At 41.9% G+C, this 57671-nt stretch carries 56 protein-coding genes, 4 tRNA genes, 2 pseudogenes and 1 riboswitch (1 of these 63 running past the window's edge); of the genes and pseudogenes, 41 read left to right on the top strand and 21 right to left on the bottom strand.

Features of this window, described 5'->3' with window-relative positions; translation table 11 throughout:
• Window positions 1-341: the start of an XRE family transcriptional regulator gene (locus MN869_RS17670; RefSeq protein ID WP_000148670.1), read on the bottom strand. The gene continues 742 nt to the left of window position 1, outside the view; only the first 341 of its 1083 coding nucleotides appear in the window; the start codon lies at window positions 339-341; the stop codon falls past the left edge of the window.
• A gap of 261 nt (window positions 342-602) precedes the next feature.
• Entirely contained in the window at window positions 603-1307 is a 705-nt protein-coding gene (locus MN869_RS17665; protein ID WP_001209420.1) for a metallophosphoesterase, read from the bottom strand.
• Between the two features lie 141 nt (window positions 1308-1448).
• Between MN869_RS17665 and MN869_RS17660 the strand changes: the two genes are divergently transcribed.
• Entirely contained in the window at window positions 1449-1727 is a 279-nt protein-coding gene (locus MN869_RS17660) for a hypothetical protein (RefSeq protein WP_000993734.1), read from the top strand.
• A 106-nt stretch (window positions 1728-1833) separates the two neighbouring features.
• On the opposite strand, the pseudogene MN869_RS17655 reads toward MN869_RS17660, so the two are convergent.
• Together MN869_RS17655 and MN869_RS17650 are read right to left on the bottom strand one after the other, a co-directional pair.
• Window positions 1834-2673, bottom strand: a pseudogene (locus MN869_RS17655) (magnesium chelatase domain-containing protein); the annotation flags it as partial.
• Window positions 2674-2742: 69 nt separating this feature from the next.
• A complete protein-coding gene (locus MN869_RS17650; protein WP_004802123.1) occupies window positions 2743-2970 on the bottom strand; it encodes an accessory factor UbiK family protein in 228 nt (75 codons plus the stop codon).
• A gap of 275 nt (window positions 2971-3245) precedes the next feature.
• On the opposite strand from MN869_RS17650, the gene glnK reads away from it, so the two are divergent.
• The 7 genes from glnK (at window position 3246) to MN869_RS17615 (ending at window position 10098) form a co-directional block, all read left to right on the top strand.
• Complete coding sequence (glnK, locus tag MN869_RS17645) at window positions 3246-3584, top strand: P-II family nitrogen regulator (RefSeq protein WP_004656379.1); 339 nt, start codon at window positions 3246-3248, stop codon at window positions 3582-3584.
• A 67-nt stretch (window positions 3585-3651) separates the two neighbouring features.
• Window positions 3652-5058 carry an ammonium transporter gene (locus MN869_RS17640; protein ID WP_243308885.1) on the top strand — a complete coding sequence of 469 codons (1407 nt, stop codon included), beginning with the start codon at window positions 3652-3654 and terminating at the stop codon, window positions 5056-5058.
• 125 nt (window positions 5059-5183) lie between these two features.
• Window positions 5184-5648: a transcriptional regulator NrdR gene (gene nrdR / locus MN869_RS17635; protein ID WP_171551635.1), complete on the top strand. Its 465-nt coding sequence runs from the start codon at window positions 5184-5186 to the stop codon at window positions 5646-5648.
• A 12-nt stretch (window positions 5649-5660) separates the two neighbouring features.
• Window positions 5661-6761: a bifunctional diaminohydroxyphosphoribosylaminopyrimidine deaminase/5-amino-6-(5-phosphoribosylamino)uracil reductase RibD gene (gene ribD, locus MN869_RS17630; protein WP_243308883.1), complete on the top strand. Its 1101-nt coding sequence runs from the start codon at window positions 5661-5663 to the stop codon at window positions 6759-6761.
• On the top strand, window positions 6758-8050 hold the full coding sequence (locus MN869_RS17625; RefSeq protein ID WP_171551633.1) for a DNA adenine methylase: 1293 nt from the start codon (window positions 6758-6760) through the stop codon (window positions 8048-8050). The genes ribD and MN869_RS17625 overlap by 4 nt, the downstream gene beginning before the upstream one ends.
• A 396-nt stretch (window positions 8051-8446) precedes the next feature.
• Window positions 8447-9286 (top strand): MIP/aquaporin family protein, encoded by an 840-nt coding sequence (locus MN869_RS17620; RefSeq protein ID WP_243308882.1) that lies wholly within the window; start codon window positions 8447-8449, stop codon window positions 9284-9286.
• Window positions 9287-9438: 152 nt separating this feature from the next.
• Window positions 9439-10098, top strand: coding sequence for a riboflavin synthase (locus tag MN869_RS17615; protein ID WP_004656373.1), 660 nt, complete (start codon window positions 9439-9441; stop codon window positions 10096-10098).
• 43 nt (window positions 10099-10141) lie between these two features.
• On the opposite strand, the gene MN869_RS17610 is transcribed toward MN869_RS17615, so the two are convergent.
• Genes MN869_RS17610 through MN869_RS17600 form a run of 3 tightly spaced genes read right to left on the bottom strand, consistent with a single transcriptional unit; the run spans window position 10142 to window position 12660 of the window.
• Window positions 10142-10768, bottom strand: a complete 627-nt coding sequence (locus MN869_RS17610) for a hypothetical protein (protein ID WP_243308880.1) — start codon at window positions 10766-10768, stop codon at window positions 10142-10144.
• A gap of 32 nt (window positions 10769-10800) precedes the next feature.
• Window positions 10801-11208, bottom strand: a complete 408-nt coding sequence (locus MN869_RS17605; RefSeq protein WP_243308879.1) for a DNA polymerase III subunit chi — start codon at window positions 11206-11208, stop codon at window positions 10801-10803.
• A 3-nt stretch (window positions 11209-11211) separates the two neighbouring features.
• Window positions 11212-12660: a leucyl aminopeptidase gene (locus MN869_RS17600; protein WP_243308877.1), complete on the bottom strand. Its 1449-nt coding sequence runs from the start codon at window positions 12658-12660 to the stop codon at window positions 11212-11214.
• Between the two features lie 154 nt (window positions 12661-12814).
• Here MN869_RS17600 and lptF point away from each other — a divergent pair, with 154 nt between their 5' ends.
• The 4 genes from lptF to MN869_RS17580 all read left to right on the top strand — a co-directional run bounded on the left by lptF (window position 12815) and on the right by MN869_RS17580 (window position 17829).
• Entirely contained in the window at window positions 12815-13915 is a 1101-nt protein-coding gene (gene lptF, locus MN869_RS17595; RefSeq protein ID WP_243308875.1) for an LPS export ABC transporter permease LptF, read from the top strand.
• Entirely contained in the window at window positions 13915-14985 is a 1071-nt protein-coding gene (gene lptG, locus MN869_RS17590) for an LPS export ABC transporter permease LptG (RefSeq protein WP_243308874.1), read from the top strand. Before lptF ends, lptG begins: the two co-directional genes overlap by 1 nt.
• 114 nt (window positions 14986-15099) lie before the next feature.
• Entirely contained in the window at window positions 15100-16644 is a 1545-nt protein-coding gene (gene gpmI, locus MN869_RS17585; RefSeq protein WP_243308871.1) for a 2,3-bisphosphoglycerate-independent phosphoglycerate mutase, read from the top strand.
• A 9-nt stretch (window positions 16645-16653) separates the two neighbouring features.
• Window positions 16654-17829, top strand: a complete 1176-nt coding sequence (locus MN869_RS17580) for a S41 family peptidase (protein WP_004802146.1) — start codon at window positions 16654-16656, stop codon at window positions 17827-17829.
• Window positions 17830-17867: 38 nt separating this feature from the next.
• On the opposite strand, the gene MN869_RS17575 is transcribed toward MN869_RS17580, so the two are convergent.
• The 3 genes from MN869_RS17575 to MN869_RS17565 are packed head-to-tail and all read right to left on the bottom strand — an operon-like array spanning window position 17868 to window position 21547.
• The gene (locus tag MN869_RS17575) at window positions 17868-19304 is read right to left on the bottom strand and encodes a sigma-54 dependent transcriptional regulator (RefSeq protein ID WP_243308869.1); all 1437 of its coding nucleotides are present in this window, start codon (window positions 19302-19304) and stop codon (window positions 17868-17870) included.
• Window positions 19305-19329: 25 nt separating this feature from the next.
• Window positions 19330-20895, bottom strand: coding sequence for an ATP-binding protein (locus MN869_RS17570; RefSeq protein WP_243308868.1), 1566 nt, complete (start codon window positions 20893-20895; stop codon window positions 19330-19332).
• Between the two features lie 16 nt (window positions 20896-20911).
• On the bottom strand, window positions 20912-21547 hold the full coding sequence (locus MN869_RS17565) for a response regulator (RefSeq protein WP_004802154.1): 636 nt from the start codon (window positions 21545-21547) through the stop codon (window positions 20912-20914).
• A gap of 210 nt (window positions 21548-21757) precedes the next feature.
• Here MN869_RS17565 and pbpG point away from each other — a divergent pair, with 210 nt between their 5' ends.
• The 3 genes and pseudogenes from pbpG to MN869_RS17550 all read left to right on the top strand — a co-directional run bounded on the left by pbpG (window position 21758) and on the right by MN869_RS17550 (window position 24383).
• On the top strand, window positions 21758-22822 hold the full coding sequence (gene pbpG / locus MN869_RS17560) for a D-alanyl-D-alanine endopeptidase PBP7/8 (protein ID WP_171551622.1): 1065 nt from the start codon (window positions 21758-21760) through the stop codon (window positions 22820-22822).
• 151 nt (window positions 22823-22973) lie between these two features.
• A pseudogene (locus MN869_RS20485) lies at window positions 22974-23590 on the top strand (hypothetical protein).
• A 22-nt stretch (window positions 23591-23612) separates the two neighbouring features.
• Window positions 23613-24383 carry a hypothetical protein gene (locus tag MN869_RS17550; protein ID WP_243308866.1) on the top strand — a complete coding sequence of 257 codons (771 nt, stop codon included), beginning with the start codon at window positions 23613-23615 and terminating at the stop codon, window positions 24381-24383.
• Window positions 24384-24453: 70 nt separating this feature from the next.
• On the opposite strand, the gene thrC is transcribed toward MN869_RS17550, so the two are convergent.
• The 4 genes from thrC to xerD all read right to left on the bottom strand — a co-directional run bounded on the left by thrC (window position 24454) and on the right by xerD (window position 28953).
• Complete coding sequence (gene thrC, locus MN869_RS17545; RefSeq protein WP_004802157.1) at window positions 24454-25593, bottom strand: threonine synthase; 1140 nt, start codon at window positions 25591-25593, stop codon at window positions 24454-24456.
• Window positions 25594-25651: 58 nt separating this feature from the next.
• A complete protein-coding gene (locus MN869_RS17540) occupies window positions 25652-26953 on the bottom strand; it encodes a homoserine dehydrogenase (protein WP_004802159.1) in 1302 nt (433 codons plus the stop codon).
• 129 nt (window positions 26954-27082) lie between these two features.
• Window positions 27083-27898, bottom strand: coding sequence for a DsbC family protein (locus MN869_RS17535; protein WP_243308865.1), 816 nt, complete (start codon window positions 27896-27898; stop codon window positions 27083-27085).
• A 134-nt stretch (window positions 27899-28032) separates the two neighbouring features.
• Window positions 28033-28953: a site-specific tyrosine recombinase XerD gene (gene xerD, locus MN869_RS17530; RefSeq protein ID WP_243308863.1), complete on the bottom strand. Its 921-nt coding sequence runs from the start codon at window positions 28951-28953 to the stop codon at window positions 28033-28035.
• A 205-nt stretch (window positions 28954-29158) separates the two neighbouring features.
• Here xerD and MN869_RS17525 point away from each other — a divergent pair, with 205 nt between their 5' ends.
• From MN869_RS17525 to ftsW, 6 genes are all read left to right on the top strand, one after another.
• Window positions 29159-29419, top strand: coding sequence for a FeoA family protein (locus MN869_RS17525; protein ID WP_004656347.1), 261 nt, complete (start codon window positions 29159-29161; stop codon window positions 29417-29419).
• Complete coding sequence (locus MN869_RS17520; protein ID WP_171551617.1) at window positions 29416-31269, top strand: ferrous iron transporter B; 1854 nt, start codon at window positions 29416-29418, stop codon at window positions 31267-31269. The genes MN869_RS17525 and MN869_RS17520 overlap by 4 nt, the downstream gene beginning before the upstream one ends.
• Window positions 31270-31323: 54 nt before the next feature.
• Window positions 31324-31575 (top strand): DUF6587 family protein, encoded by a 252-nt coding sequence (locus MN869_RS17515; RefSeq protein ID WP_171551616.1) that lies wholly within the window; start codon window positions 31324-31326, stop codon window positions 31573-31575.
• Between the two features lie 55 nt (window positions 31576-31630).
• Window positions 31631-31921, top strand: coding sequence for a hypothetical protein (locus MN869_RS17510; protein ID WP_243308893.1), 291 nt, complete (start codon window positions 31631-31633; stop codon window positions 31919-31921).
• Window positions 31922-32035: 114 nt separating this feature from the next.
• On the top strand, window positions 32036-33388 hold the full coding sequence (gene murD, locus MN869_RS17505) for a UDP-N-acetylmuramoyl-L-alanine--D-glutamate ligase (protein WP_243308861.1): 1353 nt from the start codon (window positions 32036-32038) through the stop codon (window positions 33386-33388).
• Between the two features lie 17 nt (window positions 33389-33405).
• Window positions 33406-34599 carry a putative lipid II flippase FtsW gene (gene ftsW, locus MN869_RS17500; protein WP_005291305.1) on the top strand — a complete coding sequence of 398 codons (1194 nt, stop codon included), beginning with the start codon at window positions 33406-33408 and terminating at the stop codon, window positions 34597-34599.
• Window positions 34600-34647: 48 nt separating this feature from the next.
• Here ftsW and gluQRS read toward each other — a convergent pair whose 3' ends face one another.
• The 5 genes from gluQRS to thiC all read right to left on the bottom strand — a co-directional run bounded on the left by gluQRS (window position 34648) and on the right by thiC (window position 39717).
• A complete protein-coding gene (gene gluQRS, locus MN869_RS17495) occupies window positions 34648-35556 on the bottom strand; it encodes a tRNA glutamyl-Q(34) synthetase GluQRS (protein ID WP_243308890.1) in 909 nt (302 codons plus the stop codon).
• Between the two features lie 11 nt (window positions 35557-35567).
• Window positions 35568-36101 (bottom strand): RNA polymerase-binding protein DksA, encoded by a 534-nt coding sequence (gene dksA / locus MN869_RS17490; protein WP_243308859.1) that lies wholly within the window; start codon window positions 36099-36101, stop codon window positions 35568-35570.
• Window positions 36102-36290: 189 nt separating this feature from the next.
• Entirely contained in the window at window positions 36291-37106 is an 816-nt protein-coding gene (gene cpdA / locus MN869_RS17485) for a 3',5'-cyclic-AMP phosphodiesterase (RefSeq protein ID WP_243308858.1), read from the bottom strand.
• 22 nt (window positions 37107-37128) lie between these two features.
• Window positions 37129-37746: an NUDIX domain-containing protein gene (locus MN869_RS17480; RefSeq protein ID WP_243308857.1), complete on the bottom strand. Its 618-nt coding sequence runs from the start codon at window positions 37744-37746 to the stop codon at window positions 37129-37131.
• A 75-nt stretch (window positions 37747-37821) separates the two neighbouring features.
• Complete coding sequence (thiC, locus tag MN869_RS17475; RefSeq protein ID WP_243308856.1) at window positions 37822-39717, bottom strand: phosphomethylpyrimidine synthase ThiC; 1896 nt, start codon at window positions 39715-39717, stop codon at window positions 37822-37824.
• A gap of 85 nt (window positions 39718-39802) precedes the next feature.
• Window positions 39803-39923, bottom strand: a riboswitch (TPP riboswitch).
• Window positions 39924-40070: 147 nt separating this feature from the next.
• Here thiC and phoU point away from each other — a divergent pair.
• Window positions 40071-40793: a phosphate signaling complex protein PhoU gene (gene phoU, locus MN869_RS17470; protein ID WP_005154764.1), complete on the top strand. Its 723-nt coding sequence runs from the start codon at window positions 40071-40073 to the stop codon at window positions 40791-40793.
• A gap of 294 nt (window positions 40794-41087) precedes the next feature.
• On the opposite strand, the gene MN869_RS17465 is transcribed toward phoU, so the two are convergent.
• Window positions 41088-41360 carry an oxidative damage protection protein gene (locus MN869_RS17465; protein WP_005278388.1) on the bottom strand — a complete coding sequence of 91 codons (273 nt, stop codon included), beginning with the start codon at window positions 41358-41360 and terminating at the stop codon, window positions 41088-41090.
• Window positions 41361-41409: 49 nt separating this feature from the next.
• Window positions 41410-42840 carry an argininosuccinate lyase gene (gene argH, locus MN869_RS17460; RefSeq protein WP_171551609.1) on the bottom strand — a complete coding sequence of 477 codons (1431 nt, stop codon included), beginning with the start codon at window positions 42838-42840 and terminating at the stop codon, window positions 41410-41412.
• Here argH and MN869_RS17455 point away from each other — a divergent pair.
• The 19 genes from MN869_RS17455 to MN869_RS17365 all read left to right on the top strand — a co-directional run.
• Complete coding sequence (locus MN869_RS17455; RefSeq protein ID WP_171551608.1) at window positions 42831-43973, top strand: histidine kinase; 1143 nt, start codon at window positions 42831-42833, stop codon at window positions 43971-43973. The two genes, argH and MN869_RS17455, sit on opposite strands and share 10 nt — an antisense overlap.
• A gap of 57 nt (window positions 43974-44030) precedes the next feature.
• Complete coding sequence (locus tag MN869_RS17450) at window positions 44031-44771, top strand: LytTR family DNA-binding domain-containing protein (RefSeq protein ID WP_005191841.1); 741 nt, start codon at window positions 44031-44033, stop codon at window positions 44769-44771.
• A gap of 111 nt (window positions 44772-44882) precedes the next feature.
• A complete protein-coding gene (gene hemC, locus MN869_RS17445) occupies window positions 44883-45800 on the top strand; it encodes a hydroxymethylbilane synthase (RefSeq protein WP_171551607.1) in 918 nt (305 codons plus the stop codon).
• On the top strand, window positions 45800-46576 hold the full coding sequence (locus MN869_RS17440; RefSeq protein WP_243308855.1) for a uroporphyrinogen-III synthase: 777 nt from the start codon (window positions 45800-45802) through the stop codon (window positions 46574-46576). Before hemC ends, MN869_RS17440 begins: the two co-directional genes overlap by 1 nt.
• On the top strand, window positions 46573-47400 hold the full coding sequence (locus MN869_RS17435; RefSeq protein ID WP_243308854.1) for a hypothetical protein: 828 nt from the start codon (window positions 46573-46575) through the stop codon (window positions 47398-47400). Before MN869_RS17440 ends, MN869_RS17435 begins: the two co-directional genes overlap by 4 nt.
• Before the next feature lie 6 nt (window positions 47401-47406).
• On the top strand, window positions 47407-48600 hold the full coding sequence (locus tag MN869_RS17430) for a heme biosynthesis protein HemY (RefSeq protein ID WP_243308853.1): 1194 nt from the start codon (window positions 47407-47409) through the stop codon (window positions 48598-48600).
• 8 nt (window positions 48601-48608) lie between these two features.
• On the top strand, window positions 48609-49040 hold the full coding sequence (locus MN869_RS17425; RefSeq protein WP_243308851.1) for a thioesterase family protein: 432 nt from the start codon (window positions 48609-48611) through the stop codon (window positions 49038-49040).
• A 396-nt stretch (window positions 49041-49436) separates the two neighbouring features.
• Entirely contained in the window at window positions 49437-49763 is a 327-nt protein-coding gene (locus tag MN869_RS17420; RefSeq protein ID WP_171551603.1) for an H-NS histone family protein, read from the top strand.
• Window positions 49764-49940: 177 nt separating this feature from the next.
• Entirely contained in the window at window positions 49941-50684 is a 744-nt protein-coding gene (gspN, locus tag MN869_RS17415; protein WP_243308888.1) for a type II secretion system protein N, read from the top strand.
• Window positions 50684-51523, top strand: a complete 840-nt coding sequence (locus MN869_RS17410; protein ID WP_243308849.1) for a type II secretion system protein N — start codon at window positions 50684-50686, stop codon at window positions 51521-51523. Before gspN ends, MN869_RS17410 begins: the two co-directional genes overlap by 1 nt.
• 40 nt (window positions 51524-51563) lie before the next feature.
• On the top strand, window positions 51564-53822 hold the full coding sequence (gene gspD / locus MN869_RS17405) for a type II secretion system secretin GspD (protein ID WP_243308847.1): 2259 nt from the start codon (window positions 51564-51566) through the stop codon (window positions 53820-53822).
• Between the two features lie 63 nt (window positions 53823-53885).
• On the top strand, window positions 53886-54503 hold the full coding sequence (locus MN869_RS17400) for an FHA domain-containing protein (protein WP_243308846.1): 618 nt from the start codon (window positions 53886-53888) through the stop codon (window positions 54501-54503).
• 70 nt (window positions 54504-54573) lie between these two features.
• Window positions 54574-55239 carry a phosphoglycolate phosphatase gene (locus MN869_RS17395; protein WP_243308844.1) on the top strand — a complete coding sequence of 222 codons (666 nt, stop codon included), beginning with the start codon at window positions 54574-54576 and terminating at the stop codon, window positions 55237-55239.
• A 109-nt stretch (window positions 55240-55348) separates the two neighbouring features.
• Window positions 55349-56842: an anthranilate synthase component I gene (trpE, locus tag MN869_RS17390; protein ID WP_243308843.1), complete on the top strand. Its 1494-nt coding sequence runs from the start codon at window positions 55349-55351 to the stop codon at window positions 56840-56842.
• Between the two features lie 99 nt (window positions 56843-56941).
• Window positions 56942-57017, top strand: a tRNA-Thr gene (locus MN869_RS17385).
• 53 nt (window positions 57018-57070) lie between these two features.
• Window positions 57071-57154 (top strand) — tRNA-Tyr (locus MN869_RS17380).
• A 33-nt stretch (window positions 57155-57187) separates the two neighbouring features.
• Window positions 57188-57263: transfer RNA gene (locus tag MN869_RS17375), tRNA-Gly, on the top strand.
• A gap of 11 nt (window positions 57264-57274) precedes the next feature.
• A tRNA-Thr gene (locus MN869_RS17370) sits at window positions 57275-57349 on the top strand.
• A gap of 164 nt (window positions 57350-57513) precedes the next feature.
• On the top strand, window positions 57514-57671 hold a 158-nt coding region (locus MN869_RS17365), incomplete at its 3' end, for a GTP-binding protein (RefSeq protein WP_228140223.1).

The raw sequence follows: 57671 nt of genomic DNA, 5'->3' as shown, positions 1-57671 counted from the left end.
TTTGTGAATAATTCTAATGTTTGTACATGGCCCATTTTTAACATCATTTCAGCATTCATGCGGCTCAATGCTTTAGCTGTGGTAGAGCTTTTTTTTCTGTATGCATGCAAACTAATTGGCAGTGCATTTAGCTTTTCAATATGTTCGAAAAATCGTATAGGGAAATGTAGGGCATTGGATAGATTATGGATAACTTCATCGGAGGGTTTTAAGTCCCCACTTTCAATTTTAGATAATGAAGCCTGGGTAATAGACTGTCCCATTTCAGCAATTAGTTCAGTTTGACTAAGACCACGAAAGTTTCGTGCAATACTAAGCATGTCAGGATTGAAATGAGTCATATTCACCTCCAAGATGATTGACTTACAGATCAAGTTAATCGAATAATAACTGAACAGAAAAGAGTATGCAAATTTTTCTTCAAATTATTCCTAAAATGTTTCGTTTTAATGGGTTTAAGCTTGTTTTTATGCATATATAGTGTTTTTTGTTTTTATGGATACTATATATAGTGTTTTGGTTTTTACATTTTAACATGTAAATTTCCTGAAAGAAGTATGTTTACGTCAAGATACTAAAATATGAAACCTAACATAGATCTCTTATAGTTCAAGAATGGTTAAAGGTCCCCCAAAAACAGCACCAGTATCGATAAAAAAACAATTCTGATGCTTAACAGGTTCCTTGACTACAGTATGGCCGAAATAAATTTCATCAACTCCCGTTACAGTCTTATAGATAGGATTGTATGTACTAAAACGGACACGTCCTCTATGCCATAATGCAATTTGCATGGCAGATTGTTCACCTTCAATGAAGTAGTTATTTTTAAGAACCTCTTGTTTGAAATTATCCCAGTCATTGATATGTATATCTGCATGCACAAAACCATAAACTTTATTATTATGATGAATTTCAAGAATGATCGGTAAATTGAGACACTGTTCAACAACAATTTGTTGTTGAACAGTAGGTAGCTTATATAACCAGTCTCCACCATGATAAGCATGCATTTCTTTCATTTCATTATCAAAAGTTGCTTCAATACACATCTGTTCATGATTGCCACGGATTGCTTTAAACCAGGGCTCATTAATAAGACTTAGGCATTCAAGATTTTCTTGGCCGCGATCAACCAAATCTCCAACGGAGACCAATAAATCCTGCTGAAAGTTAAATTCTAGTTCTTCTAACTTATTCATAAGTAATGTATAGCAACCATGTAGGTCACCAACTACAAAAAGCCGACCTCGAATAGGTTTTGTATAGAACTCTACTAAGTTAGAACCTAAATCTACTTCTCTCATAATTATCCAATTGTTTAATATCAAAGTCTTCATCAAACAGGGGGAGTTTGAATAGATTGATTCTCCTTTTAATTGGACATTTGATCTTTATGTGGGGTTTTATTCTAAAATAAACGAATGTAAGTAATGGAACACAGCTAAATGAATGCACAATTAGAAGTGATGTCAGATCAGGAATTAAATAAATATGAACAAGAGCTCCTTGCTAAATGGACACCGAGAGTGGCGCTTGAAGCTCAAATTGATAGACTTAATTCTCAACGATCTGAATTGTTAGAAATTTATCACAAATTAAAGAATCCAAGGCATCCACAAAATACAAGATTGATCCATTCAATAAAGTCATTAAAACATAAGTTAGAGGACTTTGAAGATGAATTAGATGATCTTATTCAGGATGGTCAATTCAAGCAACATTAAAAATATTTATAACTACCTTATTTAGTTAGGATCTATTTTCTTCTTACTTATCAGATTATTTGTCGCATAGTTGTTTGTAATGTCGCATAGTTCTTTGGAAATGACAACCACCACCGACCAAGGCGATCGCAGATGCGGTATGGTGCGGTGATCGGAAAGGGCGTTGTCCAAAGCGATGTTGTGCATTGGCAACCGAGTAAATACTGGCGACTTCTAAATTTTCCTGTGCATTGAGCGGAGGCAAAATAGAGGGTAGCCGTGAAGCCAACAGTGTTTTACCAGTGCCAGGTGGTCCTTTGAACAATAATGAGTGTCCACCTGCCGCAGCAATTTCTAAAGCGCGACGTGGGCGAAGTTGTCCTTTAACATCTGCGAGGTCGAGTTGATAAGATGTTAAACCATGAATTGCTCTTTGTGGTGCAGCAGTAATTTGAGAATTGCCCGAAAAATGTGCACAGACATCCTGTAGGTGATTGGCAGCATATACCTCAAAATTGGGAAGCTGATTGGCTTCTTCTAAATTACCTTTAGGCAGTAACAGACGATGCTCTGCTTGTTGGCAGGCCATCGCAATCGTCAATGCGCCTGAAATCGGGCGTAAATGTCCATCTAATGCCAGTTCCCCAATGAATTCAAAGCCTTCAGTGCTATCTTCTGGTAATTGTCCTGAAGCAATCAGGATGCCAAGAGCAATGGGTAAATCAAGTCTAGAACCATCTTTAGGGAGGTCAGCGGGTGCTAAATTGATGGTTAAGCGCTTGGTTGGGAACTGAAAACCGCTATTAATAATGGCTGAACGGACACGATCTTTACTTTCACGTACTGCAGCTTCAGGTAGACCCACAATTGTGAGTGAAGGCAAGCCTGAACTGATGTGAACTTCAACTTCAATTTGTGGGGCATGTAGCCCCAATAAGCCTCGTGTATAAATCTTGGCAAAAGACATCTTATTGTTGTTCCATTGTGGTGCTTTATTTTTAATCATTTTTCGGTGCTATTCGCACCGAATTGGTGCTTATTTTTTATTCTGAACAATTTCTTCAAGTATTTTCATTTGCTGTTGCAGCTCAGTGAGGCGTTGATTGGCCGTATTGAGAGCAGTTCGTTGGCGATCAAGCTCTTGTTTAGAGACAAGGTCTAACTTTTCGATGCTTTCACTCAATAACGCACGTAAGTTTTTTTCTAGGTCTTTTTTAGGTTGGTCAACTTGTTGCAAAATTGCCTGTAAAAGAGTCTCAATCATAAAGTGCTCAATAGGTTATGTATATTTGCTGCTCAGTGTATCACTGCTGGCTATATTCCTCTAGCACACTTCGGGACAGAGGGATGAGTGACTGGTTGATTTCATTCAATATAGCGAAATGAAGCTTATTTTCGATGCACTATCTACATCTTCAAGCCTAAATAGGTTATAAAGAAAGCTTGTGCTCAATATTTAAAAACCCCCAACCTTTAAATATTGGCATGAAAATTGAACATAAAACCTTACTGGTGAAAATAAGCCGAAGGAAAACAAACATGAAGCTTGTAACTGCAATTGTAAAACCATTTAAATTAGATGATGTGCGTGAAGCACTCTCTGAGATTGGTGTTCAAGGGATTACCGTAACTGAAGTCAAAGGTTTCGGACGTCAAAAAGGTCATACAGAACTGTATCGTGGTGCAGAGTATGTGGTTGATTTCTTACCGAAAGTAAAGATTGAAATTGCAATTAGCGATGAAATGGTGGACGCAGTCATTGAATCAATCACTCGTGTCGCAAGCACAGGCAAAATTGGTGACGGCAAAATCTTTGTCACGAATTTAGAGCAAGTCATCCGTATCCGTACGGGTGAAACTGGGCCAGATGCTGTCTAAATTGGCACAAACTTTGCTGAGTTAGAAATAAGAGAAATAGCTCACAAAATAAGGTTGGGGGACACGAATGAAAAAAATGCTTATGGCGCTCAGTCTATCTGGCGCACTCTTAGGTGGTTCGGCGGTGGTTTGGGCAGAAGATACTGCATCAACACCAGTAACTGAACAAACTGTAGCCGTTGCTGATACGGGTGCTGCAACAACTGAAATCGTTGCAGTTGAAGCTCCAGCTCCTGAAGAGGCTGCTCCTGCTGCTGTCGCAACACTGGATACGGGTGATACAGCTTGGGTTCTTGTTTCAACAGCATTGGTTCTGTTGATGACTATTCCTGGTTTGGCTCTGTTCTATGGTGGTATGGTGCGTAAGAAAAACGTACTCAGCACCATGATGTTCAGCCTTTCTGCGGCGATCTTAGTGAGTTTAATCTGGGTAATTGCTGGTTACTCATTGGCTTTCTCTGGTTCAGGTGCCTATGTGGGCGACTTGGGCAAAGCGATGCTGAATGGCGTTGCATTTGATGCCTTAAGTGGGACAATTCCTGAAAGCTTATTTGTTATTTTCCAAATGACCTTTGCCATCATCACTGTTGCGATTATCAGTGGTTCGATTGCTGATCGTATGAAATATTCAGCATTTATGGCATTTATCGCAGTATGGGTAATCTTGGTTTATGCACCAATTACTCACTGGGTATGGGCGGCTGATGGCTGGTTATTCAAAGCAGGTGCATTAGATTTTGCTGGTGGTACGGTTGTTCATATTAACGCAGGTGTTGCAGGTTTGGTTGCAGCATACATGTTAGGGAAACGTACAGGTCTTGGCCGTGAATCTATGGCGCCACATAACTTAACCTTAACTGTGATTGGCGCAAGCTTGATTTGGGTAGGTTGGTTCGGCTTTAACGGTGGTAGTGCTTTAGGTGCTGGTGCGCGTGCAAGTATGGCGATTCTTGTGACTCAAGTTGCTGCTGCCGCTGCTGCATTCTCATGGCTCATTGTTGAACGTCTGGTTCGTGGTAAAGCATCAGTTCTTGGTGGTGCATCAGGTGCGGTTGCTGGTTTAGTGGTGATTACACCTGCTGCTGGTTTCGTTGGTGTAGGCGGCGCATTAATCATGGGCTTAATTGGTGGTGTGGTGTGCTTCTGGGGAATTACGGCATTGAAACGCCTGCTTAAAGCGGATGATGCTCTAGATGCGTTCGGTTTACATGCTGTTGGTGGTATTGTTGGTGCGATTCTTACGGGTGTGTTCTACAGTGATGAAATCATCAAAGCGGCAAATGTTGCACTTGCACCAACCTTTATCGGTCAATTGTGGGTACAAATCGAAGGTGTATTAGCAACAATCGCGTATAGCGCAATCGTGACCTTCATTATCCTGAAAGTAATTGATTTGGTGATTGGTATCCGTGTCAGTGCTGATGATGAACGTATGGGTCTTGACCTGAGCCAACATGGCGAACGTATCGAATAATTTGTACAACATGCGATTTAAAAAACAGCCCCAACGGGCTGTTTTTTTATGGCTTTAGACGACTAGTTCTGCAATTGCAGAAACTTTGCTACACTTAAGCAAAGAGAGTAAATAATCACGCAACTATGCATTGTCCATTTTGTAACGCCGCTGATAGTAAAGTCATAGACTCCCGTTTGGCTGCCGAAGGCTGCCAGATTCGACGTCGTCGTGAATGCGTCATTTGTGGGGAGCGATTTACCACCTTTGAGAGTTATGATGTGGTCATGCCGCGTGTGATCAAATCAGACGGTAAAAATGAACCTTTTGATGAGGCCAAACTACGCCGCTCTTTAATGCATGCCTTACAAAAACGTCCTGTCACTCAGGAACAAATTGAAACCGTACTCAGCGATATTCAATCGCAGATTCGTCGTCTAGGCGAGCGTGATGTCAAATCCAGAACCATTGGTGAAATCGTGATGCAGGCATTATTTGCATTGGATCATGTTGCCTATGTTCGATTTGCTTCTGTGTACCAAGATTTCCAAGATGTAGAAGCATTTCGCCATCAAATTGAGCAAATGCAACAACGTGAAAATGAAGTTTAAATTCGAGAGATCATGTCTGAGTTAACCCACGATCATTTATCTGAACATCAGTATTGGATGCAGCGTGCTATTGAATTGGCTCGACTTGGACAATATTCGACTAAACCCAATCCAAATGTCGGTTGTGTCATCGTCAAGGATGGCCAATTGATTGGAGAGGGGTATCATCCAAAGGCAGGGCAGCCGCATGCGGAAGTATTTGCATTGCGTCAGGCAGCTGAGAACGCCAAAGATGCAACTGCATATGTCACTTTAGAACCTTGCGCGCATTACGGGCGAACACCACCTTGTGCAGAAGCTTTGGTCAAAGCTCAGGTAAAAAAAGTTGTGATTGCCTGTTCAGATCCGAATCCATTGGTTGCAGGTAAAGGCGTTAAAATTTTACAAGATGCAGGCATTGAGGTTGAAACGGGAATTTGTACGGAAAGCGCAAAAACGCTCAACTTCGGCTTTCTAAAAGCCATGTCAACTGGCCTGCCTTATGTACGCTTAAAAATAGCATCAAGTCTAGATGGTCGCACTGCCATGGCGTCGGGTGAATCAAAGTGGATTACAGGTGCAGCTGCAAGGCAAGATGTACAACATTGGCGGGCAATTTCAGGTGCGGTGATCACTGGCATTCAAACCGTTTTAGCCGATGATTGCGAATTGAATGTTCGTGCTTTGGAAGGTGTTAATCCGACAACAGTGGTGCAACCGAAGCGGATTGTTTTAGATCGACAAGGACAGCTCCCGCTTTCTGCAAAAATTTTACAGCAACCTGAAACGGTGATGGTGATGACACCATTTCGTCAAGAACTTGCTGATTTAGGCGTGATACAATTGACGCCGCAACCTTTAAACCAGTTATTGCAGACTTTGTCCCAACAACATCAAATTTATGATGTTTTGGTTGAGGCAGGTGCAACTTTATCAACGGCCTTTTTACAACAAGGATTGGTTGATGAAATGATTAGTTATGTTGCACCAACTTTACTTGGTCAATCTGCTCGGGCTATGTTTAATGCTGAATTTAGCAAAATGGCAGAGCAACTCCGTTTTGAGTTGGTCGATGTAACCCAACTTGGGCAAGACATTCGCCTAAGATTGCTCCCTATCCAAGAGATGATATGAATCCAGAACCATCGGTTTATCACAAGCGTCGTCATGCTGCCCGTACGACTGACGAATATCTTTTTCATCAGTTAGTGCCGTATCTCGGTAATAAGCGTCGACTGCTTCATCTGATTCTAGAAGCGCTTGAGATTACAGGGACACTGAATAGCAAGAAAAAGAATCCACCGATTTTTGCTGATTTCTTTGCGGGGAGCGGTGTGGTCTCGCGTTTAGCCCGTCAAAATGGTTATCGCGTGATTGCCAATGACTGGGAACCGTATAGTCATGCCTTGAACAATGCGATTTTGGCTTGTGTTGATGCGCCTGCATTTAAAGAATTAGGCGGCTATCAGAAAGCCATTGATTACCTGAATCGCTTGCCTGAAGTTAAAGGTTGGGTCACGCATAATCTCTGCCCACGTAATGATGATGTGTATGATCCTGCCCGTGATCGCCTGTTCTTCAAACGCCGTAACGGCATGCGGATCGATGCGATTCGTCAGCAGATTGCAACTTGGCAAGCGCAGGGGGCAATTAATGATGTGGAAATGAGTGCTTTATTGGCACCATTACTGTATTCCGCAAGTTTCGTAAGTAATACCAGTGGCGTTTTCAAGAGTTTTCACCAAGGTTGGGGCGGACGTACCCAAACGGCGCTGGAGCGGATTGAATCGTTATTGTGGCTGACACCGAGCCGCTTTTGTGAGATTGGTGATCCTAAACGTCCAGCTGCTGAAGTGTGGTGTGTCGATGCACAGCACTTGGCTAATCAAATGAGTAGTTTTGAGGTTGATGTCGCCTATCTTGATCCACCCTATAATCAGCATGCTTATAGCAGTAACTATCATGTTCTGAATGCACTGACCTTATGGGATCAAGTTGACTTGCCATCCCCAGATACCAAAGGTTTTAAAAGCGGTATTGATCGAGCTTGGCGTAAAGAACGTCCGAGCCCTTATAACTCTTCTAAATATGCCAAAGAGGCCTATGAGAAGTTATTGGAAACGATTAATGCACGTTATATTTTGACCAGTTATTCGACTGATGGAAATATAGAGCCGAAAGACTTGCTGACTGCCAATTTGAAGCGCGGTAAAGTGACTTTATTGACCCAAGATGTTCCACGTTATCGGGTCAGTAAACAACGCCAGTCTGAACGCGCGCGCGTACTTGAATTTATTGTGATCACGGATACCCATGCTAAGTCAGGGCCACCGTTAAGACAGCTTTTGGGGCAGTTGTACCATTTCGCTGAATTGGGTGGGGTCGATACCACGGGTAACAGTACCCAACTGGCACTTTGGTAAGATAAAACGGACACCACTTTGGTCACAAAGTGGTGTTTTTGTATCCAATATTTACTGAGTATCGGTTAATTAGATTGTTGTGATCGATTTGTAAGATAAACCTATGTTTTTATAGTAAATATCTACCAATTTTGAGTTGGTTTATACATACGAAGTCATGCATTTAAATTAGAGGTTAGAAAATTATAATTAATAAATAATGATTTAAAACAAATATATAGATTCTTGTTACTCTCTATTTTTATAATCGTGTTCACCGAGTATAAGGATAGAAATACTTTGACCAATCGTTCAAATTTTTACCAAATGATATTGACCGTATCTGAAAATAACTATAGTTTGCCGAGCTTAATTTAGGGTCTTGCCTATTTGCAGCGATGACCAAGAGAGGTTGTTATGAGTCGCTCGGAACCCACCTTATTGGGGCAGTGCGTAGCTGAATTTTTTGCTACCGCAATTTTTTTATCATTCGGTATTGGTGTAGTGGCTGCACTTAAGCTTGCAGGAGCGAGTTTAGGCTTGTGGGAAATTAGTATCGTATGGGGTTTGGCGGTTGCATTGGCAGTGTATTTATCTGCAGGCATTTCTGGGGCACATCTTAATCCCGCAGTGACCATCGCTTTGGCACTGTTTGCTGGTTTCGAAAAACGTAAAGTGCCTTTCTATATCATTTCACAAGTTGCTGGTGCGTCTGTGGGTGCACTTCTGGTTTATGGTCTGTATAGCAATTTATTTGTGGATTATGAACAGACGCATCACATGGTACGTGGCAGTGTCGAAAGTCTGGAACTGGCAGGGATCTTCTCAACCTATCCGCATCATCTGTTATCGCTTGGTCAGGCCTTTATGGTGGAAATGTTTATCACCATGTTATTGCTCTGGCTGATTATGGCGATTGGTGATGACAGCAATGGCTTACCACGTGGTGCTTTGGCCCCGATTCTAGTGGGTCTGTTGGTTGCAGTGATTGGTGCTTCTTTTGGACCATTGACTGGTTTTGCCATGAACCCTGCACGTGATTTTGGCCCAAAAATCGTGGCTTATTTCTCGGGTTGGGGACCTGTTGCCTTTACCGGTGGTCGTGATATTCCTTATTTCATCGTACCGATTTTTGCACCAATCGTAGGGGCTTGTTTGGGCGTACTTGGTTATAAGTTGTTCTTTAGCCATTTCTTAGTGAATCATAAAGTTGAAGTTAAAGCGACGACTGAGAAACAAGTGTCTGAAATGCAATAATGACTCTATGAAGAATCTAAAGGGCAGCCAACAGATTGCCCTTTTTATTTGCCTGTGTTTGCACTACACATGCCTTGTTATCTCTAGTTCTTTGCTTTAAGGTATCTTCTTTACAGTGGTACATACTGCAATAAAGGTAGGTTGAAACTCCCATGTTTACAGGCATTATTGAAAGTTTAGGTAAGGTTGAGAGCCTACAAAGTGTAGGTGGCGACGTTCGTTTGCGTATTCAAACTGATTTGGATATGTCTGATGTACATTTGGGGGATTCGATTGCCACCAACGGGATCTGCCTGACTGTGATTGAATGGGGTGAAAACTGGTATGCAGCTGACGTTTCGCGTGAGAGTTTAAACCGGACCACACTAGGTCAATGGAAAGTTGGTCAAGCCGTCAATGTCGAGAAAGCAATGCTGCCAACCACACGTTTTGGTGGACATATTGTCAGTGGACATGTGGATGGTTTAGGTGAAATTACCTTAGTGCGACATGATGCACGTTCACTGTATTTTGAAGTGACAGCGCCTGTTGAATTAGCCAAATATTTAGCCGAAAAAGGTTCAGTTACTGTCGATGGGATCAGTCTGACCATTAACCATTTACGCGGTAATATTTTAAGTTTGAATTTGATCCCACATACTGCAGAGCGTACCAATATTGGCACTTGGCAGGTTGGAAGCAAAGTCAATTTGGAAGTGGATGTACTGGCACGCTACATTGAGCGTTTATTATTAGGTGATAAGGCTGCGGAACAGAAAACTGAATCGAATATCAGTATGGCTTTTTTAGCTGAAAACGGTTTTTTAAAATAAAAGATGAAGTATAAAAAAGCCCAGTTTGAACTGGGCTTTTTTATTATTTTTCGTCTGAAAATTCACTCTTTTTCAAGATATAGTCAATTTCATCTTGCGCGAGGGCATGTAACTTGGCGCGGAATACAGTTACCGCTTGCTCAATTAAACCTTCGGCTTCTAATTCAAGTCGTACACGGACACTTTCCAACTCTGACAGAATTTGCTGATCATCGATCACAACACGTTGAGCCTGTGAATAATCGATATTTGGGTGCTCAGGGTTACTTTGATAGCGTTCAGTTTGCTGTGCAATTTCCTGATCAATATGGCCACGTAAGGCAAGCAGGCTCTCAGTCTGTTGTTCAAATTGACGGGCTTCATCGGCTTGCAGTTGTGCGGCATAGGCAGCTTCAGCTGCACGCTTCTCTTCCAAAGCCTTTTCCAAAGCCAGTTGTTTACGAATGCGTGCTTGTTCAATCAAGTCCGCTTTTAAGTCGGCATAGGCTTGATCAATGCGCTGTTGAGAAAGCTTCTGAGCATTTTCTTCATGCTGCGTCCATGTCTGAGTCAGTGTTTGTGGTAGCAGTAGATCACAAATACGTGCTAAATCGTCCTGATAGGTCTGACGGACAGCCTCAGGTGCATTTAACCAACGTTTTTTAAAGTCCTGACCTACATTTAATGCCACAAGACACTCCTCAAATGATGTTTATTGCCGATTTATAATTTAAATGTTCGAGGTTCAATACCTAAACGACGATACATTTTAAATTTTTCCCGCCCGATCTGTTTTGCCGTTTCATTATTTTCAATAATTTCGATAATGTGGCGAAAATCTTGAGTTTGTTCAAGTGCATGATTGTTAAAATTAAACACGATCCAATCATTCGACGGAGGTAATTCCGCTGAAATACACACTGGACTATGCGGCTGATTGATGCCATGTGGAATAAAACTGAGTGGATCAAAGTTCCAAAGTTTCTCATCTAACTCCATTTGCTGCTCAGAATCAGCGCAATACCACCAGATCTGTGGATGCTGATTCAGAATCTTACGGCATAAACGGCAAGCACTTTCGACTTGCCGTTCTTTACTATTTTCAAATAGATAAAAGCTGATTTCTGGCATGTTTTAGTTTTTCGTTGCAACACGATTGGCCAAGAATTGCATCAGTAATGGCACTGGACGACCCGTTGCACCTTTGGCTGCACCCGATAACCACGCCGTACCTGCGACATCGAGGTGTGCCCAACGATAATCACGGGTGAAACGTTCGAGGAAACACGCGGCAGTAATTGCGCCACCATATGGACCGCCAATGTTGGCAATATCAGCAAAAGGAGAATCCAGTAATTCTTGATACTCTTCCATCACTGGCATACGCCATACGCGGTCTAGTGACTGTTCACCTGCTTGTTGTAGGTCTTCGGCAAGTTCATCATCTGGCGTAAATAAGCCACTCACCACTTTCCCCAGCGCAACAACGCATGCACCTGTGAGGGTTGCAATATCAATCACCAGTGCTGGGTTAAAGCGTTTGATGTAGGTGAGGGTGTCGCAAAGGACTAAACGACCTTCGGCATCAGTATTTAAAATTTCAACCGTTTGACCGCTCATGGTAGTGACGATATCTCCTGGACGAGTAGCATGACCAGAAGGCATATTCTCAGCAGCTGCTATCGCACCAACCACATGAATGGGCAATTGTGCTTCGCATAGTGCTTGAATGGTTCCAAGAACAGAAGCTGCGCCGCACATATCAAACTTCATTTCATCCATGCCTAGACCTGGTTTCAATGAAATACCACCTGTATCAAAGGTCACACCTTTACCGACAAGCACGACAGGCGCTTGATCTACTTGGGCATTGTATTCGAGTGTAATAATGCGACCCGGGCGATCAGAGCCTTTGCTGACTGCAAGGAAGGCATACATCCCCAAGTCCGCCATTTGCTGCTCATCCAGCACTGTGACTTTTAAAAGCGCTGGATATTGTGCTGCAAGTGCAATCGCTTGATCTGCCAAATATTCAGGGAAGCAAATATTACCTGGACGGTTGCCGAGATCACGTGCGTAGTTTTGACCTGATTGCACCGCATGAATTAGATTCAGTTGTGCATCATCTAAAGTGGTCTGATTGGCGATCAGGTGAATTGTTTCTAAGACAGACTCATTCTTTTTCGATTTAAATTCGTCATAACCATAAGCAGCTTGGGTGAGGCTCAAGACAAATAGTGAATGTAAATCGGTTGGGAGTGCTGAAAGATCGACACTAATTTGTTTAAATTTATTTTGTGATGATTTGATAATAGTTTGTGCGAGTTTTGCTAATTTTGTGGCTTTTAACTCGGCACTTTTTCCGAGTCCGAGCAGTTGAGCATTGGCTTGTACGGAAATATTGGTAATTAAGGCTAAGCTTTCGTTAAAACCTGCTTTGAATTGTGTTGCCTTAAGCACTTCTTCTAGGTGATTGATTTGATATGTATTTAAGTTCTGTTGTAATTGTTCTGAATCAACCAAAATCCACAAAGATTCGCTAGACGCCTGAGTTGGGAATGCGTTATGAAGGGTAAATTTCATTGTTTGTATGGAACCTGATGAGTGAAAAAGAAAGATAAGTCCATTAAACACTTTCGGATATGAGGTTGCAATCCGCAACAAGCGATAGGTTTTATATTTTTAACATTCGGGTAAACTAGCGTTACCTTCAATTGGGCTTTTTGGAAGTATTACTTTGATTATTCGGCGTTATCTCGTCAAACAAGTGGTTTCGACATCACTCGTCGTCATTGGTTTATTAACCCTGATTATGATGGGTGGTCGTTTAATCAAATATTTTGGCGTGGCAGCTCAAGGTCGTTTAGATGCAGGCATTTTATTTAGCATCATCGGCTATCGTTTGCCCGAGTTTTTAACGCTGATTCTTCCTTTGGGTTTCTTTATTGCCTTGATGCTGGTGTTTGGTCGTCTTTATGTTGACCATGAAATGGCGGTGTTAAATGGCAGTGGTGTAAGTCGGAATCAATTGGCACGCATGTTGTTACCGATGACCTTGGTATATCTGGTGGTACAAACCTGTTTAATGGTGTGGATGGGGCCGTGGGGCTTACGTGAGTTTGAAAAACTGACCAGCACACAAGCGGTACGCACGGGCTTTGACTTGGTTCGTCCTAAGGAGTTTATTTCTTCAGGCCCTTTTACGATTTATGCAGACTCATTGTCTGAAGATCGTAAGAATTTAAAAGAGATTTTCTTCTATCAAAAATCCAACCAAGAAGATAAACCAGATATCATGATTTTGGCGAAAGAAGCCACTCGTGTTGAAGTTGCTAATGATACGGCTAATGTCGTGGACTTGGTTCAAGGCCGTCGTTACGAGATTTATCCTAATCAGCCACGTTATCTTCAGGCAGAATTTCAATCTTATCGCTTACGTTTAGAAAATGATAAAGATGTGAAATTTGAAAGTGATGATGTAGAGGCCTTGTCAATGTCCAAGCTTTGGCAGAAACGGGATGACTCCGTGGTGCGTAGTGAATTAGGCTGGCGTATCTTTGGGCCATTTATCATTATTGTGGGTTTGATGCTTGCTGTCGCATTGTCTGAAGTGAGTCCGCGTCAAGGGCGTTATTATCGTTTGATTCCTGCGATCTTTATTTTTGCCAGCTTAATTGTGGTTTTGATCGCGATTAAGACTCGAATCAGTAAAGATGAGTTGGACATTTGGGCTTATCCAGCTGTGATTTTGGTTTATGCCATTGCAGCCGCAATTTTTGCACGTAAACAAAAATTAGCGCCTAAAATTAAGAAAAGTATGCAGCGAGTGGGGTTGTGATGTTAGCACGTCGAATAGTCGCCAAACATGTGACAAAAACCACGGTTCTAGCGATGCTCGGAACAACGCTGGTGTTATCTTTCCTACAAGTATTATTTACGTACCTTGGTGAATTGGGTTCGCTGAAACCTAACTATAATGCATGGCAGGCCTTTCTATTTGTGATGTGGGGTGCACCGCGTTATTTATATGAAATCCTACCTGTTGCTGCATTGATTGGCTCTGTTTTAGGACTGGGCGCACTTGCTTCGAATAGTGAACTGATTGTGATGCGTTCTGTTGGTATCAGTTTATGGCGAATTGTTGGCTGGGTCATGCGTTCAGCGCTGTTATTGATCGTACTGTCTTTTGTGTTGAGTGAATGGGTGATTCCTTATACCAACGAACAAGCTCAAAGTATTAAAAAACAACGCAGTGTAGCGGCTTTGGGCGAAGTCAAAGGTTATTGGTCACGTGAAGGTCAGCGTTTTATTTATATTGATTATGCCAACTCACAAGGTCAGCTACGCAACATTCAGATCATTGATTTTGATCAGGACTACCGCTTGCAGTCTTTTGTGACCGCTGAAAAAGGGCAGTTTATTAAAGATGGTGAATGGCAGTTGTCTCAATCACATCAAGTGGATTTACTGGCGCAAGGCAATGCCATTAAAACAGATCATGCGCAGCAATCGCTTGGTTTAGCATTACAGCCGAAATATGTACATATGGTGACCTTGGACCCTGAAGATTTATCTCCAAGCCAGTTGATTAGTTTCATGCGCTATATGGATGAATATAGTCAGGTGCCGAAGACCTATGAATTGGCCTTCTGGCAGAAAGTGACCTCACCATTTTCTTTAATTACTTTGGTGTTGATTGCTTGTTCTTTCATTTTTGGGCCATTACGTCAACAGTCAATGGGTTTCCGTTTGGTGATTTCACTGTTTACAGGTTTAGGTTTCTTTTATCTTCAAGATTTCTTGGGCTATGCAAGCTTGGTGTACGCACCTTCACCTGCATGGTTTGTGCTGATGCCCGTGGTGCTGATCTTTATGGTGGGGAGTTATCTGCTCTATCGAGCACGCTAATCTTGATGGAGAGGTTCTATGATCAGGATTGATGAAAGCCATCAGTCAGGTCATGGAGAATTCGATTAAATTTCGGTAAAATAGACCGATCAAATGACAAACAGAGAGTCCATTATGACGGATGCAAATGCTGGCAAAATTCCTCACGTTCTGGTAATTATGGATGGTGTAGGACATCGTGAAGCAGTTGAAGATAATGCTTTTTTAGCGGCGAAAACGCCAAACCTCACTGCGATGAAGGCCAAGCATCCAAATAGTTTAATCTCAGGTTCAGGCGAAGATGTCGGCTTGCCTGACGGTCAAATGGGCAACTCTGAAGTCGGTCATATGAATTTAGGTGCAGGTCGTGTGCTGTACCAAGATTTCACTCGAATTACTAAAGATATCCGTACTGGTGCTTTTTTTGAGCATGAAGTTTTAATTGATGCTGTAGAAAAAGCCAAACTAGCAAAGGGTGCCGTCCATGTGATGGGCCTGTTGTCTCAAGGCGGTGTTCATTCACATGAAGACCATATTGTAGCAATGTGTGAGCTGGCATTAAAACGCGGTGCAACCGTGTATTTACATGCATTTTTGGATGGTCGTGATACACCACCGCGGAGTGCAAAGCCGTCACTAGAAAAACTAGATGCTTTATTTACACAATATCCAAATCAGGGTCGTATCGTTTCGATGATTGGTCGTTACTTTGCGATGGACCGTGATAATCGTTGGGATCGTGTTGAACAAGCCTATCGCCTCATGACAGAGGGAGAAGCAGTACGTATCGCCAACTCAGCAGTTGAAGGCTTAGAGCTTGCCTATGCTGCGAATGAAAATGATGAATTTGTTAAAGCAACACGTATTGGTGAAATTGCCAATGTGCAAGATGGCGATAGTGTAGTTTTTATGAACTTCCGTGCCGATCGTGCGCGTGAAATTACTCGTGCTTTTGTTGAAAAAGATTTTGCTGGATTTACCCGTAAAGTCGTTCCAAACCTGTCTAAGTTTGTGATGTTGACCCGTTATCAAGCCAGTATTGATGCACCTGTGGCATATATGCCAGAAGGGCTTAAAAACTCGATTGGTGAATATTTGTCAAGTCTGGGTAAGACCCAATTGCGTATTGCTGAAACTGAGAAGTATGCACACGTTACTTTCTTCTTCAGTGGTGGTCGTGAAGATGAATATGAAGGTGAAAAACGTATTCTCATTCCTTCACCGAATGTTGCAACCTATGATTTAAAACCAGAAATGAGTGCTTATGAAGTGACTGATGAATTGGTGAATGCAATCAATTCAGGTGAGTTTGACCTTTTAGTCGTGAACTATGCCAATGGTGATATGGTTGGGCATACGGGTGTGTTTGATGCCGCAGTGAAAGCAGTTGAAACAGTCGATAGCTGTCTAGGCCGAGTTTACGATGCAGTGATGGCGAACAAAGGGCATATGTTAATTACAGCGGATCATGGTAATGTAGAGCAAATGCAAGACTATGATAGTGGGCAGGTTCATACCCAACATACCACAGAATTGGTTCCATTTATTTATGTTGGTCCTACACAAGCAACGATTGCTGAAGATGGCGTATTGGCGGATGTGGCACCAACACTCTTGCATTTGATGAACATTCCTGTGCCGCCTGAAATGCAAGGCAAGAACTTAATTACTTTTAAATAAGGTGAATCAATGACCCAACACAACAACATTTACCGAGCGTTATGTGCAAGTGTGTTGATGTGTTGGGGGCATAGTCTCTCAGCCGCACCAATCACCCATTCTTCAGGGTGGTCGAATGAAGATTCCAAGTCTGGTAATGCTGAAGTCCCAATTGAATCTATTCAACAGTTTGTACAGATTTACGGCATCGTCAAAGATAACTATGTCGATAAAAAGTCGGATGATGCTTTATTCCAGCAATCGATTAAAGGCTTGGTGAGCGGTTTAGATCGTTACTCCCGTTATTTATCAGCAGAAGAATATCGTCAACTGATTCAGTATACAGAGGGTGACTTAGCTTCTGTCGATTTCAATTTAAATTATGATGCACATTCGAAAACGTGGCAAATTCAGGATCTGAAGTCTGGTTCGGATTCAAGTAAGCTTGGTTTACGCAATGGACAAGTTATCCTAAAAGTGGATAACCAAGAACTCAAAAGCTTAAATCAAGACCAAGTACAAGGTCTGCTCTATGGCTCGATTGGAAGTACTGTCCAGATACAAACAGAGAATAATAGTACGACCATTTTGGTGAGAAATAAAAAAGTCGAAACTGATATTGAACCCGTTTTATTGCACAATCAGGTATTGGTGCTGAAAATACGTGTTTTTCAGCAAGATACGGCGAATGAGATTAAACGTTTGATTGAAGAATATAGTTCGACCAAACTTAAGGCCGTGGTATTCGATTTACGTAATAATCCAGGGGGCTTGCTTTCAGCCTCGGTCGAAGCGGCGGATCTATTTCTAAATCAGGGTTTAATTGTCACGACTAAAAGTCGTTCTGAAGGTGATCAGCAATTCCAAGCACTTCCTTCTAATGAATTTCAAAATATGAAATTAGGCATTTTAATCAACCGTCGTTCCGCTTCTGCTGCTGAAGTCTTTACAGCGGCATTAAAAGAGCATAAGCGTGCCTGGGTGGTCGGCGAAAATAGTTATGGCAAAGGCGTGGTTCAAAAGTTGTTCCCCCTACCAAGTGGCGCTGCATTGCAGATGACGGTATCACACTATTACACTCCAAATGGCAATATGATTGAAGGTCAAGGCATTCAGCCAAATCAGACCTATGCTTTGTCTGCCGAGATGAAAGAAGATAATTATCTTGAACATGTCACAGATTTGGTTTTGAAAAGTAGATATTAAAAAAAGCCCCTCAGTTGAGGGGCTTTTTTTAATATTGATTATTCATCATCTTCAGTATCTAAACCGAACTTCTTCAATCGATAACGTAACGAACGGAAGGTCATTCCCAACTTCTTTGCCGCCAACGTTCGATTCCAATGTGTGAGATTCAGTGCATTCAGAAGAATTTCTTTTTCAATATTCTCCAAATAACGCTCCAAACCTTCAGGTGGAAGCTTCTTTGAACTCATGTTTGGGCTTGCAGAATATTGCGGTGTTTCAACTTCTTCAGCCGTCGTATTGGAAAATGAAGGTGTTGGGTTTGCCAATGAACTACGTAAAGGTGCCGTTTGGAGATGTGCCAAATCAATATTGTCATCGTCACTCAGCGTAATTGCACGTTCAATAATATTGCGTAATTCACGCACATTACCTGGGAAATATTGCTGTAATAAGAACTGCTCTGCACGTGAAGACAACGATTTCGCAGTGAGGTCCCATTCTTGACTAATCTTTTGAATAAAGTGATTGGCCAATAACAAAATATCCTGTCCACGTTCACGTAAAGGCGGCAGTACGATATCCATCACATGAATACGGAAGAACAAATCCTGACGAAAACGACCTTGCTGTACCAACAGTTCCAAATCTTGGTGACTGGCACTAATTACACGGAAATCCACATCAATCTCTTGATCTGAACCAACGGGACGAATTTTCTTTTCCTGTACGGCACGCAGCAATTTGACTTGCATATTTAAAGGTAGTTCGGCAATTTCATCCAAGAACAAACTACCGCCGTGTGCAGACAAAATTAAGCCTTGCTTGTCCTGAGTCGCGCCAGTAAAACTACCTTTTTTATGCCCGAATAGCTCACTTTCCATCAATTCAGTCGGAATCGCACCACAGTTAATCGCAATAAAAGGACCTTCGCTGCGATTACTTAAACGATGGACCAGATTCGCAACCACTTCTTTGCCTGTTCCTGATTCACCGGTAATGAATACTGGAGCTTGGGAGCGGGCAATTTTCTTTAAGGCGATGCGAAGCTGTTGAATGGGTGCAGAACGTCCAATTAACAGCTTGTTCTCTAAGGCTGTTTCTGCTGCCTCTTGTTCAGGCTGTGGACGATTTAATGCTTTCTGAATCAATTGATCCAAATGCATTTGGTTGACAGGCTTACTGACGAAATCAAATGCGCCTGCTTTTAAGGCTGAAATGGCAATATCCATATTGCCGTAGGCAGTCAGTACCGCAATAGGCGTATTGGGATAGTTCTGTGTCACGTGTTTGACCAGATCCAAACCATTGCCATCTGGAAGATTTAAATCTGTTAAGCAAGCATCGTACTGGAATTCAGTAAAGAACTTTTTTGCCTGTTCGACCCGATAGGCGAGATGTGTCTTGATGCCCATACGCGCCAGCGTCATCTGCATTAAAAGACATAAATCTTCTTCGTCGTCTACCAATAAGACGAGTGGTTGTTTTGTTGCCATTTCCCCGAGAAACCTAATCTATAAATCAATGAGTTTTTGAGCATTCAATCCTGAAGCATGCTCCTTGTTGTCGCTCTATATAAGTGAGCTTTGCATGATTTGCCTCACAAAAAGTATGAGACAAATACAATCCTAAACCAGTTCCTTTAATTTCGGTACTAAAAAATGGTTTGAACAGTTGAGAAATATCCCGTTTTGAGACACCCGTCCCAAAATCGATGACATCAATGCACGTTCGCCCGTCTTTTTCGTGCACCTCGACTTCAATATAAGGCGCGTCAGTTGCATTGTGTCTTAATGCATTTCTAATTAAATTAATCAGCACTTGGCGCAATTGTTTTTCATCAAATAAGATGTTGGTTTGCTCTGTGATTTTAATTTGAATTTGTTGTTTAGCATCTGCAAGATCTTCATTGAGTAAACTTTCAAAGAAGGAGCTCAGATCAATTTCTTGTGCTTCTGTCGGTTTATTTCGTGCCATTGCTAAGGTGTCTTGCACGATGCTATCAATCCGCTTGGCTTGTTTGCTAATCATGCGCGACAGCATTTCTTGTTGGTGGGTATCACTGTCTTTGAATAATTCATTGGCCTGTACAATAGCAGCCAAAGGATTGCGAATTTCATGGGCAATACTGGCTGATAGCTGACCAAGTGCGGCGAGTTTCAATTGCTGAACTTGTTGAGTCAGTTTCTGTGCATCTTTTAAGATCAATAACACTAAGGCTTGTTCGGGAACAATTAGATGTTTCACTCGAACATTGATGGTGTATGAACTTTGCTGTGATTCAAAACTGAATTCTTCGCCGTCTTCTAAGTCACTAAACTGAACCAGTTCAAATAGGTCAGGTTGTAATTTGACTAGTGGCGTTTTTTCTAAGGAAATCGGTAAATGGATACCCAATAGTGCATTGGCTGCAGGATTGGTTAACACGATATGGTTACTTTCATCCAGTACTAAATAGCCATCTTCGATTTGTTCTAAGATATAGCGATTAATATTCTGTAGTTGATGGATTTCAATGGATTGATGAAAAGTTAAAGTTTCTAGAATTTTAAAACGCTGTACTGCAATACGACCAATAGCATGAACTACAAAAAATAAAAACGCCAGAAAAACGCTATTTCCGAGGTGATTTAAATTATTGGCCTCAAAAAAGTCACCTAAAAAACGTTGATAAACCACCATGATGACGGCAAATAAAGTAATAATCAGCGACAGGTGTGCATTTAATAAAATTGCAGACGAGAAAATAATAATGACGTAAAGTAAGCTGAGTTGCAGATTTGGACCACCCGCAGAAAAGGTGATCAAGCTTAGGCAAATGACATCAATCAGAAAGATAAAAATCAACTGCTTGGAGGTTTGTATCGGAACAAACTGTAATAAAAACAGTTGAAAAATGTTGAATGCAATATAGCAAATCAAGGTATAAAAATATAAGAAGGGATAAATATAGTTGCTGGAAAGTTGTTCAGCAGTGAGTAAATAAATTAACAGCAGGCTAATCGAAATGATTAGCCGATAGCCACTATACCAAACCCCAAGCCGATAGACAGTTTGTGAGACTGACGACGCAATTTTCCCTAACATAGGCGCTTACTGTTTTTTAAGGTTTAATGAGTCCATAGCGAATCGCAAGATGGGTGAGTTTGACATCACTATCAATGCTCAGTTTTTCAAAAATACGATAACGATAGGTATTTACAGTTTTGACGCTTACGAATAATTTGTCAGCGATTTCTTGGGCACTAATACAATTCACCACCATCATGGCAACTTGCATCTCACGTTCTGATAGCGCATCAAAAGGAGACTGTTGTGTATCTGAAAGATAGGAGCTGGCCAATTGTTCAGCAATATCTGCACTAAAGTATTTTCCGCCTTGCATGACTTTGTTAATAGCACGAACCATTTCAGAAATCGGTGCACCTTTGGTGATATAGCCTTTCGCTCCTGCTTTTAATAACAGGGATGGATAGGGTTCTTCAGCAAGACCGCTGACGGCAATCACTTTTGTTTCAGGTGCGCTTTGTAATAAGCGACGAGTAGTTTCCACTCCACCAATACCTGGCATATTCACATCTAACAACACTACTTGAGGGTGTTTCTGACGGACTAACGCAATGGCTTCTTCACCTGATTCAGCTTGCCCAATGACCTCTACATCGGGGTGGTCTTCCAACATACGACAAATTCCTGTGCGTACGAGTTCATGATCATCAACAACGAGAACAGTGATCAAGAAGACCTCCTTTTTTCAAAAAAACTGGTTTTTTGTTACATAAAGCAAAATTAGCTTGCAATGAAACGACAAAATTAGCAATCCTATTCTTCGTTTTTAGCGAATAGTTGTACACAATTGTGTCTATAAAAGCTTTACCCGATTTGTTTAAATGTAAGGCATAATGGTATTAAGCGCAAATGTGCAGCGTCCTGAGTTGAGTATTGTGTCGTGAAAAATTCTAAAAAATCTATCATGCATGTTTTAAGCATGTCTATCTTGTTGGCCTGGAGCACAACAAGTTTTGCTGAACTGGTTGTGAATAACAATCCAGCTTCTTCGCGTGTAAGCGGTTCAGCTTCGATGAATTGGTCTGCAACTGATGCAAGCCAGTTGATGGAAGATGATGAACCATTAGAAATTGGTCCACAAGGTTCAACCTCTGTTACCACAACATTGCGTAATGGTGGTTCGGCAACAATTACTTCTTCAAGTACGCCGCAACAGTCAGGGCAGATTCGAGATACCTTTGGGTATAGTAGTCAACCCTCTGTCAATGCACGTGCTGCTTTGGTAATGGACGCGCAAACGGGTGAAGTACTGTACAGTAAAAACAGTAATATGTCGGTACCCATTGCGTCGATTACGAAGCTGATGACTGCTGTCGTCACGGCAGATGCACGTTTAAACATGTCAGAAGAAATTACGCTAGAGTCAATCGACTTTGCTGGTGCAGGCGGTAAGAACTCAAGTTCAACCCTACGTGCAGGCGATACCATGAATCGCGCAGAAGCACTTTTGTTTGCATTAATGAAGTCTGAGAATCCAGCTGCAGCTGCATTAGCACGTACCTATCCAGGTGGCCGTTCTGCATTTATTGCGGCAATGAATGCAAAAGCGAGGCAATTGGGCATGACATCTACGCGTTATGCTGAATCTACAGGTTTAGATCCACATAATGTTTCTTCAGCACGTGATTTGGGTATTCTAGTAAGTACCGCTTCACAATACGGCTTGATTCGTCAATTCTCTACCACACCAACCTATGACTTCAATTTAGGTTACCGTGTGCTGAAATCGAATAATACCAATGCGTTGGTACGTAATGGTGGCTGGAACATTAACTTGTCAAAAACAGGGTATATTAATGAAGCAGGCCGTTGTGTGGTGATGCATACCACTGTGAATTCACGCCCAGCGGTTGTGGTGTTATTAGGTGCGCCAAGTTCGCAAGCACGTAATAGCGATGCCACCAATTTATTAAGCTGGTTAAGCACTTTGCCAAAACGCGTTTAATCATTCGAAATATAAAAAACTCTTCTTTATGAAGAGTTTTTTTATGCCTGAATCATGCGACACAACTTGTCTTATTTCAATAAATTATGTTCGTTTTTTGAGCCGAAATCGGCTAATGTGTGCTTACAACAAAAAATGATGACAGACCGTTATGAATGCGATGCAACACGCACGGATTTCTGCAAAACGTTGGGGTGGGGAACCCGAAGACGACTATGAACTACATGCGTTTATAGGTAGTACCAAAAGCCTGTGTAGTGATGCACGACAGCGAATTTCACAGACCTTGTGGGGCATAAATTCTGTTGTGGTTCCTGTGTTTGGGCATAGCCTTCAAAATAATGCAGACAAATCAATTGATATTAAAGATTTGTGCGAACGTGATCATTTATTGGTGGATTACCAACAACGTTTTATTCCGACACTCAATGATTTTGTAAATGCGATAGATGCAAGACAATTGCCTAAGAACTTTGAATAGCATTTAGAGCCATTACATCATGATTATGTGCAGGATAAAACACTTTCACAATTAATGTTATCGCCTTTAGCACTAACAGGAAAATTGCATTCGCTGTTGCTCATCCATAATAGTTGGTTTATCTACGATATTTTGCCGAGGATTGGGTAACTGCCGAAACTGGACAATATCGTGTATAGCCCCGCTGATTTTTTAATGCCATGCATTTTGAATTATGGATGGATAATGGCATGGCGATTCCTGCAAGTGCTCAAGCATTACATCAAATAAAACAAACAACTCAATGATAAATGAATTAAGGGGAACACCATGACGACTTATGTGATTCGTGCCAAATATTTTGGGTATAACGATGAAGTCTTTTATGTGGCAGGCAATCGTATTGCCAATGTTTTTGAGGATAAAGCCCAAGCCGAGGCTGCATATAAAAAGTTAGAAATTGATGGGGCGCGAGATTTTGCCCTATATGAAGTGGAATCCCTTTTTGATGCAGATGAAGCATTGCTAAAACAACTGGATGATTTTGTGTTTTCACGTTGTGGTGAGCATGTCTGTGAAGATGGGGATATCTCAGATGAAGTGTTACCTGAAAGCTTAAGCGATGAAGATACCTTTGAATTTATCCAATTGGCAGGAATGCAAAAATTTCAACTGCTACAGTTTGAACATGAGGCTCGGTTTTATGCGCTTTGGTCAGTCAAAAAACAGAAATGGGTGGAAGAGCATGATGAGTTTTTTGCCAGTTTAGCTTATGCAGATCAACCTGAACAATTAAAAACCAATGTCGGAACTATTTTTGCAGATTATGACTATGGTGATATTCAGCTTAAAGGCTCACTTGATGAGTTGTCTGATCAGCCTGTGCTCTTAGAGGCAATGATCACAGCGCAATCGGGTTTGAAATACGAACAGAAAAGTCAAATTTTAACGATTATGCAGGGTTGGGAAGAAGAAGCTTTATATGCGGTTAATCCTTTACTCAAACAACCATTATTTGAAATCAAAGAAATTGAGCTTGAAGAAATTCAGAGGATTGAAAAAGAATTAGCTGCACAATATAGCTATGATGATTATGAATAACTTTTTCTTTTTATAATTAGCAATAAAAAACCAGTTGCAGGCAACTGGTTTTTTATTTCAATATATCTGCTTACATATTTGAAAGAATAGAATCTTTCACTTGATCCATAGTCGCATCAATCGACAACATCACGGCATCAGCACATTGTTTGATTGCAGTATCAGGATCTTTTAAGCCATTGCCTGTCACTGTACATACAATCACAGAACCTTCAGCAATTTTACCTGCTTTAAGATCACGGATCGCACCACCAATTGATGCTGCTGAAGCAGGTTCAACAAACACACCTTCATACATTGAAAGCAAGCGTTGTGCTTCTAGAATTTCAGCATCAGTCAGTTCATCGAACCAACCTTTAGAATCACGGACCACTGCTTTAGCATGGTTCCAACTTTGTGGATTACCAATACGAATCGCTGTTGCAACTGTTTCTGGGTTCTCTACTGGTGCACCACGTAAGAATGGTGCAGCACCAGATGCTTGATAACCGACCATTGTTGGTAAGCCTTCTGGTTTAGGACCAGTGAATTGATCGGTTGCAGCATCATAAATCACTTGCTCAAACTGATCCGCAGGTTGATTGGCAACCGCTTCGGTATAACCCATCCAGTGTGCTGTGATGTTACCGGCATTACCGACAGGTAAGCAGTGATAATCAGGAGCACGACCCAATGCTTCTACAATTTCATAAGCAATGGTTTTTTGACCTTGCAGACGGTATGGGTTGATTGAGTTTACAATCGTTACAGGTGCTTGATCTGCAACTTCTTTGACCAGACGCATACCGTCATCGAAGTTACCACGGATTTGCATGGTGATCGCGCCGTACATCATTGCCTGAGCCATTTTACCCATGGCAATTTTGCCTTCTGGGATCAATACGAACGCTTTGATGCCTGCACGTGCTGCATAGGCTGCGGCTGCCGCTGAAGTATTGCCTGTAGATGCACAGATAATTGCTTTCGAGCCTTCTTCAACTGCTTTGGTCACAGCCATTGTCATACCACGGTCTTTAAATGAACCTGTTGGGTTCAGACCTTCGTATTTCACATAGATTTCTACGTTTTTGCCAATAATACGTGGAATGTTCTCTAGTTTAATCAGTGGGGTATTCCCTTCACCTAAAGAAATTGCGCGTGTAGTTGCAGACACAGGTAAACGGTCACGATAACGATCTACAAGACCAGTATAACGATTGGCATTCGACATGATGGTGTTCCAATATGAGGTAGAGCGGGGTGAGGGAAGTCATTTTCCCTCAACCTGATTAACTATCGAGCGATTCTAAACGAATTCTTACGATTTCGCCACGAATTGCAGGTAATGCTTGAATTTGTGCAAGCGCTTCATCCATTTTTGATTCAACGATCGGATCTGTTAAAATCACGATAGGAATCAAGTCTTTTAAGCGTGATTGCTGCATGATGGCATCAATACTAATGCCTGCACGGCTGAGAATCGTAGTGACATCTGCCAATACGCCAGTTTGGTCTTCAGCATTGAGACGGATGTAATAACCTGTGGTCATTTCTTCACGACTTAAGATTGGCACATTGGTCAATGCTTCAAAAGCAAGCTGAGGAATTGTTCCTGCGCCATCTTCTGTATATGAAATATCACGGACGATATCAATCACATCAGCAACCACAGCAGAAGCGGTTGGACCTGCACCTGCGCCAGCACCGTAATATAAAGTAGGACCAACTGCATTGGCCTGTACCAAGACTGCATTTTTAACGCCATTGACGTTAGCAATCAATTCTTCAGCAGGAATTAAAGTTGGATGTACACGTAATTCAATGCCTTTATCTGCGCGACGTGCGATACCTAAGTGCTTGATACGGAAACCAAGTTCTTCTGCATATTTCACATCTTGAGCAGTGATTTTGCTGATGCCTTCGGTATAGACTTTATTAAATTGCAATGGAATACCAAAAGCACATGACGCCAAAATCGTCAGTTTATGTGCAGCATCAATGCCTTCAACATCAAAGGTTGGATCAGCTTCGGCGTAACCAAGTTCTTGCGCTTCTTTTAAAACGTCTTCAAAGGCACGGCCTTTTTCACGCATTTCAGTCAGAATGAAGTTGCCGGTACCATTAATGATGCCCGCAAGCCATTCGATATGGTTCGCTGCGAGACCTTCACGGATCACTTTAATGATTGGGATACCACCCGCAACAGCTGCTTCATAGGCAATCTGAACAGCATTGTCTTCTGCTGCTTTAAACAGTTCATTGCCATGTTCAGCCAGTAAAGCTTTGTTTGCAGTCACAACCTGTTTGCCATGCTTAATAGCTTCCATGATGACTTCATAAGCAGGATGAATACCACCCATGACTTCGACCACCATGTCAACATCTGGCTGACGTACGATCTCCATCAAGTCATCGCTTTGTTTAATACCTTCGAGTTGTAAATCTGGACGTGGACGGCGTGTGCCTACGTGTGTAATTTGAATTTCTCGACCGGTACGGCGTTTAATTTCCGCAGCATTTTCTTGTAGTAATTTAAGGGCTCCACCACCTACAGTACCAAGACCGAGTATCGCCAGACGAACTGGTTTCACGTTACACTCCATTATATTCAATCATTTTAATGAAGCTTGATCATAGCTAAAAAAATGCGCAGACACTAGGGCTAAGATCATCTTTAATCTGTCGCCCGAGTCTTTGCTTATTTGTAGTGTAGTTTGAACTTATTTGTTTAAGCGTTGTACGATTTCTTCAGGCGTCATATAGCCACCTAAATATTCGCCATCGACGTTATAAATGGCAGGTGTACCATTCACGCCCATATTTAAACCCAGTTGATACTGGTCACGAACAGGGTTCTTACATTCAGCAGCCGAAACGGGTAAGCCTTTGGCAGCTTGATCGAAGGCAGCCTTACGGTCTTCACTACACCAAATCGCTTGCATGGTTGGCATGAACTGTTCGCCACGTGGCCAGGCGATGTAACGAACTTCAATCCCTTTGGCATTAATTTCAGCAAGATGTTCATGCAGTTTATGGCAATAAGGGCAGCTTGAATCGGTGAATACATAGATGACATGTTTGGCTTTGCCACCTTGTGCAGGATAAACGATTAAGTCTTCAGTTTTGAGTGAAGCTAAATGTTTCTTATTTTCGGTGGCTTGTAGAGCGTCACTGACATTGTGCAACTGTTTATCACCTAAACGCACCACATCACCTTGAATAATGTATTGACCATCAGCAGTGGCATAGACTGAACCCATGCCTTCCAGACTCACCCAATAGAGGTTTGGGACTTCAGTTTTTTTGATGCTAAGGATTTTCGCGTTGATATTGGCTGTTTTAAAGTTTTTTTCTAAGGTAGTGACCAAACGCTGTTGTGCATTGCGTTCGTTTAATGTTGATGCTTCACCCGTCGCCGGTGCACTTGCTGTGAGCGCATCTTGTTTTTGTGCTGAGTTTTCTTTTGAGCAAGCACTGACTAATAATGTTGATGCTAATGTACAAGCAATTACAAGCTGAGACCGAGTAAACAACATATAGAACCTTTTTTGTACGAATTCATTTGTATAAGGGGCCTAGCATAACAAAAAAAATGAATCACTTCGTTAAATCTTGCATAAGCTCTGTGAATAGAATCAGGTTTTGTCTGAATCCTAGATAAAAGGTGGTTTTAGCCGCGTGGATGGTATTTACCATGCAATTCCTGCATCCGCTGTTGTGCGACATGAGTGTAAATTTGCGTAGTAGATAGGTCGCTATGTCCAAGTAGCATTTGTACCACACGTAAATCTGCGCCGTGATTGAGTAGATGGGTCGCGAAAGCATGGCGTAAGGTATGGGGAGACAATTCCGCTTGAATATTAGCTTGTACGGCATAACGCTTAATCGCATACCAAAAATTCTGTCGACTCATGATGCCGCCATGTTGAGTGAGGAACAGATAATCCGTGCTGCTTTTATACAGCTGCGGACGTGACTCAGCCAAATATCTTTCGATCCAATCACAGGCAAATTGCCCCAGCGGAACGAGACGTTCTTTATTGCCTTTACCTGTGATTCGAACAAAGCCCTGTTTTAAATTGATCAGTTCTAAACGTAAATTCAGTAATTCTGAAACACGCAGACCACAGGCGTACAGGACTTCGAACATGGCGCGGTCACGCAGGCCTAATGCTGTATTGATGTCAGGTGCATTGATTAATGCTTCTACATCTTGTTCAGATAAATCCTTGGGTAAGGCTCGTCCAATTTTAGGGGAATGGTGGGTGGCAACAGGATTATCATCCCGTAACTTTTGTTCTCTTAAAAACTTATAAAACTGCCTTAAAGCAGAGAGACAACGTGCAATCGAACGAGGGCTTTTACCGGCCTTGGTGAGGGCGATGAGAACATCAGCAATATCATCACTGGACCATTGCGGTAATGTGGTGGTTTGATGTAATTCAGCACATTGAATCAGGTCGGATAAATAGGCATTACGGGTATGTGGGCTCACGGTTTGAGCCACCAGATAATCCCGAAAACCCTGTAAAAAACTCAAATGTTCGGGGATGTTAACCGCAGCGGGAATACGAGGCTTTTTATTTAACATAGGGCGTTGAAGATATTTCTCAGTGAAAGAGGGGCGGGTATTTTAGGGAGAATGTTGCCCTGATTTATTTTTGGTTGAATTGGACTGTAAAAGAAAAATGAATTGTTGTCGATCTGTCACAGAAGCAAATGCCACTGAGATTGGTTTTGGTAATTATTCTCATTTGCTTGTATACTAGCAAAAAAAGGGTTAAGGGTTAGAAGCGGTGCGATTGTCAGCATTAAAAGTCAAGCAAACAGCGATGATTACGAAAGTAAATCGCGTGGTCGATGAGACAGAACAGCCAGATTTAGTTGCAGTTCGTTTAGAAAGTTTAGGCTTTGTGCCAGGTACACAAGTACAGGTGATTACCAAAGGCATCTTTGGTGGAGACCCGATTCTAATCCAGCTCGGTTTTACGCGTTTTGCGTTACGCAAAGCGGAAGCGGATAAAATTGAAATTCAACTTGAAGGAGCACCTGCATGAGTGATGCGTTACGTGTTGCCCTTGTGGGAAATCCAAACTGTGGTAAGACATCTTTATTTAATCATTTAACTGGAACACGCCAAAAAGTTGCTAACTATGCGGGTGTGACGGTTGAACGTAAAGTTGGGCATTTCCAGCTTCCATCTGGAAAAGCAGTACGTGTTTTAGATTTGCCAGGCACATACAGCCTTCAAGCAACCAGCCCAGACGAAGAAATTACCCGTGATGTTTGCCAAGGCAAAATTGCGGAAGAAGGGCAACAAGATGCCTTCTTGTGTGTGGTCGATGCAACCAACTTAAAGCTACATCTTGGTTTGGTACTGGAAATTATTGAGCTGGGTCGTCCGATTCTTGTCGTATTGAACATGATGGATGAAGCGCGCCGTCGTGGTATCCAGATCAATACTCAAAAGCTTTCTGAGCGTTTGGGTGTACCTGTGGTTGAAACGGTTGCAGTACGTAACTCAGGTATCGAAAACCTACTGCATGCACTTGATCAAGACAAGTATTCGATTCCACAAACGGAACTGAGTGGCTTGAAAGGGGATCATCACCAGAAAATTGAAGTGATTTTCAAAGATGTGGTGAACTTTGTTGATCAGGAGGATAAACGTACTGATTTTCTGGATAAGATTTTCTTACATCCAGTGCTTGGTTTACTGAGCCTTGCAATCATGATGTTTATCGTCTTTCAGGCCGTGTTTGCTTGGGCTGCGCCATTTATGGATGGGATTGAAACCTTCTTTGCATGGTTTGGTGAGAAGCTTGGCGAGTATATCTCGCAACCCTTACTGCATAGTTTGGTGGTCGATGGGATTATTGCGGGCGCAGGTAGTGTGGTGGTGTTCTTGCCACAAATTTTGATTTTATTCTTCTTTATTCTGGTGTTAGAAGAATCTGGTTATTTACCGCGTGCCGCGTTCTTGCTGGATAAACTCATGTTTAAAGCAGGTCTAAGTGGACGTGCCTTTATTCCTTTGCTGTCGAGCTTTGCATGTGCAGTGCCTGGGATCATGGCGACCCGTAGTATCAGTGACCCACGTGATCGTTTTACCACGATTATGGTTGCGCCATTGATGACCTGTTCTGCGCGTTTACCCGTTTATGCTTTGTTGATTGCGGCCTTTATTCCGAGTCAAACGGTATGGGGTATTTTCAACTTACAAGGTTTAGTCCTGTTTGGCTTGTACATGTCAGGCATTGTCAGCGCACTCTGTGTTTCGATTGTGATGAAGTTTCTGCAAAAAGATAAATCACAACATGCATTATTATTGGAGCTACCAAGTTACCGTATTCCTGATTTAAGAAGTGTTGGGATTGGCTTACTTGATCGCGGTAAAATCTTCTTAAAACGAGTCGGTGGCATTATCTTCGCCCTGTCGATTTTACTTTGGTTTTTGTGTACCTTCCCGCAAGCACCAGAAGGGGCGACTTTACCAGACATCGACTACAGTTTTGCTGGGATGTTGGGGCATTTGTTGCAACCGATTTTTGCACCTGTTGGTTTTAACTGGCAGATCGTGGTTGCTCTTATTCCTGCAATGGCGGCGCGTGAAGTTGTGGTTGCTGCATTGGGTACCGTCTATGCGCTATCTGGTGCAGATGATGATGCGATTGCGCAAGGCTTGTCGCATTTGATTAGTGCTGATGGGACGGGTTGGTCATTGGCAACAGGTTTATCATTATTGGTATGGTTTATCTATGCACCACATTGTTTGGCAACGTTAGCAACGGTACGCCGTGAGACAGGTTCATGGAAACATGTCTCTGTAATGACGGCATATTTATTCGGTTTGGCGTATTTAATGTCTTTCTTGACTTATCAAATTGCATCAAGCATTTGGGGTTAAGAAATTCCACCTAGCCTCCCTTTAAAACGGGAGGCAATCATTGGAGAGACGGTTATGTTTGAGTACTTGATTGTTGCTGTATTGGTACTGTGGAGTGCTGTTGTCGTATTCAAAAAGGTGTTCCCTCAAACAGCAAATTCAGCATTTCTGAGTTTGTCGAATTCTTGTCAGCGTTTAGGCTGGCAGCGTTTGGCGACATGGTTAAAACCTAAAATGGCTGTGGGGTGTGGCGGTGGCTGTGGTTGTTCGACTGATGAAAAGGAGAACAAAAAAGCAGAACCCATTCAAACAGTGAAATGGCGTTAATCGCAATCTTAAAATTGCCCATCTTAAGATGGGCAATTTTTTTGGAAAAGAAAAAATAAATCAGACTGATATGAGTGAGAAGAGATCATTAAGCTTAAAACATAAATTGATTTTATTGGGTTTTATGCTATTGATGACTTTGCTTTATCTCGCTGCTTTGTCTAAAGGTCTGAATATTTATAAACAAACCCTCTCTTGGCTTATCTCATGTTTAATCTTGATTTATCTGTGGTTGAGACCTGAATTGATTGAACTTAAAATCAAGCAATATGCATTTAAATCTGTAGATTGGTTAGGTGCTGTGATCTTGGCTTTATTAGGCATGAGCTTTTTTATCCCTGCTTAAGCTTTTACGCACTGACACAAAAAAGATTGAATAAAACCAAAACTGAAAAAGCATTTAAAACAGTAAAGTGCTAACATTTTTGCCATTCTGTAATCTGCAAAAAATGGGGCGAAAATGTTAATACAACGTGGTGGATTAAAAGTTGTGGCTGGCTTAGGTATTTCGGGTGTGTCAGCAGTCAACTTTCTACATGAACAGGGCTACCAAGTTGCAGTAACAGATTCACGAGCAACCCCTCCTGGACATGATCAGATTCCAGCAGGTGTGCGTACCAGTTTTGGTCAATTGGATACTGAGCTTTTATTACAAGCAGAAGAAATTATTCTCAGTCCAGGACTTGCACCGCAACTTCCAGAAATTCAACAAGCAGTTGAAAAAGGCATTCCAGTGGTTGGTGATATTCAATTATTACGCCGTGCGACAGAAGCGCCAATCATTGCGATTACAGGATCAAATGCAAAAAGTACCGTGACCACTTTAATTGGCTTGATGGCACAAGAGGCGGGCAAAAATGTGGCTGTCGGTGGCAACTTAGGTCGTCCAGCATTAGATTTATTAAAAGATAAACCTGATTTAATTATTTTAGAGTTATCGAGCTTCCAACTTGAAACCACCTCACACTTGAATGCAGAAGTTGCTGTAGTGTTGAATATGAGTGAAGATCATTTAGATCGTCATGGTGATATGTTGGGTTATCACAAAGCCAAACATCGTATTTTCCAAGGTGTGAAAAAAGTCGTTTATAACCGTGATGACAATCTCAGCCGTCCATTGGTTCCAGATGTTACCCCAATGCAAAGTTTTGGTTTGAATGCTCCTGATTTAAATCAATATGGCGTGCTACGTGATGCCGATGGCAGCATGTGGTTAGCGCGTGGAAGAGAGCGTTTGCTGAGAACCTCTGAGATGTATATTCAAGGCATGCACAATGTTGCCAATGCATTGGCGTGTTTGGCGTTGGGTGAAGCAGTTGGTTTACCACCAGCTTCAATGTTTGAAACGCTTAAGCATTTTAAAGGCTTGGAACATCGTTGTGAGTATGTCGAAACCATTGACGGTGTGCGCTATTACAATGATTCCAAAGGCACCAATGTTGGTGCGACGCTTGCTGCAATTGATGGTCTTGGTGCCGCAATTGAAGTGAACAAAGGCAAGCTGGCTTTGATTCTTGGTGGTCAGGGTAAAGGGCAAGATTTCAAACCTCTCCGTGACGCAATTCAAAAATATGTGAAATCAGTGATTCTCATTGGTGAAGATGCTGCGGTGATTGAACAGGCGATTCAAGGTACAACAGTGATTCAGCATGCAAACAGCTTAAAGGAAGCGGTAGCACTGGCTCAAAAAGCCACTCAAGCAGAAGATGTGGTTTTACTTTCGCCAGCCTGTGCCAGCTTTGATATGTTTAAAAGCTACAATGATCGTGGGCATCAATTCGTGGCATGCGTAAATGCCTTGAATGAAAAATAAGAACTGGGAATAGAACTATGGCTGACTTAGCCCAAAATACGGTACAGAAGATTTCGCAATTGCTGAATCGTTTACCTAAGCTACCCGCAGAAATGACGGCACGAAATATCCTGATTTTTTCTGTGATTTCGCTGCTATGTTTCGGTTCAATCATGGTTGCATCGGCGTCTATGCCGTATGCGGAATATATCCATGAAAGTCCTTTTTACTTTTTGATTCGTCATGGTATTTCGATCGTAGTAGCAGCGGTGGTGGCATTTTTAACCTATCGGGTTTCATTGAATCTCTGGTTTAAAAATGCCTTTCCTTTATGGCTCATTACCATTGTCCTGCTCTTAGCAGTATTGGTGGTCGGTTCTGAAGTCAATGGTGCACATCGTTGGATTAAGGTGGGTGGTTTCACCTTGCAGCCAACCGAGATTGCTAAAATTGTGATGGCGATTTTCACCGCTGACTATGTGGTACGCCGTGCTAAAGAAGTCCGAACACACTGGAAAGGTTTATTGCGTTTAAGTGGTGTGATGGCCTTAACGGTTGGTTTTATTGTTGCCGAGCCTGACTTGGGGGCAACTGTCGTTATTGTCTTAATGATGGTTGGAGTATTCTTCTTAGCTGGCGCACCTGCAACGCAGTTCTTGATCATGCTGGGTGCGATCTTTGCGGGTGTCAGTGCGTTAATTATCTTCGAGCCATTCCGCTTCCAACGTTTGATCTCGTTTACTAACCCTTGGGCAGATCCATTGGGTGTGGGTTACCAGCTCTCAAATGCATTGATGGCCTTTGGTCGAGGTGAGTGGTTTGGTACAGGCTTAGGACACAGTGTGCAGAAGCTTTCTTATTTACCTGAAGCACATACCGACTTTATGTTGGCGGTTTTAGGTGAGGAATTCGGCTTCTTTGGCGTGTCTATCGTAATGATACTGTCATTTACCATGTTGGCCTGTTGCATTCGTATCGGTCATCGTGCCTTGCAACATAACTATTTGCGTGCAGGTTATTTAGCCTATGGAATTAGCATTATTTTTCTGATGCAGATTTTGGTGAATGCAGGCATGAATATGGGCTTGATGCCAACCAAAGGTTTGACTTTACCGTTTATTAGTTATGGTGGTACATCGTTGATGATGTGTGCAGCAATGATTAGTTTGATTTTAAAGATCGATGCATCAACGCAAGAGTTGAACCCATTAAAAGAAGAATCAAATTTCTAAATTGGTCCAGATAGAAAAGCCCTGACAATGTTCAGGGTTTTTTTCGGCTTACTGAAAAGTTCCCGTCAAATGAATGCCGAGCGGGATCGAGTTTACATCCCATTGTTGCACCGCTTGTTGCAACATAATATGGGGTTGATTCAGTTCCACCGCAGGTTGGCCTAAAGCCAAGATCGCTTGCTGTAACAGTTTGGGGGCTTGAGTGATATCCAGTGCTTGCGCCAGATTCTGTTTAGACAGTTTCTGCCCTTGATTGTTCATGGCAAGTGGAAGATGCATATAGCTTAAATTCGGATAACCCAGCAAAGCACCTAACCAGATTTGTCGAGCAGTGTTATCGAGTAAGTCCGCACCGCGTACAACATGCGTGATGCCTTGTAGATAATCATCGACCACCACCGCCAATTGATAGCTGATAATGCCATCACGACGCTTTAATACAAAATCACCCAGATCATGCTGTAAGTTAGAACATTGTCGACCTTGTAAACGGTCTTCAAAACAAATCTGTTGATCAGTAACCTTTAAGCGTATCGCTTGATCAGCAAACTCTAAATTTAAATCTCGGCAGGTTCCGGCATAGATATGATTGGAACCCAACATTTTACGGGTACATTGGCAGGCATAAATCGCATCGAATTGCTTGAGTTGCTCAAGCACCTGTCCATAGATCTCGAAACGATCTTTTTGAAAAATAATCTCTGCATCGGGTTCAAATTGAAAGGCATCAATGCAAGAGAGAATGTGTGCTTCGCTATTGGGATAAATGCGGGGGATGTCGGTATCTTCAATCCGAACCAGCCATTGGCCGTGATTGGCTTTGGCGTCGCAATAACTGGCAACTGCGGTGAGTAGGGAGCCAAAATGCAATGGGCCGGTTGGCGATGGCGCAAACCGACCCACATATGAGCGGAGATTAAGCAAAGCATCGCTTTGCTTAATCTCATGGCTCAACACGGTTTTCAAAATTAACCGTTATTTTGCTTTTCTTTGATTTCAGCCAAAGTTTTGCAATCGATACATAAAGTCGCAGTTGGGCGAGCTTCTAAACGACGTAAGCCAATTTCGATACCACAAGTTTCACAGAAACCGTAGTCTTCGTTTTGAATGGCTTCAACCGATTGTTCGATTTTACGGATGAGTTTGCGTTCACGGTCACGTGTACGTAATTCAATCGCAAATTCTTCTTCTTGCGTCGCGCGGTCATTGACGTCAGGAAGTGCACTAGATTCGTCTTGCATCGTATTTAAAGTACGATCAACTTCAGACATTAACTCTGCTTTCCATGCATTTAAAATTTGGCGGAAATGCTCAAGTTGTCCTTCAGACATATATTCTTCATTTTTCTTTGGCTGATAAGGCGCAATTCCAAATAAGCTCGCAGTTGTACCGCTTTCTGAAGCTTTGGGTTTGGTTTTGCGTGTACGTTTTACAGCCAATTTTTGATCGTCGATCACTTCTGTCTGTTCGTCCAAGACTTGATTTTGGTTGTCATTCGCCATATAGGGCATTCCTCATCTTACACGTACTATCTATACGCAAAAAATATGGTGATATGCAAGTGTTTTTATAGAAACCTGAGATGGTTTTTCCCATCAAGGGTCGACATCATATAGAGTTTTTGAGCAAGATGGTAGTCATTCCCGTCCAGATTTTGTCTGAAATTGACAATGTAATTTGTAATCAAAAGTTTAATCATATCCTAAAACTTCAGAACTACTCATTCGTTGTGATGTCGGTAAGCGATAGACCTGAGTTTCCAGTTCACCATTCGCTTTAAGGCAGATATAGCGGTAACCAGGATGCTCTTCATCGAGCGCAAATTTATCGCTTTTGGGTTTGAATTGGATACAGGTTGAAGGGGTAGATAAAAATTCAACACCTTGCCATGTATTGATCGAATCTTGATGCACATGACCACAGACAATTGCTTTGACATTGGAGAATGGTTGGATTGTTTCCAACAGGTCTGAGGAGTTTTTGAGCTTGTGTTGGTCAATCCATGCCGATTGCATCGCAAAAGGATGATGATGACAAGCAATAAGCACATGACGATCATGTTGTTGTGCAAGTAATTGGGTGAGTTGCTGCAATTGTGTGTCAGCAATTTTTCCATCAATACGTTTTGGTTGCGCGCTATTTAATAAAATAATGCACCATTGACCCAGCTCAATCACTGTTGGTTGAGTGGGATCTGTTTCATGAAATGGAAAATGCGCTACATCGTCATGGTTGCCTGGCGTATGGAAAAAGGGAATTCCCACGCTTTGCATATGTTGTACATAGCGTTGATAGGTCAATGGGGTTGGCGATTGTGCCAAATCACCGGTGTGTACAATGAGGTCAATATGAGGATGTTGCTGGCGCATCAAGTCGATTACAGCATGAAAACTTTGTTCGGGTTGCATCCCGACAAATTCTAAATGTGGATACTCTAATAAATGTGTATCAGTAATCTGTATCATCACAAAATCTTGTTGCGATAATGATGAGACTTGGAAAGTCACCGTCGTTAGCCCCTTCAGATTTTTATCTTTGTTGTAGTTGTATATGTTGAGACAGCCACTGCAATGCCATGATTACAGGTGCGTTTCTCAACCGCCCGTTATTTAATAATACTTCTAATGCGGAATAATTAAATAGATGAAGTTGAATATTTTCCCCTTCATCTGGCATCCCAAAAATGCCCCCGTCCTTTGGCAAATCAACTTCTGCTACATATAGATGAAAAAATTCAGAACATGCGCCAGCAGAAGGGTAGAAGCTAAATAAATGTTTTAATGTGGTGATCTCACAGCCAGATTCTTCTAGGCTTTCACGGCGGATACAGCTTTCAGGTGATTCATTTCCATCAAGTACCCCTGCGATGACTTCGAGTTGCCATGGCGAAATAGGATCACTCAATGCACCGACACGAAATTGTTCAATCAGTGCAAAGCGTTGTTGTTGGTCATTATATAGTAAAACGCCAGCGGCTTCTGGACGATGAACCAATTCACGTTGAATTAAAGGTGAAAAATCAGCCCGCTGAAATAACCGATGTTTTAAACTCACTTTCTCAACTTGAATGAATCCTCGAAACAAAGGCTCTCGAGATTCTATCGTAACGTCGGTTGCTGAATAGCTGGCGTGGTCAAGAATATTCATCTTCAATCAGGATGAGATTGTACATATCTCATCCTAACCGAGAATGATTCGCAGGAAAATCTTTTTTTAGTTGATTTACACCTTGTGGTACAATTTTTGACCATGTTCCTGATAAGCGGTTTTCATGGCATTGAGACCTGCTTCAACTTCTGTTTCTACATCATTTGACTGCTTGGCATTGTGTTGATTTTGCGCATAATCTCGCACATTCTGGGTGATTTTCATCGAACAGAATTTTGGTCCACACATTGAACAGAAGTGTGCAGATTTATGCGCTTCTTTGGGAAGCGTTTCATCATGCATGCTGCGTGCTGTGTCTGGATCTAAGCTTAAATTGAATTGGTCATCCCAACGGAATTCAAAGCGTGCTTTAGATAAGGCATTGTCTCGGACTTGTGCACCTGGATGACCTTTGGCCAAGTCAGCCGCATGTGCTGCAATCTTGTAGGTAATAATACCGTCTTTGACATCTTTCTTGTTCGGTAAACCTAGGTGTTCTTTTGGCGTGACATAGCACAGCATCGCCGTACCGTACCAACCAATCATCGCAGCACCAATCGCCGAGGTAATATGGTCATAACCCGGTGCGATATCTGTTGTTAGTGGGCCAAGGGTGTAGAAAGGCGCCTCTTTACAGACTTCAAGTTGAAGATCCATATTTTCTTTAATCATATGCATTGGCACGTGACCAGGACCTTCAATCATCACTTGTACATCATGTTCCCAAGCACGATGCGTCAACTCACCCAATGTTTTAAGCTCACTAAACTGCGCTTCATCGTTGGCATCTTGCACACAACCTGGACGTAAACCATCTCCCAAACTGAATGACACGTCATAGGCCTTCATGATTTCGCAGATTTCATCAAAATGCGTATACAAGAAGTTTTCTTCATGATGGGCCAAGCACCATTGCGCCATAATCGAACCGCCACGAGACACAATGCCCGTGAGACGATTTGCTGTCATGGGTACATAACGCAGTAATACACCTGCATGAATGGTGAAGTAGTCAACGCCTTGTTCGGCTTGTTCAATCAAGGTGTCTTTAAAGATTTCCCATGTTAGGTCTTCAGCTACACCATCGACTTTTTCCAGTGCTTGATAGATCGGTACAGTTCCGATTGGCACTGGTGAGTTGCGAATAATCCACTCACGGGTTTCATGAATATTTTTACCCGTCGATAAATCCATGATGGTGTCGGCACCCCAACGGGTTGCCCACGTCATCTTCGCAACTTCTTCATCAATCGATGAACCGAGCGCAGAGTTACCGATATTGGCATTAATTTTCACCAAGAAATTGCGACCAATGATCATTGGTTCACATTCTGGATGGTTAATGTTGGCTGGAATAATGGCACGACCTGCAGCAATTTCCTGACGTACAAATTCAGGCGTAATTTCTCTTAAATTTTGTGCACCAAAGTTTTGCCCTGGATGCTGACGCATATCGACATTTTCACGTTGGCGCTGGTTTTCACGAATGGCAATATATTCCATTTCAGGGGTAATGATACCTTGCTTGGCATAGTGCATTTGCGTGACATTTTTACCAGTTTGCGCGCGACGTGGGTTTTGAATGTGAGCAAAACGAATGTCAGCTGTACGAATATCTTTTAAACGTGCTTGACCAAACTCAGAGCTAAGACCAGAAAGTACGTCGGTATCTTGGCGTTCTTCAATCCATGTTTGACGAACGAAAGGTAAGCCCTTATTTAGGTCGATTTGTACATTCGGGTCGGTATACGCCCCAGACGTGTCATAGACCATCACTGGTGGATTGTGTTCACCACCTAAGCCCGTTGGTGTTTCGGTTAAGCTAATTTCACGGAAAGGGACTTGGATATCAGGGCGAGAACCTTCAACATAGACTTTTTGAGATGCAGGTAATATTCGGGTTAAATCTTTTGCAGCTTGCTCATGTTGAGCAGAAATATCAGCAGGGGAAAGATTCGTTAATTGGTTCATGGCATGATCCTTATGTATAGCATTAACGAATCAAGCACGACCAAAAACCATGGCGGATTTATCTCTATGATAAATAGAAGCTAAGTTTTTTGCTGGGCTTGATTCCTACGCAGGTGTTAACCTGATCAGGTTCAACGGTACTTATCTTTAAATTGAGTAATTAAGATAATCTCAGCAGTTTGTTAACTGCGCTCCGTCAAGCTAGGCATTTAGACTAACAGATTTTTAAATTTTTGTTGTAGCAATTCACACCAATCAACAATGAGCCAATCCGTGCTATTGTCATAAAAGTTTCATCATTTCTATGTTTTAATCACCAATCATTTTTTCCATGTGTCTAGTGGAGGCATACTGTGAGCCCAAGCAATCCTGTGTTAAGTCATCATATTTCTTCACAATTTAATGAAGACTTGCAAGATGTGCACACCAAGTTTATGACCATGGGTGGATTAGTGGAGCAACAGGTCGCAAATGCGATTCATGCTTTATTAGACACAGATGCTAATTTAGCGATTGATGTACAGTTTAAAGACAATGCAGTGAACCAATTCGAGCGTGATATTGATGAGGGTTTGACATTGATTTTAGCCCGTCGTCATCCAGCAGCGATTGATTTACGTATGGTGATCGCAATGAGCAAAGGCAATACGGATTTAGAGCGTATTGGCGATGAAGCTGCGAAAATTGCACGTATTGCACAAACCCTGTGTGAAGAAGGTGAGTCACCACGTGGTTATATGGAAACCCGTCATATTGGTAATCAAGTACGTGTCATGATTCATGATGCCCTAGATGCTTTTGCGCGTTTAGATGTTGAGCAAGCCTTGAAAGTGGTGATGGCGGATGTGGATATTGATCGTGAATATCAGTCGGCAACACGTACTTTAATGACCTATATGATTGAAGATCCGCGTCATATCTCACGTGTGATTAATGTGATGTGGGTATTACGTTCACTAGAGCGCATCGGTGATCACGCACGTAATATTTCAGAACAAGTCATTTATATGGCGAAGGGTACCGATGTGCGTCATACCAGTATTGAAGAAATTGAACAGAAAGTGCATCAAAAATAATGGTAAAAGTAAAATAATAACTAACCGCTCTAACTGGAGCGGTTTTTTATTTTTAGGCAGTTATAATAAAAAAATCCCAGACTTCGGGGGAAAGTCTGGGAGAGAAATATCATGCGTTACGTGAGATATCAACGTATCTCTTTGTCCTTCTGAATATAACTATAAACATGGTGCTTTAAAGTGTCATGTAGACAACTGTGTATACTCTGTAAGGCTTTATTACTTATGTAAATATCATGTAAAAAGAGAGCTGTTTTTCAGCTCTCTTTTTATCGTAAGGTTAGATGGGACTGCTTATTTCTCTTCAGTCCAGCCTTCCGCTTTTTCTACGCTTTCATCGTTATTAAAGAACTTCTCACGTTGTTCTTCGAGGAACTTTTTAGCATCGGGTTCAAATACATTCAAACGTTTTTCATTAATCAGCGTAGTTTGATGTTTTAACCATTCTTGCCACGCTTGTTTTGAAACGGTTTCAAAGAACTCTTGGCCTTTGGCACCAGGAAATGGTGCAAAATCCAAGCCTTCAAGCTCTTGTTTATATTTGCGGCAAAATACTTGTCTAGTCATTATGGCATCCAGTGAAAGTCCCTCTTTGTAAAAGAGGGATATAGGGAGATTAATATAACTGTTCTAGGCGAGTGTGCGCACGGGCAATCGCAGCTTCAACTTGTTTTGGAGACGTTCCACCAATGTGATCACGTGCATTGACAGAGGCTTCTAGCGTCAATGCTTTGTCAAATACATCTGCTGTGATCAAATCAGAGAACTGTTGCAGTTGTTCAAGTGTCAATTCAGATAAGTCTTTTTCTTCTGCAACGCCTAAAGCCACGGCTTTACCAACAATTTCATGGGCATCACGGAAAGCAACCCCTTTTTTGACGAGGTAGTCTGCAAGATCGGTTGCAGTTGAGAAACCACGTAAAGCTGCTTCACGCATAATTTCGATATTTGGAACTAAGGCTGGAACCATATCGGCAAATGCCATCAATGAACCACGAACGGTATCAATTGCATCAAACAATGGTTCTTTATCTTCTTGGTTGTCTTTGTTATAAGCCAATGGCTGGCCTTTCATTAAGGTTAATAGGCTAATTAAGTCCCCAAAAACACGACCTGACTTACCACGAACCAGCTCAGGAACATCTGGGTTTTTCTTTTGTGGCATGATTGATGAGCCTGTACAGAAGCGATCAGGAATATTCACGAACTTGAATTGTGCCGAAGTCCATAAAATAAGCTCTTCTGACATACGTGATAAATGCATCATGATCAAAGACGCGGCTGCATTAAACTCAATGGCAAAGTCACGATCAGAAACTGCATCTAATGAGTTTTCTGAAACTGCTTCAAAACCGAGAAGTTCTGCGGTGTAAGCACGATCAATTGGATAGGTTGTTCCAGCTAAAGCGGCTGAACCGAGTGGCATGCGATTAACACGTTTACGACAGTCTTGTAGACGTTCAGTATCACGGACTAACATTTCAAACCATGCTAACAGATGATGACCAAAGGTCACCGGTTGAGCCGTTTGTAGATGAGTGAAACCTGGCATAATGGTGTTGGTGTTTTGACTAGCCAAACCCAGTAAGCCTTTTTGTAGGCGCAGTAATAAACCTAAGATGTCGTCAATTTCATCACGTAAATATAAACGGATGTCAGTTGCAACTTGGTCATTACGGCTACGGCCAGTGTGTAATTTTTTCCCTGTAATGCCGATACGTTGAGTCAAACGAGACTCAATGTTCATATGTACGTCTTCTAAATCAATGCGCCATTCAAAGTTGCCTGCCTCAATTTCAGCTTGAATGGTGCTTAAACCTTGAATAATGTCATCGCGTTCAGCTTCAGTCAGGACACCAACTTTGGCAAGCATGGTGGCATGCGCAATTGAACCTGCAATATCTTGTTTATAAAAACGTTGGTCAAATTGCACAGATGCGGTAAATTCTGCAACAAAAGCATCTGTTGCTTCAGAGAAGCGACCGCCCCACATTCCAGAGGTTTGATTCGGGCTGGCTGAAGAAGAGGATTGAGAAGATGTGGTCATGGCGGCTCAGCAAAATAAAAAAGAGTATAGCAAATCCAAACGCAGTTGCCGAAACTCGACGTAAGAAGTTATCGCAAACTCGTCAGGGGAATCCATCAGGCTCCTATTTTTTTACGAAAATTGGGCAATGGCAATACTTATTAGAATTAATTGTTGCAAGTAATGTCTTGGCGATGGTGTTGGCTTTGGCTGAAGCACGCTCATGGCAAGCCTTAGAAGGCTTCCGTGTACTGCAATATATGGTTTTTATTAATTGGGTGATTTTGTCTTTCGCAACACTAGTTGATTATTTTAAGGATTTTTTTGCTAAGTTTAGTCAGAAAGTCGCCTTGATAATGGGCTTTGTACTGCTGCAACTGATTGTACTGTTGACCACCTGTGCGATCAATATTATTCAATATTGGGCTGCACGTTCAGCTTCATTTTCAGAGGAGATCTTATTTCATGGGAGCAGTTTACATTTAAGCTATGGGGTTTTGTTGGGCGCTTTCTGTTTGCGTTACTTGTATATGCGTGAGCAATGGATGAATCAGCAATATAGTGAACTGAATGCGCGAATTCAGGCGATGCAGGCACGGATACACCCTCATTTCTTATTTAATAGTATGAATAGTGTGGTGAGCTTAATTGCGATTGACCCTGAAAAAGCTGAAAATATGTTGATTAATTTGTCGCGTTTATTCCGAGCGAGTTTTCAAGAACTGAAATTGGTGAGCTTGGCAGAGGAAATTGACTTATGTCAGCAATATTTAAGTATAGAAAAGATGCGTTTAGGTGCCCGTTTGAATGTAGAATGGAACATACAGGCGACACCCATTGAATTAAAACGAGTGACGATTCCGTTATTAACGTTGCAACCTTTGCTTGAGAATAGTATTTTTCATGGGGTGGAAAAAGTTTTGCAACCTTCGACCGTTAGCGTATTGGTTGAAATATTGCAAAATCAAGTCAGTATAGTCATTACTAACCCTTATTCTCACGATACAATAAAATCGAGAAAGGGAAATGGTATTGCGATAGACAATGTGAAGCAGCGCTTGAAAGCTTATTATGGGCAAACGGTTAAGTTTCAGATTTATGGGGGAACGTCGTTATATACGACGGTGGTGAGCTACCACTATCGAGTAAAATAATAAGTCAAGTTAACCATAAAAAATATGGATGAAGTTAACGGTGACAAGGAGGAGAGGATGAGAGTTCTGATTGCTGATGATGAGCCTCTCGCAGTAGAGCGTTTGTCACGTTTAGTGACCCAGATGGGACACGAAGTCATTGCGACGGCGCATCATGGTCAGGATGTGTTAAATCATATTGAAAACGACTCACCAGATGTCGTTTTATTAGATATTCAAATGCCAGGAATGAATGGTTTGGAATGTGCTGAACAACTCAGTCAGCTCAATCCTAGACCTGCGATTATTTTTTGTACGGCATATGATCAACATGCATTGGAAGCATTTAAATTTCAAGCACAAGGATACTTACTTAAACCTGTTGCACAACAAGATTTACAACAGGTATTTAATCATTTAACTCACCTTACACAAGCACAAATGACTGGTTTAAAACAACAAGACGATATGTACGATACCAAAACACAACGCCATCAAATTGCTGCGAAAACCTATCGCGGGGTAGAACTGATTCCATTGGAAAATGTTTATTATTTTTTAGCAGATCAGAAATATGTCACTGTTCGCCATAAAAATGGCAGTGTGCTGATTGATGAAACATTGAAAGACTTGGAATTAGAATTTGCAGACCGTTTTATCCGCATTCATCGTAATGCTTTGGTCTCGCTCGACTATCTTGAAGGGCTGGAATTAGTAGCAGCAGGACAATATCAGGTACGTTTGCGTGAACTGGAGGAACGTTTATCCGTCAGTCGCCGTCACTTACCGAGTTTAAGAGAGTGTATGCATCAATTATAAAACCCAGCTTTTCAGCTGAATGATTGATCACTTTATGAATTTTTACTTGCAATTTCAGGTGATCAAGTTAAGTTTGGAACAATTGCTTTGATCAATACTTAACTTGAATTTATGAAAACCTTAAAAATTGCGACTCGACAAAGCCCTCTTGCACTTTGGCAGGCGGAACATATTCGTTCTCGTTTAAATGCGCTTTATCCGGATTTAACGGTTGAATTGGTTAAGTTTGTCACCCAAGGCGACAAGATTTTAGATACACCATTAGCCAAAATTGGTGGTAAAGGTTTATTCGTAAAAGAGCTGGAAGCAGCATTACTGGATGGTCGTGCGGATTTGGCTGTACATTCAATGAAAGATGTGCCGATGCATTTACCTGAAGGTTTAAGCTTGGCTGTGATTTGTGAACGCGAAGATCCTTTAGATGCGTTTGTATCAAACCAATACTCACATTTTGATGAGTTGCCACAAGGTGCAAAAGTAGGCACATCGAGCCTACGCCGTAAGTGTCAAATTTTACAGCTACGCCCTGATTTAGAGATTATCGATTTACGTGGAAATGTAGGAACACGTTTATCCAAGCTGGATGATGGTTTATATGATGCGATTATCTTGGCCAGTGCCGGCTTAAAACGTTTAGGCCTAGCGGATCGAATTCGCCATTGCTTAACCCCTGTTGTAAGTTTGCCTGCGGTGGGGCAAGGTGCACTTGGTTTAGAATGTCGTACGGATGATGTGCAATTATTAAAATTGATCCAACCCTTACAGCATGAAGAAACCTCGATTTGTGTACGTGCAGAACGTGCCTTTAATGCCTATCTGGAAGGGGGTTGCCAAGTGCCGATTGCTGGTTATGCGATCTTAGCCAATGATCAACTGCAAATAGAAGGGCGTGTTGGTAGTGTGGATGGCAAGACTTTGTTGAAAGAGCAATTGGTTGGTGCAACAGTAGATGCTGAGCAATTGGGTGAACAGCTCGCTCAGCGATTGCTAGCGCAAGGTGCGGGTGAATTGCTTAAAGCGTTGTATTAATGCTGTTTATTAATACACGTCCTGATGACCGTGCTTCTGTTTTAACTCAAGCTCTGAGAGAAGTTGGTTATCAGGTCGAAGCGCTGCCTTTACTTGAGTTGGTTGCAGAGCCTTTTTCTGAAGTTTTGCAACAACTTTACTTAGCCTTGGCGGAGACTCAAGTGATTGTGGTGGTTAGTCCGACTGCTGTTGATATTGGGGTGCGCTATTTGCAGCAAGCGGGATTACAACTTGATCAGCTTAAACATATTCAATGGGTCGCAGTGGGGCAAGCTACGGCAAAGGCTTTAGCTCAATTTAAAATAGCAAGTGTTGTTCCTGAGGTGGAAACTTCAGAGGGAATGCTGGAGCTTCCCATCCTAAAACAGCAGATGCATTTAAAAAAAATTGCATTCTGGCGTGGTTTGGGAGGGCGACAGTTTATGATGCAGCAATTGCAGCAACAAGGTGTTGAGATTCTAAATTTTGTGCTCTATCGCCGCCAATGCCCAGAACAAAGTTTTTCCAAATTTCCTGAAATTGTAAAAAAAATAAGTTTAAATCAGCCTGTTGCGGTGTTGATTAGTAGTGAAGCAAGCTGGAACTATTGGCAGCAGCTATGTGGTCAGCATGCATGTACGGCAGAGTGGGTTTATTTGGTTTTAGGCTCACGTCTGGCTCAGATTCTGATACAGCTACGGGACCAGACTGCTCAAGGATTTAACATTATTCAGCTTGAAAATTTATCTGCATCAGAGATCATTCAACGCATGAGTGATTGGCAAGGACATGTATGAGAAAAATTGGTTATCTAATATTAGGATTGAGTTTATTGTGGTTAGCTAAACTCAGTTACGATGTTGCGCAATATTCTCAAACTGTACCGCAGTTACAACAGCAATTAGATCAGACCGAGCAGCGTTATGCTTTATTGAATGATCAATTTGTTGCAGTCCAACGCCAGTTACAAAATACCAGCTCGGTAGAGCCTACGGATAGCGTCTCCATCCCGACTACGGTGACGGGGATTGCGCCAGTTATTTTGATTAAGCAGCACATGCAATTGGTTCAATTTGCATTGGATCAACAGCAGTTTATTTATGCGCTGGATCAGCTTAATCAAGTGCAACAGCATGTTGTGCAATATGCAGTATCTCCTGCGTTACAACATAGCTTAGTTAAGTCGATTGAGCAGGATAAACAAGCGATTCAACAATATGTATTGAGTCAGACACAACAACAACAGCAACTTGATAATCTATTTCAGCAACTAGATCAAAAGATTCAACAAGACATCCGAAATCCGAAATTGTCTATGACAAAAAATGAAACGGCATCGTGGTGGCAGTGGTTCAAATTAGAAAAAGTACAGCGCAACTCACCTGACTTGATGAATCGTAATATTACCTTGAAAGAAGCACAATTACGTTTGTTACTCGCTTCTCAAGCCTTAAAACAAGGGCAACGAGCAGAATATCGAAAAGCTACTCTGGAAGTGATGCAATTACTTGCTGAATTGCCAGATCAAAATAGTCAACAAATGAAATTGCGCTTAGAGAAAATTTCAAATCTACCTGTAGTACCAACACCGAAATTAACCACACTGGGTTTGTTGGGATAAGGCATTATGAAACGTTTACTGTTGATTTATGTGCTTGCAAGTTTGGTGCTATTCGCACTGTTTTCTGTATTGAGTTATGGCTTTGGAAATGGCTATGTCTATATCTATTGGCGAGATTGGCAATTTCAAACGGGTGTTTTAGGGCTCATTGGACTATTTATTCTGATCAGTTTATTGGCACAATTGACTTGGTTATTTGGTAAACGTTATCTTGCCCGCGAGCAGCGAAAAAAAGAAACAATCCTTCATTTTAAAGATTTGCATCCTTATGAGCAGCTTGGCATTGTCTGGCTGTTGGAAGCAGCTAAAGATCAGCAAGTCTTTATTGAGCGTGTTTATACTCAGTCAGGATTGCTCAATCATATTATTGATGCGCAATTTGATTATAAGAATGGCGATTATGAAACTGCCTTGCATAGTTTGGAAAAATCTGCACCGATGGCATTTGAGCTGGCTGAATTACAACGCATAGATATTTATCTTGAGCGGCAAGAAACACAGAAAGCGCTGACCCATCTAGAGTTTCTTGCTCAACATCAGCTTTCTCCTTGGCTGACTGAGATTGAAACCGCTTATCAGCAACGTATTACTGCGTTATGGGGGAAGCTTGCTTTACAAGAGCCGTGGTTATTCTTGCAAACAACCCAATATGGTTTGTTAGATGCAGAGCATCGTGACTTATGGTTACAGCAGTTGCTTATACGATTTGATCAGGCTTCTGTGGATGATCTTGCTGCATTGCAGCAACGTTATCTGGTTTTACAGGATGAGATTCAAACTCGTCCGTACAGTAGTAAAGTACTCTGGTTGAAATTATTGGCACGTATGCCAGAAATGAGTTTGCAGCATGAAGATCTGGCTTTGCATTTATTACAAGACCAGTTTGATCCAGAAGTGTTTTATCTATGGTTCCAACAACAATTATTGAAGCAGATTCCAGATTATGCCTATGTTGAGCAGCGCATTATGCAGCTTGAACAGCGTTACACCAGTGTGCCGATGCTTAGCTTTGCAAAATGGCATATTTATGTGGCAACACAACGACAGGCAGAAGCAGATCAATTATTAACTTTATATCCAGATAATATTTTAATGAGCTATTTAAGGATTAAATCAACTTTGGGTGATAATCCTGATTTAATCAGGCAGTTAAATTTAATATTTGAAAATGATGTGAATTTTCTTAATTTTAAGATATGAGTAAAAATATGAAGGAACTGTCTGTCTATCCGGTTGTACTTAAGCAAACGGTTGCTTGGGGAGATATGGATGCTTTTGGTCATGTAAATAATGTGCAGTATTATCGTTATATCGAGAGTGCACGCATTGCTTATTTAATGGCGTTGAATATCTTTGATCAGGATATATTGACAGTCGTTGCATCGAGCCAATGTAAATATTTAAGTCCAGTATTTTATCCTGATGTGCTACATATTGGTGCGCGTATCGAAGAGTTAAGAAATAGCGCTTTCCGTATGCATTATGTGTTGTGGAGTGAAACACAACAGCAAACTGTAGCGACAGGTGAGGCAGTTATGGTCTGTGTGGATAAGGCTAGCTCAAAGAAATTAAATATTCCTGATGAGATTAGACAGAAAATAATTCAGTTAGAGCAAAGCGTAGGACATGCTTTAATATAATATGAATGATTATAAAGACGATTATGTCTATTTTTGTTTGATTATATCGTAAATTCATATAATAAGGTTCAAATACGCTGCATCGGAAAGATTGGTGTATTTGAACCTTGATAAGCCCAATAAAATTAGAATTTTTTAGATAAAATTAAGAGTAAATTAATATAAATCGTATTGCTGCTAGCCAGCTATTCACTTTTATAAAATATGTTTTTATATAACACGGCTGCTTTTTTTTGGGTTTATTGTAAATAAAATGTGATTTAGTGCTTGATATATGATTAAGTGGGGTAATCTTATATTGATTATTTAATCATTTATAAATTAATATTGAATCGAATTTTAAATTCATTTTATTTTTGAGTGATATATTTCCCCTATTAAGTTGGAGTGGTTCTAATGAAACCAGATATTAGCGAGTTATCTGTAGAAGATTTAAAACGTTTACAAGCTGAAGCTGAAGCTTTAATTGCGAGTAAAAAAGATCAAGCAATTGAAGATGCATATAATCAAATTATTGCAATTGCAGAAGCGATTGGCTTCAGTGTTGAAGAATTATTGGAAGTGGGTGAGCAAAAGCGTAAGAAAACAACGCGTAAAGCAGTAGAGCCACGCTACCGTAATAAAAGCAATGCTGAAGAAACTTGGACTGGTCGTGGTAAACAGCCGCGCTGGTTAGTTGCTGAATTAGAGAAAGGTGCAAAACTTGAAGATTTCTTAATCTAAACAAGTTTAAAAGTCATCGTTCTGTCATACGATGACTTTATCCTATATCAAAAGCCAGGCTTAAAAAGCTTGGTTTTTTTATATCAGAGAATTGGCGATGTTGAAAAAGTATGCATAATGTCATTCAGGGGGCGATTGTCTCAAAAAGGATGATATTTGCATGTTGGTAAGGGTGGAATGAAGAAAAAAACCAAGCAATGGAGATGGTGGATTTTCGCCATTTTTGCATTTTTAATTTTTATTATTTTACAAATTCCAGCAACATGGTTAATTGCGAAATTTTCAAAAGATAATCAAATATTACATAATGTCAGCGGCAACATTTGGCAGGGGCAAGCAGACTGGCAACGTGGTCAGTTGCGTGGTTCAGTGCATTGGAAAACCCGTCCTCTGGATTTGCTATTAATGCGCGTTGGTGCAGATCTTGATATCCATAGTGGTAATACCCAGTTCAATGGTGTTTTTGCTTATGGTCTAAGCAAGAAAATCATGATTAAAGACCTGCAAGGGAAAATCTCGCCTGAAACATTAAAATATTTTGCCAACTGGCAGTGGCCTGAAAACTCAATCCAACTGAAAGACGTACAATTGAATTACCAAAAAGAAAAAGGCTTTAGTGCGGTAGAAGGACAATTGAATTGGGGCGGTGGTGCGTTGGCCTATACTTTTGGTCAGCGACAAGATCGTATGAATATGCCGTCTTTAGTGGCTGAACTCAAAGATGAAAACGGGCAATTACAAATTGATGTGCGTGATCAACGTAGTCAGAAAATGGCAAACCTAAGCTTAGATGCGAGTCTGATGCTAGATGTACAACTCACTCAACGCATGTTGTTAAACATTCCCTCGTATGAAGGTAAAGCTGGCTTAGACACCTATGTGATTAGTTCACGACAACCCTTGTTGCAAGGTGGTTTCTAATGAAAGCAATCACTGAAAAAATACAACAATTGCGTTGGCAAAAACTGGATAAGCTCAGTGGTCTGGTTTTAGCACTGCTGATTTTGTGGTTATGTTGGAAACTGGCTTCATTATTTTGGTGGGTGGTTGCGCCACCACAACCAATGCAGTTTGACCGAGTTGAATTGGGTTCGCAGCAAGCTCAAGTGCCTAATATCAGTTCTTTTGCGTTATTCAATGAACCTGCAGCAACTTCGGCTGATGATAATGTTAACTTGGAGTTGCAAGGTGTATTGTTGGGTCAACCTAATTACTTGTCTTCGGCAGTGATTAAGTTGAATGATACTGCTGAACGTTATCGTGTAGGAGAAACTGTTGGTTCGACTTCATATCAACTGGCAGAAGTGTATTGGGATCATGTGATCTTGAAACAAGGCAATGGTGCAACTCGAGAAGTAAAGTTTAAGGGATTGGATAAAGGTTTATATCAACCAATTACACCGGTATTGAACAGTAACAACAGTGTGCCGCCTGCAGCAGCTGCACCAACTCAGAACTCACCACAATCCGCTTTAGGTCAGGCGATCCAGCAAATGCAGGACAATCGCGATCAATATCTAAAAAATATGGGGGTGAGCGGTGGTGGCACAGATGGTTATGAAATATCAGATAAGACGCCATCGAATTTAAAAAACACCTTGGGTTTGCGTTCTGGTGATCGTATTCTATCGATCAATGGTCAAAGCGTCGGGCAGGGACTCAACGAAGTACAATTATTAGAGCAAGTACGTCGTGAAGGGCATGCCAAAATAGAAATAAAACGTGGTGATCAAGTGATGACCATACAACAAAGTTTTTAGTGATCACACGTCACACATCAGTTAGGAACAAGTGCAGGTTATGGCTTTTTTAAATCATCAACGACCACTTTGGGCATTACTTGCCGCAGCACCTTTGGTTGCGTCAGTGAGTACTCATGTGCAAGCACAAACATGGAAGATTAATCTACGTGATGCAGACTTAACCGCATTTATTAATGAAGTTGCGGATATTACAGGGAAGAACTTTGCGGTTGACCCTCGTGTGCGTGGTAATGTGACGGTTATTTCCAACAAGCCTCTGAATAAGGACGAGGTGTATGACCTATTTCTAGGTGTACTCAATGTCAATGGTGTGGTGGCGCTCCCTTCTGGGAACACGGTGAAGCTTGTCCCCGACAGTAATGCGAAGAACTCTGGAATTCCTTACGATGCACGTAGCCGTGCGGGTGGTGATCAAATCGTAACACGGGTGATTTGGCTGCAAAATACCAATCCGAATGACTTGATTCCAGCCTTACGTCCACTCATGCCACAGTTTGCACATTTGGCGGCGGTGGCAGGAACCAATGCCCTAATTGTTTCTGATCGTGCAACCAATATTTATCAGCTTGAAAATATCGTGCGTAATTTGGACGGCACGGGTCAAAATGATATTGAAGCGATCAGTTTGCAATCGAGCCAAGCTGAAGAAGTGATTGGTTTATTGGAGACCATGAGTGCAACAGGTGCATCGAAGGACTTTATTGGTTCACGGGTGCGTATTATTGCCGATAATCGAACTAACCGTATTTTAATCAAGGGTGATCCAGACTCACGTAAGCGTTTACGTCAAATGGTTGAAATGCTGGATGTACCATCGGCAGATCGTTTGGGAGGGCTTAAAGTCTTCCGCTTGAAATATGCCAGTGCCAAGAACTTGGCTGAGATTTTACAGGGCTTGGTGACAGGGCAATCTGCTTCGTCTTCATCGTCGTCGAATAGTAATAACAGATCAAATTCGATCAATAATCTGACGTCCAATAATCAAAATTCAAGCTCATCTATAGGTTCGTCGGTTTCTACACCTTCGATTAATTTAAATAGTAATTCAAATAACAGCCAAAACTCAGCAATTACCAGTTTTAATGGTGCAGGTATTAGTATTATTGCTGACCCAACCCAAAATGCGTTGGTGGTCAAAGCCGATCCGCAGTTGATGCGGGAAGTTGAAGCTGCCATTCAACAATTGGATATTCGTCGTCAACAAGTCTTGATTGAAGCCGCAATTATTGAAGTCTCAGGGGATGATGCAGATCAATTGGGAATTCAATGGGCATTGGGTGATTTAAGTAGCGGTGTAGGCCTACTTAGCTTTAGTAATGTGGGTGCAAGTCTAGCATCCATTGCCGCAGGGTATGCCACGGGTGGCGCAAGTGGTGCAGCCGCAGCCATTGCTGGAGATGCCAATAAAGGGAATGGTGCGACGTTTGGTGTAGGGAACTTTGAAAACCCACGTAAAGCGTATGGTGCGTTGATACAAGCCTTGAAAACCAATACCAAATCAAATTTCTTGTCTACACCTTCGATTGTGACCATGGACAATGAAGAAGCTTATATTGTCGTTGGTCAAAACGTTCCTTTTGTCACTGGTTCAGTATCGACAGGAACCTCAGGTACAGTCAATCCTTATACAACGGTTGAGCGCAAAGATGTGGGTGTCACTTTGAAAGTGATTCCGCATATTGGTGAAAATGGTACGGTTCGTCTCGAAGTTGAACAGGAGGTTTCGGACGTTCAGAACAATAAAGGTCAGGCAACAGATCTCGTTACTAATAAGCGTGCCATCAAAACAGCAGTGCTTGCTGAGCATGGACAAACTGTCGTATTAGGTGGTTTGATTGCTGACAATACCTCATTGTCACGTCAAGGCGTTCCAGGATTGAGTAGTATTCCATATCTTGGGCGTTTATTCCGTGCCGATGCGCGTAGTAATATCAAGCGTAACCTGTTGGTGTTTATACATCCTACGATTGTTGGGGATGCGGATGATGTACGTCGCCTTTCTCAGCAACGTTATAATCAGCTCTATAGCTTGCAGCTCTCCATGGATAAAAATGGTAATTTTGCAAAGCTCCCTGAAAACGTGGCAGATATTTATAATCCGCGTCCTGTAGTCTCTAACTCGCCTTATCAGAAGGTTCCCACTGCGACGCAAAACAAAGCTGTTGTAGTAACCACACCTGTTGCTATCGAGGAACCGCAAGTTCAGCAGAAAACGGTGCAACTTCCGGTCAAGGAAACAGAGCGTAGTAAAAACACAGTGACCACTACGACAATCCGTCCAGCGTCTTCACAGTAGAAGCACAGAAACGCTTATGTCACAATGTTATGATTGCAAGAAATTATATAAGGATATGCATCTATGACTTGGAAATTACAAGCCATTACAGGTGAATTTACGGGGCAAGAACTGAATATCGAGCGCGACATGTTGGTGGGTAGACACCAAGATGCCGATATTTTGTTGCAATCAGCGGACATCTCGCGTCGTCATGCAGCTTTGTTGCTGAAAGATCAGCAACTTTGGGTGCAAGATCTCAATTCGTCAAATGGTACATTTATCAATGATCTGCGTGTTGAGCAGGAAACCGAATTACATGATGGCGATATCGTACAATTTGCCAGCTTTGTATTCTCTGTACTTGCGCCAGCGACAGCTGAGGTTGAATTACCTGAAATTGAGATTGAGCCTGTGACGGCTGCATCACATGATCAAGGTATGCCAAGCATTGCCGAGCGAGCAGTTGAAACACCGATCAGTCGTGATGGTATGCCACAACAGGTCTCGATTCCAAAACCAGCCCCAATTCCAGAAGGGGTGAGTGTTCAGGCAGTACCTGAGCCACAAGCTGTGGTGGTTGAAGAACCTATTTCGTGTGTCGCTCAGGAAAAAGAGCAACAAAAGAATGCTTCTGTGGGTTTGATTTCGATTATTGTACTGATCATTTTAGCGGTGATTGCTTGGCTGTTCTTTAAATAATCGGGTGAAGCTTTTACAATCAAGGCATGCCCACGTTGGTATGCCTTTTTCATTTCTTGGGTTGAAATATATGTCTGTTGCTCAGTTACAAAGTCGTAATTTAGTTTTATTTGATCTGGATGGGACACTGGTAGATTCCGCCGCTGATCTATATCGAGCGATGAATTTGAGTTTGGAAAAACTAGGCTTCGCGACAGTGACTGAAGCACAAGTTCGGGTTTGGGTTGGAAAAGGTGCAGCCAAACTGTGTGAGGCTGTGCTAGAACATTTGTTCGGACAAGTAAGTGCTCCACAGCAAGAACAACTTCTCAGTACATTTGTTGAGGTCTACGCTCAGGAGCTCTGTGTAAATACCCAAGTGTATGAGGGTGTTTTGCCATTTCTAGATTATTGTCAAATCCATAATATTACGATGGCATGTGTCACCAATAAGCCTGAGCATCTGGCGAAAGGGATACTGGATATTCTGCAATTGAGTCCATATTTCAAAATAGTGATTGGTGGTGATAGTTTGCCTGAGCGAAAACCGCATCCATTGCCGCTGTTGCACTGTGTGGAGCTGGAAGGCACATCTATAGCCGCAACCTTAATGATTGGTGATTCAAGTAATGATGTTGAAGCGGCAAGACGCGCAGGTATTGATTGTATTGTGGTCAGCTATGGCTATAATCATGGAGAGAGTATCTATGACTGCCAGCCACAACAAGTGGTCGATCGTTTGGTGGAATTGGTTTAAGCGGATTGAATAAGGAGATAGGCATGAAGATGGTTATGGTTTTTCGATGGCGGGCTTGAGATAGCACTAAAGAAACAACGCACAGAAATTAAAACCATAGAGAAGATTCATGACCACGTTAGTACAATTTGAACAATTAAAAGCAGCAGGCTATAACACCATTCCTGTTTACCGCCAACGTTTAGCGGATACTGAAACCCCACTTTCTGTTTTTGCACGTTTTAAACAACAAAAACAAGCTTATCTATTTGAGTCTGTCGAAGGTGGTGAAAACTGGGCGCGTTATTCGATGATCGGCCTAGGTGAGTCGACTATTTTTTCCTGCAATGCAGGCGTACTCACCATTCAGCACGCAGATGGCACCGTGACTCAGCAAGATTGCGCTGATCCATTTCAATATATTCGAGAATTTCAAAGTCAGTTCAAGGTGCCTGCACAGATAGAGTTACCTGACTTACCTAATTTTACTGGTGGTTTGGTGGGTTATTTAGGCTATGACGCTGTGCGTTATATTGAGCCAAAACTCAAGAATGTGCCGACTGCTGATCCTGTGACGTTGCCTGATCTATGGTTAATGCTGTCTCAAACCGTGATTGTGTTTGATAATTTAAAAGATACCTTATTTTTAATTCATCATGCCGATGTGAATCAGCCCGATGCCTATGCTCAAGCCCAACAAAAGCTAGATCAACTTGAACAATTGCTGGCGATACCTGTTAGTTTGCAGGCGAAACCACATACTGCACCGCATTTTGAATCGATCACGGGTAAAGCAAAATTCCTTGAAACGGTAGAAAAAGTCAAAGAATATATTCGTGCGGGCGATGTGATGCAGGTTGTGCCGGGACAGCGGATGGTATCTGACTTTGATGGTGAGGCATTGCAGGTTTACCGTGCATTACGTCATTTAAATCCATCGCCGTATTTATTCTTGGTACAAGGGCAAACCTTAACGGATCAAAAGCCGTTCCATATTGTGGGTTCGTCACCAGAGATTCTTTCTCGCCTAGAAAACGGCATTGCAACCGTACGTCCTTTGGCGGGCACACGCCCGCGCGGTAAAACCAAAGAAGAGGATCTTGCTTTAGAGCAAGATTTATTGGCAGATGAAAAAGAAATTGCAGAACATTTGATGTTGATTGACCTTGGTCGTAATGATGTGGGACGTGTATCTAAAATTGGGAAAGTGCAAGTCACTGACCGTATGGTGATCGAACGTTATTCACATGTCATGCATATTGTGTCCAATGTACAAGGTGAAGTCCGTGATGATGTGGATGCTTTAGATGTGTTTAAAGCAACATTCCCGGCGGGGACACTTTCAGGCGCACCAAAAATTCGTGCCATGGAAATTATTGACGAAGTTGAGCCTGTGAAACGTGGTGTATTTGGTGGTGCTGTTGGATATTTAGGCTGGCATGGTGAAATGGACATGTCAATTGCGATTCGTACTTGTGTAATTCGTGATAAAAAGGTTTATGTACAAGCAGGAGCAGGGCTGGTTGCAGACTCAAATCCTGAATCTGAATGGAATGAAACCCAAATAAAAGCTCGCGCAGTGATCAAAGCGGTTGAATTATCATCAAACGGATTGATTTTATGAGTTTTTAGCGATTTTTTTGAAAAAAGCACTTGCATCGATTCAGAGTTTTGCTAAACTGCACACCGTTCCGATACGAAACGTACGAAACACTAAGAAAGAGCCGGCATAGCTCAGTTGGTAGAGCAACTGACTTGTAATCAGTAGGTCCACAGTTCGAATCCGTGTGCCGGCACCATCTTAAAGTGTGGTAGTATAAAGTGAAAGAACAGCACTGTGTAAGTGTGATATGGTGAGATTCCCGAGCGGCCAAAGGGGGCAGACTGTAACTCTGCTACGAAAGTTTCGAAGGTTCGAATCCTTCTCTCACCACCATCTAACTTCGATAAAAGTGGTAAATACCAATATGCGGGAGTAACTCAGTTGGTAGAGTGGCAGCCTTCCAAGCTGCATGTCGCGAGTTCGACCCTCGTCTCCCGCTCCATCGAAGATGTCGCTCTTATAGCTCAGTGGTAGAGCACTCCCTTGGTAAGGGAGAGGTCTCGAGTTCAAATCTCGATAAGAGCTCCAGATATACAGTTTAGTGGTTATTCCACAGGTTTTTAAAGAAGCAGGCTATTATAGTCTGCTTTTCAAGTATTAGGTGTCTAGTTTTTTAGGCGAATGTCGATAAAGAAGGTTTTTCAGGGTTGTTTTTCTCTAAACTGGTGTCGACGTAAACGAGGAAAATCAAAATGGCTAAGGCTAAGTTTGAACGTAATAAACCACACGTAAACGTGGGTACAATTGGTCACGTTGACCATGGTAAGACAACTTTAACTGCTGCGATTGCAACTATTTGTGCAAAAACTTACGGCGGTGAAGCGAAAGATTACTCACAAATCGACTCAGC

The sequence above is a fragment of the Acinetobacter sp. NIPH1876 genome (genome assembly GCF_022808535.1).
Taxonomy (GTDB): domain Bacteria; phylum Pseudomonadota; class Gammaproteobacteria; order Pseudomonadales; family Moraxellaceae; genus Acinetobacter; species Acinetobacter higginsii.
This window is presented reverse-complemented; position numbering and strand designations above follow the sequence as displayed.

Coding starts and splice junctions, on each gene's coding strand:
- MN869_RS17665 (WP_001209420.1), bottom strand. CDS start 1,307: ATGAGAGAAGTAGATTTAGGTTCTAACTTAGTAGAGTTCTATACAAAA.
- MN869_RS17660 (WP_000993734.1), top strand. CDS start 1,449: ATGAATGCACAATTAGAAGTGATGTCAGATCAGGAATTAAATAAATAT.
- MN869_RS17650 (WP_004802123.1), bottom strand. CDS start 2,970: ATGATTGAGACTCTTTTACAGGCAATTTTGCAACAAGTTGACCAACCT.
- glnK (WP_004656379.1), top strand. CDS start 3,246: ATGAAGCTTGTAACTGCAATTGTAAAACCATTTAAATTAGATGATGTG.
- MN869_RS17640 (WP_243308885.1), top strand. CDS start 3,652: ATGAAAAAAATGCTTATGGCGCTCAGTCTATCTGGCGCACTCTTAGGT.
- nrdR (WP_171551635.1), top strand. CDS start 5,184: ATGCATTGTCCATTTTGTAACGCCGCTGATAGTAAAGTCATAGACTCC.
- ribD (WP_243308883.1), top strand. CDS start 5,661: ATGTCTGAGTTAACCCACGATCATTTATCTGAACATCAGTATTGGATG.
- MN869_RS17625 (WP_171551633.1), top strand. CDS start 6,758: ATGAATCCAGAACCATCGGTTTATCACAAGCGTCGTCATGCTGCCCGT.
- MN869_RS17620 (WP_243308882.1), top strand. CDS start 8,447: ATGAGTCGCTCGGAACCCACCTTATTGGGGCAGTGCGTAGCTGAATTT.
- MN869_RS17615 (WP_004656373.1), top strand. CDS start 9,439: ATGTTTACAGGCATTATTGAAAGTTTAGGTAAGGTTGAGAGCCTACAA.
- MN869_RS17605 (WP_243308879.1), bottom strand. CDS start 11,208: ATGCCAGAAATCAGCTTTTATCTATTTGAAAATAGTAAAGAACGGCAA.
- MN869_RS17600 (WP_243308877.1), bottom strand. CDS start 12,660: ATGAAATTTACCCTTCATAACGCATTCCCAACTCAGGCGTCTAGCGAA.
- lptG (WP_243308874.1), top strand. CDS start 13,915: ATGTTAGCACGTCGAATAGTCGCCAAACATGTGACAAAAACCACGGTT.
- gpmI (WP_243308871.1), top strand. CDS start 15,100: ATGACGGATGCAAATGCTGGCAAAATTCCTCACGTTCTGGTAATTATG.
- MN869_RS17580 (WP_004802146.1), top strand. CDS start 16,654: ATGACCCAACACAACAACATTTACCGAGCGTTATGTGCAAGTGTGTTG.
- MN869_RS17575 (WP_243308869.1), bottom strand. CDS start 19,304: ATGGCAACAAAACAACCACTCGTCTTATTGGTAGACGACGAAGAAGAT.
- MN869_RS17570 (WP_243308868.1), bottom strand. CDS start 20,895: ATGTTAGGGAAAATTGCGTCGTCAGTCTCACAAACTGTCTATCGGCTT.
- MN869_RS17550 (WP_243308866.1), top strand. CDS start 23,613: ATGACGACTTATGTGATTCGTGCCAAATATTTTGGGTATAACGATGAA.
- thrC (WP_004802157.1), bottom strand. CDS start 25,593: ATGTCGAATGCCAATCGTTATACTGGTCTTGTAGATCGTTATCGTGAC.
- MN869_RS17535 (WP_243308865.1), bottom strand. CDS start 27,898: ATGTTGTTTACTCGGTCTCAGCTTGTAATTGCTTGTACATTAGCATCA.
- xerD (WP_243308863.1), bottom strand. CDS start 28,953: ATGTTAAATAAAAAGCCTCGTATTCCCGCTGCGGTTAACATCCCCGAA.
- MN869_RS17520 (WP_171551617.1), top strand. CDS start 29,416: ATGAGTGATGCGTTACGTGTTGCCCTTGTGGGAAATCCAAACTGTGGT.
- MN869_RS17515 (WP_171551616.1), top strand. CDS start 31,324: ATGTTTGAGTACTTGATTGTTGCTGTATTGGTACTGTGGAGTGCTGTT.
- murD (WP_243308861.1), top strand. CDS start 32,036: ATGTTAATACAACGTGGTGGATTAAAAGTTGTGGCTGGCTTAGGTATT.
- ftsW (WP_005291305.1), top strand. CDS start 33,406: ATGGCTGACTTAGCCCAAAATACGGTACAGAAGATTTCGCAATTGCTG.
- dksA (WP_243308859.1), bottom strand. CDS start 36,101: ATGGCGAATGACAACCAAAATCAAGTCTTGGACGAACAGACAGAAGTG.
- MN869_RS17480 (WP_243308857.1), bottom strand. CDS start 37,746: ATGAATATTCTTGACCACGCCAGCTATTCAGCAACCGACGTTACGATA.
- thiC (WP_243308856.1), bottom strand. CDS start 39,717: ATGAACCAATTAACGAATCTTTCCCCTGCTGATATTTCTGCTCAACAT.
- MN869_RS17465 (WP_005278388.1), bottom strand. CDS start 41,360: ATGACTAGACAAGTATTTTGCCGCAAATATAAACAAGAGCTTGAAGGC.
- MN869_RS17455 (WP_171551608.1), top strand. CDS start 42,831: ATGTGGTCATGGCGGCTCAGCAAAATAAAAAAGAGTATAGCAAATCCA.
- argH (WP_171551609.1), bottom strand. CDS start 42,840: ATGACCACATCTTCTCAATCCTCTTCTTCAGCCAGCCCGAATCAAACC.
- MN869_RS17450 (WP_005191841.1), top strand. CDS start 44,031: ATGAGAGTTCTGATTGCTGATGATGAGCCTCTCGCAGTAGAGCGTTTG.
- hemC (WP_171551607.1), top strand. CDS start 44,883: ATGAAAACCTTAAAAATTGCGACTCGACAAAGCCCTCTTGCACTTTGG.
- MN869_RS17440 (WP_243308855.1), top strand. CDS start 45,800: ATGCTGTTTATTAATACACGTCCTGATGACCGTGCTTCTGTTTTAACT.
- MN869_RS17435 (WP_243308854.1), top strand. CDS start 46,573: ATGAGAAAAATTGGTTATCTAATATTAGGATTGAGTTTATTGTGGTTA.
- MN869_RS17430 (WP_243308853.1), top strand. CDS start 47,407: ATGAAACGTTTACTGTTGATTTATGTGCTTGCAAGTTTGGTGCTATTC.
- MN869_RS17425 (WP_243308851.1), top strand. CDS start 48,609: ATGAAGGAACTGTCTGTCTATCCGGTTGTACTTAAGCAAACGGTTGCT.
- MN869_RS17420 (WP_171551603.1), top strand. CDS start 49,437: ATGAAACCAGATATTAGCGAGTTATCTGTAGAAGATTTAAAACGTTTA.
- gspN (WP_243308888.1), top strand. CDS start 49,941: ATGAAGAAAAAAACCAAGCAATGGAGATGGTGGATTTTCGCCATTTTT.
- MN869_RS17410 (WP_243308849.1), top strand. CDS start 50,684: ATGAAAGCAATCACTGAAAAAATACAACAATTGCGTTGGCAAAAACTG.
- gspD (WP_243308847.1), top strand. CDS start 51,564: ATGGCTTTTTTAAATCATCAACGACCACTTTGGGCATTACTTGCCGCA.
- MN869_RS17400 (WP_243308846.1), top strand. CDS start 53,886: ATGACTTGGAAATTACAAGCCATTACAGGTGAATTTACGGGGCAAGAA.
- MN869_RS17395 (WP_243308844.1), top strand. CDS start 54,574: ATGTCTGTTGCTCAGTTACAAAGTCGTAATTTAGTTTTATTTGATCTG.
- trpE (WP_243308843.1), top strand. CDS start 55,349: ATGACCACGTTAGTACAATTTGAACAATTAAAAGCAGCAGGCTATAAC.